Origin of the sequence: Paenibacillus sp. CECT 9249, from assembly GCF_918697855.1 — a bacterium.
In the GTDB taxonomy this organism is placed as follows: Bacteria; Bacillota; Bacilli; order Paenibacillales; family Paenibacillaceae; genus MSJ-34.
Genome location: NZ_CAKKLI010000015.1, coordinates 57672 through 104027, shown reverse-complemented (window position 1 = coordinate 104027; position 46356 = coordinate 57672). Strand labels below are relative to the sequence as shown.

The following is a 46356-nucleotide window of genomic DNA, read 5'->3' as shown; positions in this document are numbered from 1 at the left end:
TAAAAACTCGATTTTTGAACTGGGTTTAGTTTGGTGTTGTCTTTTTTCCTGACTCATTGACCTGTTCCTTAAAGTAAATTTCCAATTCTCATGAATCAGGGGCTTGACATCTTACCGCTGGACTTTATTTTTATAGATTGATCATGATTCAAGTTGTTGCCTTCTGTTGCGGCGTTCCCCGTCGACATCGCCGCTTCTCCGTGCCGCTTTGCCGAATTGGACGACGTACACGATCATAATGCCGACATGCAGCAAAGCCAAAGCCAGATAAAGATTGCTGTATTCGGACGCTGTCTCGTACGAGTTCACAGGATTCCACCGCGCCGCGTAATCTTGATCGACCAGCTTGCTGTAAATGCCTGCGGCCACGGCATTGGCAATAAAGTTAAGCATAGACATGAGCCCCATGCCGACGCCGGACTGTTCCTGCGGCAGCGTGCGGGAGATCGTGTTGAATAACGCGATTTGCATAAAGGTTTGTCCCACATTGCCGAATATGAGGAAGGCGGAGATTAAGATCGGCGCCGCGCCCGCGAACGAAGACAGTAGAACTAGGCAAATGACGAGCAGCGAAGACGCCGTGCAGTATAGAAACAGATTGCCTCGAACGTCCGCCAGCTTGCCGCCCGTTCTGCCGAGCGCCGCCGATGCCAAGGCGGCCGGAACCATGGCAAAGCCGACCCACCCGGGGTGCAGATTGTTCGCATGAGACAGCAGCAGCGGGCTCAGGAAAGGCAGCGCGTATCCGATTCCGCTCGCAAGAAACGCGATCGTTAGCCCAAGCGTATAGCGTTGATTGCGAAACAGCCGGGGCTGAATGAAAGGCGCGGCGGCCTTGCGAATACGGATCGTAAATAAGATGAGCAAGCAAGCCGCTGCGGCGCCCGGCAGCCACGCTTCATTCGTTACGGCCAGAAGCAGCAGCGCCACCGCTGATCCGAGCAGGCCGCCGCCGATCCAATCGTTGCCGCCGCCTTGGCCCCGCTCGTCGTCCAAATATTTGCGGTAGAACGGCAGCAATAGCAACGTAAAGAGCGGCATCAGGAACAACCATCGCCAATGAACGACGCTGACGACGAAGGCGGAGACGATCGGGCCCAAGGCGCTGCCGAGCGCGAGGCCGGTTGCGCTTATTCCTAATGCGCGTCCCCTTCGCTCAGGCGGAAAATAGCGCAACGGAATAATCATTCCCGTCGCCGGTATGACCGAAGCGCCCATCGCTTGCAACGCCCGGGCGAGCAGCACCATCCAATACGCCTGGGCGGCCAGCCCGATCATCGAGCCGAGCGCGAAAAAAACGAGGCCGAAAGTAAGCAAATTTTTCAATTTATAGGTATCGGCAAGCTTCCCGTATATCGCCGATCCGACCGCGTAAATGAGCATATATGCCGACGAAACCCAGCTTACTTGCGCGGTGGAAAGCTGAAATTGCGCGCTAATGTCGGACAATACGATGTTGAACATCGTCGCGCTCATAACGGAGATAACGACTGTAAACGCGAGAATTTGTATTAATTTCTCTCCATGTTGCCGTTGAATGCTCTCCTCCATCCTCCTCACTTCTTTCTCAGATGTTGTCTGTTGTCACCATTTATTTTACAATTGATAATATATAATGAAAAATACAAATAAAATTATAAATATATATACTGTAGTATATGAATGAAAGGATGATCTGGCATGGAACTGCTGCAGTTGCAATATTTCCGCACCGTCGCCAGGCTGGAGCATATGACGAAGGCGGCGCAGGAGCTTCGTATCGCACAGCCCGCGCTAAGCAAAACGATCGCGCGCCTCGAAGAAGATTTGGGCGTGCCGCTATTCGATCGGCAAGGAAGGCAAATCCGGCTGAACGCTTACGGCAAAGCGTTTCTGAAAAAAGCGGAAACCGCCTTATCCGCCTTGGAGGAGGGGCGGCGGGTAGTGGCCGATCTGGCGGGATTGGAGCGCGGGAGCATCTATTTGGCGACGACCACGTTGAACCGTCTTTCGGAGCCTTTAGGCGCTTTTCTCACTAAGTACCCGGACATTAACATCCGCATTAGCCAGGCTTCATTGGAAGAGATGGAGCAACTGCTCGAGAGCGGCGAGGTGGACTTCTGCTTTACCGCGATGCCGATCGATCGGCAAGGCGTCCGCGAGCTGCCGATGCTGCATGAGGACGTGTTTCTAGCCGTGCCGCCCGGGCACCGGTTTGCAAACCGAAGCAGCGTAAGCCTGACCGAAGTAGCCGACGACCCTTTCGTCGGTTATAAAGAAGGCTTCCCTTTCCGCAAAATGAACGACGAATTTTGCCGGGCGGCGGGATTCCGGCCGAATGTCGTATGCGAAGTCGACGGTCCCGAGGCCATCGGCAATCTGGTGCGCGCCGGCCTTGGCGTTGCGTTCGTGGGAGCTTGCAAGAGCGATGTGGAGACGCCGCTGATTAAATTGCGCATTGAGCATCCCGTTTGCCAGCGCACTTATCGTCTCGTCTGGTCGGAAGAGCGTTATTTGTCGAAAGCGTCCCTTGCGTTTCGGGATTTTCTCGCGCGGCATTTTGCCGAGTTAGAGCAATCTCTATAAGGATGGAGGGGATTCTTTTGTATGAGAAATTAACGAAGCCGCAATTAGCGGCAATAGAGCATATCGCCAATTACGCCAAAAGCCGCAAACACGAAGCCGAACGGACTTTGGAGGAAATCCTTCATATGTCCGACATTTCGCGCCGAACATTCGACGATGCCGTCGCCAATCTTAAAGCGCACGCCAGAATCGCCCTGCACTTTCATCCGGACAGGCCGGATCCGGCGATGAAGAGCGTTGCCGAAGCGCTGCTTGAGCAAGGACGGTACAAAAGCCAATTCGAGACCTTATTATCGAATGGCAGCGTCTCGGCTTATCCTGGGGGCAAACGGGATCTATGGGAGAAGAAGATGTTCGGCGGAGCGTACCAACTGAAAGGGACGACCAATAACCAACGTCCCAAGTATGGCGCGCTCGACCTGATGCTGCATCCCGACGGCCCGGCTCCGCGCTTCGGCTCGTGCTATTTCCTTCTCTCTCCGGAAGTTTCCCGCCGGGCGACATACACTTACTTGGATTCGCATCAAGACCCTGCGGAGAAAGGGACTTACGAGGAATTCGATCCCATTCTGGCGGCTCTCTTGAAGGAGGCCTTCCTTCGGGATTACGCGATCGGCGAGAAAAACGCAACGCCGCGCAAATTAATCGATCATCTGCTGGTTCGGCTTGGCGGGCCTTTCGCGGACCCTGCCAACGAAGAGCCGGCTCGCAATCTTAACCATTATATTGAAGCGCAAGTTCATGGCGATATTTCGCTGAAAGACGATGTGGAAGTATTGGTTGCGGATCCTTCCTTCAAGGAAACTGGGGTAGGGTTAACGTTGGAACAACTATGTTCCAAGTATTCCATCAAGCTCTACTGGCATATGGGCTTCGCGCTTTCGCCGGACGAAGTTCCCTTCGATTTCAGAGGCCCTTCGATGCCCTCCTTGGCGAAGCGAATTGCGCGAAACGGTAAAGTCGATGCGAGCGCGATCGGCGCAGCCGCCATGGACTTGAAACGAAACCCGGGCGCTTGGAGCGACCGCGGAACCGAGAAGGAAGTGCTGCAGGAGTTGAAGCTAATGTGGCATGTGTTAGTGAAGTATGGCAAACCGCGGACACAGGATCCCTCATAAGAACGAAACCTGGGTCCGCGACAGCCGCTAACCTCTAACGAATTCCATCATAAGCATCGACGGCAAATGTACGGTATTTCTCATAGTCGCTTTGCTTGCATTCGAGCGACAATTTGGTGCCTTCGTTCTCATAACTTGTCGCCAAAATATGGGCATGTTCGTTCAAATACGCCACAATGCCGCCTTGGTCGTAAGGAATGAGCATTTCGCATCGCACATAATCGGTGAAAATACGGGTGCGAATCAATCCGATCAATTCGTCGACGCCGATTTTCCGTTTGGCCGACATCGTGACGCTATCGTCCTGCACCGCCGGATACTCGACGCCCGCCAAATCCGCTTTATTATAAGCGTAAATGACCGGGATATTGTCTACGCCGATCGATTTCAGCGTTCGGTTTGTAATGTCGATCAACAGCTCGTAATTCGGGTTGGAGATGTCCACAACATGAATGAGCACATCCGCTTCCGCCGCCTCTTCCAATGTGGAGCGAAACGCCCTGACCAGATGATGCGGCAGCTTATCGACGAATCCGACCGTGTCCGTTAGCAGGAACGATTTATGATCCGGCAGCGCAATGCTTCTTACGGACGTTTCCAGCGTGGCGAACAGCATATCCTTTTCAAACACCTGTTTATTGGACGACGGATGAAACGTCTCCACGAGCGCATTCATCAACGTCGATTTCCCGGCATTGGTATATCCGACGAGCGATACGACCGGAACTTCATTCTTCACCCTTTGTTTCCGCTGCGTCTCGCGCCTTGAACCGAGAGCTTCCAATTCCTTGTTCAAGGCCGTAATTCTTTCTTCGATGCGGCGGCGGTCGAGTTCCAGCTTCGTCTCCCCGGCGCCTCTGTTCTTCAAGCCGGCACCTCCGCCTTGGCGGCCGAGCGATTCGCGCAATCCGACGAGCCGCGGCAGCATATATTGCAGCTGCGCCACTTCCACTTGCATTTGCGCTTCTTTCGTTTTGGCGCGTTCGGCGAAAATGTCCAAGATCAGCATCGTCCGGTCAATGACTCTGCAATCCAAATCCGCCTCCAAATTGCGAATTTGCGAAGGAGACAATTCATCGTTGAAAATAGCCGTTTCGGCTCCGAGCTCATCCAGAATCGCCCGCAGCTCTTGAATTTTGCCCGTCCCGATATAATGCGACGGATTCGCGCGCGGCAAATTTTGCGTCATCATGCCGACGGACTCGATCTCGCAAGCGGCGGCCAAATTGCCCAATTCCTCCATCGAATAATCGAAACTCGGCTGATTGCGAATGTTGACGCCAACCAGTATCGCTTTCTGCTTTTGTTCCATATATATTTCCCTCCTAAAAATCCTTTTGTCAAAATAAAAACACAGGCCGTCTGCCTGTGCTTGAAGCGAATGGGAGGATACGCCGAAATACGCCTTAAGAGACCTAGTTCCCGCATAAGAACAAAGTCCCGCTCCTCTCGGAAAAACGGCCTTTGCAATGCGAAACCGCGCCATTCCCGGCCATTCCAGTACGCCATATGGATACAAATTTGCAGCAAAAAAGAGGGCAGATTTGTCCTGTCCCTCCCTCGTCAACGGTATATGCAAATAAGGGGTTCCTTTCCAAGGCAGACCAATCCCGATCGCTCCGTACACAGACAGAGCCTTCAAGCACTATTCAGTTAGCGGCTTAAAGCGTTGAATCGGATTTTGATATCTACCATGACAGATGAACCCTCCGTTCCTCAAAGTACCATTATCTTAACATACTTATTAGCAATACACAATGCGCTTTGTTTTCGGTTCGGCTCCAGATGGGTTCGCGGACCGTCGCTCCGCTATTTGTGACAAAAAGGGGGGATTTGCGCATTTCGCGGACACAGATTCCTTTATTCGGGCAAAAAGCGTGCAATTTCCTATCGAAAACCCCGATTAGGGGATCCTCTGTCCGGATAGGTGCCGAAATATAAGGAATGTTCACAAATAGCGGATCCTGTGTCCAAGTATCGCGGCGGCAAGTTTCTAAGCCCATAGCGGCGTGCCCGGGATTTGTTTAAAATCGGCATACCAATAAGCAAACCCTTCGCAGACCCACCTCGTTGTAACGTTGTGAGGTCTAGCGAAGGGTTCATTACGCCCTGGCCTATCCTTCCACTAAAGGTGTGATTTTCGGAAAGACACGCAGGGCGGTTTTGTAAAACACGTCCTCGTGGTACGCTTCCGGGATAAGTTCCTGCACGAACTGCAAATACGGGCGTACCGGGGCGAGCGGCCAATCGGTGCCGAACAGCATCTTGTCGTAATGGTCGCAGTAGGTCAACGCATGGCGCAGATGTGCGAAGAATACGGGCGAATCCTTGTGCCGCGCGCATTCCGCGGCATCCCCTACCATCAGGCCGGACAGATCGGCGAACACGTTCCGGTTCTTGTACACAACCTCGGCCCCGTCCAGCACCCACGGATCCCCGAAGTGCGCCATCATGAAATTAACTTCGCGGTGCGCGACCGCTACTTCGTCGATCGTCAAAGGATGCGCGTATTTCAAAAGGCCGCGCTCCGAGTACGTGTCCCCTGTATGGTAGACCACCGGCACCTTGTATTGTTTCGCTAGCTCGTACACCGGTTGGTATACGTCGTCATAGGCGTAGAACGGATAATAGCCGAGATAAATTTTGATTCCGACAGCCTCGGGCCGCCGCAAATCGCGTTCCAACGCATCCAAGGCCTTCTGATCCAGCGTATGCGGGTTAACCCCTGGACAGTAGGCGATCTGCGGCGGAAACGGGGACTCGACCATGTCGAGTCCCATAGGAGTGGCGGCGCCTCTGTCAGGGAAACCTTCCCCGTCCGTTTCCGTCACCCCCATGCCGATGCCAAGCACGACGCCGTTCTCCTCATATTCGCGCAACAGCCCCTCTACGGAGTAATCTACGAGCGAGCGAGCGGCCGCCGTTTCCTTAAACGATTCGATATGAGACAGGTGCATGTGCGCATCGATCATTTTCATTCCATTCACTCTCCTTCCGTATGATCGGGTGCGCTCCCCGGGAACGTTAATGTGCGCAGTGTCCGCAGCGATTCCGGCGGGAGTGCCCCGTCTGCGAAGACGAAAAAGACCGGCTGAGAGCGGCTTACACTTCCATGCGGGACATGCAGGAAACGGGCGAACGAGACGCATGCGACGTCTTTGTTGGAATAAACCTTGGGCCGAATGACGGACTCGTCCGTCACGATATGCATAACGCCGGGCCCCTCGTCGCGGCCGAACGCATAATCGCGCGCTTCTTCCACTTGCAATTCTCCCTTGCCCAACCGGTACCGCGTCGTTTCGCCCTGCGGGCCGAACGTCCGCATCCAGTCCGCGGCTTCGCCCTGCTGGAGAAACATCTCGGTCGTCAGCCGCTTCCCGTCCAGATATGTGCCCGTCTCCTGCCGGATTTCCGTGATGTAAGCGAGCACCGGCACCCCTGGCAGCAGGAGATAATACCCGTCCCACGTCAACCCTTTGAACGTTTCGTGCCGCTTGACGGTCAGGCGGGCCCGAATCCCGCACCATATATTTCCCCGATCGTCGGGAATATCAACGAACGAAGCGGAACGCTCTTCCTTCAATACGGACAAAGCCCTCATCCCGTCCAATTCGTCATACATCCCGCCCGGCCAAGGATTCCACCACGACTTCGGACCGTATTCCGGGAAACCGGTCGCAAGCCATTCCCGCCCGTCGGCCACGAGCGAGCGCAGCCCTGCGTAATGGCCCGCCGAGACGGCGATTTGAATCCGGCCGTTATCCGCCCGCAGCGTTTCCTTGCCCGCTTCATCCGTCTTCGCACGCTTGACGATTTCAGAGGAGAGCGGAAAGAGCGCGGTCCGATAGGTCTCATCGTACGGGCCCAGTCGTGCATTCACTTCGACAACGCCTCCGGATCGTTCTGGAGAAGATAGCGTGAATCGGGCTTCGGCCTTTTCCTCGTCCAACGACCTCGTGACTGTGACGGCAGATTCGGGACGGCCGGAGTACGAGGCGATAATCTCGCCTTCCCATACGTTTGACTTCGCGTCTCGCAGCGTCACGTCCACTTCCTTCGCTTCCGGAGAGACGAACGGATTGCCGCCGTTCGCGGCGAACTCGATATGATAGACGGGCTGTGCCGTATGCTTCGTCGCGGGCCGCTTCAAGGCGAAGTCGCGGAACGTCTGCCAATCGTCGAAACCTCCGCATGACATCACGATATCGCCGGAGCGCTTCGTCTCACGAGCTTGCAACCGGCCGAAGCAGGTTTCCACCTCGGCATACCAATCGCCAAGATTCATTCGCCAGCCGTCGGACCAGCACAGTCCGACCGCCGTCGATGCGCCGCGGCTGTAGAGCCACGGTTCGTCCACTTTATTGCCGTCCCAGTATGCATAATCGTTGCCGTGAGAGCCGCTCGTCTCCACGATCCGACCTCCGTAAGGAAGCGCCAGACGATACAGATCATGAAGGACGCGTTGGGAAACCCACAGTTCGGCAACGGTCGGGTCGTCCGAATCGTTCTCCAATTCATACCACATTTTCACCGTGCCGTCCGCATAGAGCAGCGAATGCGTATGCAGCAACATGTGCGGGCGGTCGACGGAACGATACGTCAGCTTGAAACCGACGGCCCCGCGCTCCTCCTTGCGTTCCGTCCGCTCCGGCTTGCGCTTGGAGAACTCGCCGGAATACGGTTTTCCTATCGCCGGATGGAGCATCATGATCTCCTCGTCCCCGCTTCCCGCTTGGCGGATATACGTCTGATTGCTTTTCGTCAAAATTTCAAGCGAATATTTGCCGTTCACGGCAATACGCGCGCGCTCGGTCTCGCCGGCGCACATCGCTCCCGGACCGCGGAACCCGCCGCCGACGGAACGGCGGAACGTGAACGTCCCGCCGCTCGCCGGACAGGCCGCAATCTCCAGCCGCTGCTCGTAAAATCCGTAATCCGCCAGCCGGTACGGAACAGCAAGAGACGTTCTCCCTTTCGCCTCCAGGCTTACCGACAAGCTGCGCTCCTCCATATCGAGCCACGGCACAGCAGGCAGTTCAAAAGAGAAGGTTGCCGCTTCCGGATAATGATTTTCCACATCCAAATAAAATTCGTATCGTCCTTGAAGCGCATGCATAACATCGGGCACCTTCATCGTCACGTTCGCCGGGAACTTCGGCACGACGCCGACCTGCAGCAGCGCCTTGCGGCCGTTGACGGTCACGGCGGCCCGCACGGTCGGGCAAGTCCGCCACTCGCTCTGTTCCTCTTCGATCTCCCCGACGAAGAAACGAGCGGTGAGCGTCCGCTCTTCCCCACCCGCAATTTCCACAGATTGCTGCCAATCGAATGAAATGTTGCGGTCATGCTCGCCCTGAAAGTCTAACCTGAGCGGAGCTTCCGATTTGTTGACGACGCGATACTGAACGGTGTATTCCTTACCGAACACAGGCTCGGCCGATTCCGCCGCCGCTGACAACAGGTAATCATGCGTTTCGATCAAACATATGCCCCGGCCCCTGCGTTCGAAATCGACGCGCAGTTCGCGCCCGTCCTTGCTCCAGGCGTATGTATACGTTTGGAAGCCGTTATGGTCCCGGCCGTCCGGCACCACCTCGATCGTTCGCGTGGAATCGGCGTACCAATCGATTCCGGCCATGTACGGCTCGAGCGCTTCGCAATGAACTACCTGGGGAATGAAGTTCATAAAATGCGTCGCTTCCTCGCGGTCCTCCCAGAAGAAACCGCATCGCTTATACAGCGGCACCGCCTTCATATTGCCTTCCCACGTATACAGATCCAAGCGCGGCCACCCGCGCCGGATCGTCTCCTCCACAGCCCGCAGCACGAGCATCTTGCCGACTTTCTTGCCGTGGTAGTCCGGGCGGACGTTCAGAAGTTGAATATATAGAGCGCCCGTATCCTCCCGATACTCGCTCACGCTGCAATAGCCGACCACCTCATCTTGGCAAACGGCGAGAAAAACCGCGAGCGAATCGGAGTTTTCTTCCTCCTGCCTGACCTGCTCGGCCGTACTGACGGTCGTGCCGCCGCCCCACTCATTCTGGCTTCGGTTCCACATCTCCGCGATGCTTGCCGCATACCCAGGATGATAATTTACAATTTCAATAAGCGCAGACATTCCTTCCACCTCGATCCAACCAATATATGGGAGATAATTCTTATACGAACGAGGAAGGGATTTCGTTCCATACTTATCTTTCCCAATGACAAGCCGGGCGGCATTTGAAAATGCCGAGTCGTCCAAAACGAAACTCCTTCACGGATGAGGCGTATAATTACAACATGAAAATGAAACGGAAAGGAGAGAGATGATGTTGATCGCTTCGACCGATCGTAATTGCATTCACGAGCGGACGGATCGCCGTATGGAGCCATTCTACTGGATTTTAACGTTCGAGGCGATGTCGTTTCTGCTGGCGCTTGCCGCAGCGCTCGTTGCCGGTCCGATTTACCTTGTGTTCCGCTATCACGCATGGTGGACCTTCCTGCTGCTGCTCCTGTTGCTGCCGGGTGCGTGGCTTGCAAGATTTACGATCCGCTATTTGCGGACGGCTATCCGTAAAAATCGTCTGCTGAACCGTTTCCGGTTATACGGGGATCGGATCGAGTACCGAATCTATCGTCGCGAAGACCGCACCGTCCGGGAAGACACTGTCCCGCTGGAGCGGATCGAGCGCGTCTATGTTTCGAAGTATATCGCTCCGTATCATTACGCTTATCGCAAAAGCAAGCTGACGGAACAACAGCCCTATTTTCATATTCTCCCGATCCTCTATGTCGTTTACCGCGACGAATGGAAAAATCGCGTGCTGGCCGTTCCTTTCTACGAAAACTACGATACGGAAATTTGGTTGAAGGAGTTGCGAAGCCGCGGCATTCCGCTATGGGCGACGAATAAGCTGCTGTCCGAGCTACCGGAAGAAGATCAACTCCGGATGTTGGGAGAAGAAGCAAACTCGCTGCCGTTCCCTTTCGAACATCATTTGCACAAAGAATTTGAGCTAATTCTTGAAGAGATGGAGCGGAGAGAACGGGCGGAAGCGACAATCGCGAATAACGGCGGGCAGCAGGAGCTCCGGCCGAATGAGGCGGAGAGGACCGGCAACGCTGCGGAAAGTTCGCCGAGATTCGTACCGCAACGGTCCACTTGGGTGATTTTCAGCTTGCTGTATGTTTTCATCTTTGCCGGCATTAAGTTAGCCGACAAAGGCATCCTGCCGTCCGACGGCACGGTTCTATGCCTTGTGATTTTGTTCGTCGCAGCGACGGTATATCAATACTTGGCGAAACGATTCATATTCTGGGTTCCGCTGCGCTTCCTTCTGTTTACGGTCGTCGGATGGCTGCTGATCGGCGTGGTTATGCCGGAGACGGACGCCGGACCTGGAGAAGAATTTATGATTTCGGCATTGTCCGCCGTCATTTTCATGGCGTTATTCGTGTGGTTGCCATTCGGCATCGTCTATTGGTTGCGCCGGAAACGGCGCACGTAATGCGGATGCGTTCCAAGACATTGATTACATAACGATAGAAGGAGGCGGGCAATGACGTTCTATCCTGAAATGTTCTTATCCAAATGGCATTTGATTACCTTGGCGCTTATTGCGATTGCCTGGATCGCGCTCATCGTCGGGGGATACGATCGGCGCGTCGTGCTTCGCAGCGGATTCGGAGCGATCATCGGCTTATATATTATTACCACGATTCCCATTGCCGTGATCACGTACCAGGAAAAATCGATCGACAAAGCGATGAGGGAACAAAGCGATCGCCATTATGAATATAAAATGCAGCAATTGGACGGACCGGTCCGTGAAATCGATCGCTTGACCGTCGCGACCGGCTCGTTCAGAGATGACGATCTGTACGAAATTCGCATTTATGCCGGAAATTATAACGATTCCTACCGCTTCCACGGAAGCCTGACCGTCCGGACGTACGACGAACAAGGGCAAATATTGGACGAACGAATGTTTGACGACCTGTACATCGAACCGGGAGAAGTGAAGAAAATCGACTCGTATTATACTTCTTCCCAATTCGAGACGTATCGATATCAGTTCACGCCCGATCAGGACTCATGACTATTTAAAAAGCGCCCTTGGGGCGCTTTCACAATGTAATCGTTCCGGTTCTTCCATTATTTATTCGGCAAGTCCGGAATGCTGTTCATGATGTCTTCCATCGTAAAGGAGAGGCAAGCGATGCGCTCGGAACGAACCGATTCGTCCCCGATATAGATGTTGCATAAATCGTACCTGCCTTCGTACAACATATGCTGCTCCAACGTTCCCCCGGCCGGATCCACGATCCAATATTCCGGTATGCCGCTAGCGGCATATAGCTTGAGCTTTCGAAGCTTATCGCGTTTTAACGAAGAGGGAGATAAAATCTCCACGACCAAATCGGGTATCCCTTCGATTCCCCGCGCGCTCAATATATCCAACCGGGTGCGATGGATCATGACCAAATCCGGCTGACAAACGTCGGTGGCCGACAGTATCAAGTCTACAGGGGAGTAAAGAATAAGGTATTCCAACTCGCAAGTGGAGGCCATCCGCTTTTGCATTTCAAAGCTAATCACTTGATGTTTAATCGTAGGCGCCGGGCTCATTAACTCAAGCTTGCCGCCCAATAATTCGTACCGGTTCCCGTCGTCGAGCGCCGCATAATCGTCGTATGTGAGCGGCTGTTCGCGAATCAGGCCGGACTTGGACTTGTCCGGTTTCGAAGTCATCGCTGCATCCTCCTTTAACCAGCCTATTTTGCTTTTTATTATACCATAAAAGCGGCTCCGAGCTTGACGCGACATAAGAACAAGACAGGAGGCTAAGGCCCCTGCCTTGCATGCTTGCATACTTGCCTTTATTTGCCCATAAAACCGCCTTCGGATTTGATAAGCTGTCCGGTGATCCAATGCGATTCGTCGCTTGCCAGAAATTTGACCAGCTTGGCCGCATCTTCCGGCAAACCGATGCGCCCCATCGGAAACAAGGGAAGCAGTTTAGCCTTTAATTCGCCGCTCATCCAACCGGAATCGGTCGGACCGGGATCGATGCTGTTTACGGTAATTCCAAGGGGCGCAAGCGCGACGGCGAGCGGTTCTGTGATCGCAATGAGCGCTCCCTTCGTCGCGATATAGGCGAGATTATGCGGATCGTTTCCTTTGGAGACCAAATGGACGATTCGCCCTTGCCGATGGCCCGCAAGCTTTCGTTCGAAGCTTTTGGCGAATTCCGTGCTTAGCAGGATCGTCCCGCGGTTGTTGACCTCATAATGAAGATCGAGCTGTAAGGCGTCCAATCCCCGGAAATCCGTCGCCGCACAGTGCGTCGCATTATGAATTAAGACGGAAGCGGCGCCGAGCGCCTCCTCCACTCTATTCATAATCCGGGCCGGAGTGCCGGGATCGGATAGATCCGCTTCCATATGTGCCGATCGCACCCCCATATTACCCAACTCCCCGCACAGCGTTGCCGCCCATTCCTTCTCCGCCCCGTTTCCGTCCGTTTCGTCATAGCGGCTCCAATGCGTGAAGAAGATGTCGGCGCCCGCGTTGGCGAGCGTACGGCAGATCGCCGTACCAATTCCTCCGGAACGGCTTGCTCCGGTTACGATAGCTATTTTCCCCTGCAATTCTTTCATGTGATATGCCTCCAATCGTTTGGAGCGCATGTAGCGGTGGCTATAGGAGATGAATATCAAGAGACGGACGCCGATTCGGCATCCGCCCGGAATATAACCAATCCACTGCGCGCCCGTAATGGTCTCGAACGACACGCCGATCCCGTGCGGCGACCATGCTTGGAACCGCGGCCCGGCGATCTATTCCGTTAATCAACCATTACAACGTGCATGCCATCGCAGTATGAATTCCCCTTTCGTTCATCTCCGCTTTTATCTTACCAAATCGCAGTTACTGTCATCAACGGTATTGATGATGTCGTATTGTTCTCCCTTCGTACCCGTTTTGATCGGTTGCTGCAGCAAAGCATACGAAAAGAATCTATTACATCATTCGCCACCGTTGATGTAACTGGCTTAATTGCGCATAGAGAAGCGGATACCTCCCTCTGTTTCGAAGACGATCGCGCGGACCTATCCTTCTTAGTTTGGCGCCAACGAAACTGGCAATCCTTATTGGACTTAAAATGAAAACGTTCTCATTATAATGAAAGTACGTATCGTTATTCCTTGGAAATCGGCGGTTTTACCGCCTTTTCCCCCCATTAGCATGTTGTAGTTTCGTTACACCTGGCAACAAGGTAATTTACAGGCTATTAGCGTGTTTACGTTTCGTTAGCCCGCCTGACGGGTCGACAGCCGCTGCGGTATGATGATTCAGCATGATTTTCCGCTTAAACGGGATGCTCCACCGCCATGCTCCCCAAGTTCCGGACACAGGAGACGCTAATTGTGACAAACGGTCTGATTTCCGACTGTTTGCGGACATACGATCCTTTATTCGCGGCAAAAGCGTAAAAATAAGCCCTCCGACGAACGGATAAAGGAACCAATGTCCGCCTAAACAGCGAATAACCGATTTTGACGCAAAATAACGCCCGTACGGTCCGGATAGTAATTTCTCGTTGCCGGCCAATCACAATCACGCATGACAACTTCCTTGAGCTCGAATCCGCAGCCGCAGTTGCTGCGACATAAGAACAAGGCAGGAGGCCCAGGCCCCCTGCCTTGCATCGCTTGCGGGCTATGGCTTGAGCCGCTTCAATAAATGATAGACCGCTTGCGCGGTTTCCGCGCGCGCAACGTCGGCGCCGGGATCGAAGATCCCTTCTCCCTTGCCGAGCATCAAGCCGAGGCCGATCGCCCGGTTCACTTCTTGCCGCGCCCAAGCGGATACTTGCGCTTGATCGCCGTAGCCGGCAAGCGGCTCTTCGTCTCCCGCAACTTTGCCGCGCTTATGCTCGTAAGCTCGAACCAGCAGCGCCGCCATCTGCTCGCGGCTGATGCGCTCGTTCGGCGCGAAACGATCCGACGCGACGCCTTGGATCAGCCCCGCCCGGGAAGCCGCATCTACATCGGCCGCATACCATGCCGACGCATCGACGTCCTGGAAGGATGCGTCCAAGTCTCCCTCCGCGTTCAATTGCAGCGCTCGAACGAGCATGGCGGTGAATTCCGCTCTTGTCGTCCGGCCGCCCGGATGGAACGCGCCTTCACCCGCTCCTTGGACGATACCCTTCGCGGACAATACTTTCAACGCACGGTATGCCCAGTGATCTTCGGCGACATCTTGGAATGCGCCGTCGTATTCCAGCATCGCCAATAGCCCGAGTCGCGAGAGGTCAACGGTTATTCGACGCTGCCCGGCATCGACGTCCCCGCCCATGTACTCCCAACGGTCTAACGCTGTATTGTACATATATACGCCGATCAATTCCTCGTCGATCGCGGCCGGATCGTACGACAATGCAATCCTTACAGGCTGCTCAAGCTCGCCCAGACGGATTTCGTTGCCGTCCCGATCGCGGAACAACAGCTCGATTTCGAAGGCGCGGCTGCCCGCTTTCCATGCCGCGTTTCCTTCGGCGCCCGGCTTCTTAGGCGACGATTCCGCCGCCGCTTGCTCCATCCGGATCACAATCGTTCCGGTCGCCGCCCTTTCATCGCCTAATTGCTTGATCAAGGCTTGCAGCAAATTTGCCGGAACGGTAATCGCGGCTCCCCCGGTCTTCACTTCCAGCGGATATCCTTTCAACAGTTCGCCCGCATTGGACGGGAGCGTCAATTCCGTCTTGCCCGCATCGAGCTCCAAGATTACCTTGCCTTCCCGCACTCGCCGCAAATCGTCCGCGCCGACGTCCGTTGGGACGGCCGGCGGAGCCGGTTGCTCCGGCTTATCGATCCCTTTGTCCGAATGCGCCGGAGGTTGCGTGCTGCCGCCTCCGCAATTCGTACAACCGCCGGATGCCGTCCTTACCGAAACGCCCGGTCCGTCCGCGCTCCAATTGCCGGCGGCATCCCCGGCCTGCACGGTAAAGGTGTAGAGCGTCCCTGCCGACAAGCCCGATATATCGGTGCTGTACACCGTTCCGGTGACGCTGGCGGAGCGGCCGCCGTTCCATGTAATGCGGTACTCCGCAACGCCGGTATTATCTTCTGCCGGAGTCCAGTGCAATGTGACGTCGTTCCGCCCTATATTCGTCGCCCTCATAGCGCTGCCTTCCGGCCAGCTCGGCGGCAACAAATCCCCATGTTCGCCGGGAGCGGGCGTCTTGATCGTAAGGCTCGGTCCGTCCGTGCTCCATCGTCCTTTGCCGTTGCCGGCTTCCACCTTGAACGTGTAGGTCGTATTCGGCGACAATTCGCCGACTCCGTAGACTTGATCCGTGACGGCGGCGATTTCCTTGCCGTCTTGATATAACATATATCCGGTGATTCCTTCTTCGTCTTCCGCTCCCGACCAAGCCAGCGTTACGCCGGTATCTGACAGATCGAGCGCTTCCAGCTTGCCTTCCATCCAGTACGGAACATCCGGATCGCGAACGATCGACGCCTTGAACGCCTTCACCGCATCCTGCAATGCATCGACAGCATCATCCACCCGCGCTTGATCCGCATTCGCGTCGTTCAAGATCGCCTGCGCCGCTCCGATCGCCGTTCGCAGCGCCGCCATTGCAGCCGGCGGATACTGGCCCGGAGCCTCTCCTTCCACAGCCTGCTCCAGCAGCGATTCCGCCTCGCGGACCGCCGACTCCAACACCGATTTATCGGCATCCGGCCGTTCGAGAATGTCGCGATATGGCGGCTGAATTCCCGCGTTCTCCATAATCGCGCGCGCTTCTTGCGGCCATTGGTTATCCGTGATGACCTGATTATTGTCGTACACGAAATGAATATAGTTCGTGCTGACATTATTCCGGAAAGTCGAATCCGTATAATTGTTGCGAATGACGTTATGGAAGCCGCCTTTGTTCAGCAGCAGCCACGTCTTCCTTCCTTGTCCGTTCGCGGCCATGACGTTGTCCGTGAGCGTATAGCCTTGCGTCCACTCGTCGAGATAGAAACCGCCGAACGAATTGCCGGGATTTTCTACGAAATTGCCTTTCATCAAGGAATCCGGCTGCGAACCGAGCGTATAAATGCCGCCGCCGTCATTCATCGTTTTCATGACGTCATGGACATAGTTGTTCAAAATGTAATTCTCTCTGGCGACGCTCGGTTCTTGCCGTCCCCATCCCCAGCCTACGCTGATTCCCGTATACGGAACGTTGCCGACGTCATTATGGCTGATCGTCAAATTTTGCGTAAACCCTGCGTAAATGCCCGCGGACGAAGGATATTCAACGCCCGTATCCGTAATATAGTTGTTGCTGATTCGAATATTTTTAATGATCTTGCGTTCGTCGTCCGGATTGTTATGTTCGGTATTGTAAGGCTTGTTGGAATGGTTGGGGCCGCCGTCAAACTTATAGGAGCCGTCCGCCCAATCCACTTCCCCGATTTGAATGCCGCTGCCCGAAATATCGCTGAACTTGTTGCCGATTACGTCGATATTGCTGCTGCCGGCCATAATGTCCAGTCCGGCTTGGCCCAGCTTCGTAAACGTGTTGCGCTCGAATACGATCGATTCGGCCTTCTTGACGATGACATGCCCCGGATTGACGACTTGCGGACAAATGGCCAATTCCATGCCCTCTTTACAAAGCCTCAACAAATTCGACTGAATATCGGGATAACCTCCGTACCCTCCTTCTTCGGCGCTTAAGCTGGGCAGAAGCGAGCCTGCATAGGAGAACGTAATCCCCTTGAATTGAATGTTGCGGGCCGGCGCATCCAGCGTGCCCTCCACGACGACCAGTTGTTCCAAATCCGCCGCCACGGCCCGAACCCGCGCCATATCCTCGCCTTCGCGCGGAATATAGTACATCTTGCCCGCCGTTCGGTCCAGATACCATTCTCCCGGCTCGTCGAGCAGTTCGTACGCATTCTCGATCCATACCGGATTTTTGGCGGATGTCGATCCTTTATGGCGGTTATATTCCCAGCCCGGTTGCTGCATCGCAATATGCGCCTTGCCGTCCTCCACCCGGATCGATTCCACCAAATTGCGCGGCTGCGTCCAGGACTGCTTATATACGAATTCGATATCCTGCACATTGCCCCAATTCGCGATCTCCGTCATCGTCGTCGTATGTCCGGTATTGTCGTTCGTTGCGTCCGGAAGCCCGCTTTCGCTGCGCGCTCTCACGGCCCGTTCCCCGTTAACGTACAACTGCCGCGTCCGAAGCGCGCCGGCATCGGCTTCGTAGATTTGTTTGTCCGGATCGTGCAGCGTCCAGCCTTCGATCTTCTTCCCGCCGCTGACGACAGGACTGCTATCCGCATACGCCGTATAAACGACGTGAAAGCCATTGCTGCCGGAATCTCTTTCGTCCAAGACGAACGTCCGCTCCAGCGTATGCGTTCCGCCCATAAGGTACACCACGATATCGCCGGTCATATTCCCGTTCATAATGCGTACTTCGTCCCGCGCCCGTTCCAGCGTTCGGAACGGCTGATCCGGACTCGTCCCCGCATGGCCGTCATCCCCTGTCGGCGAGACGTACCATTCCGCCTGAATCGGTCTTTCATATACGGTCATGCTGCTTGAAGCCGAGATTCCGCCCTCGGCCGTCGTCACCGTAATCGTTGCCGTACCGGCATTCACGCCGGTAACCTGTCCGTTCTCATCGACGGAAGCGACGTTCGGATCGCTCGATTGCCATATCACATCCCGAATATTGGCGTTCACGGGCGTAAAGACCGCCTCAAGCTGTTTCGTCGCTCCGATCATGACCGAGGCTTGCGGCTCGGAAACGGCAATCCCCTCCACCGCTACACGCTCGGTAACAGTCACGTTGGACGAAGCCGTGAAAGAACCTTCCTTCGTCGTTGCGGTAATCGCAGCCGTTCCCTGCTGCAATGCGATGACGACGCCGTTCCCGTCCACTGCGGCGACGCCCGGATCGCTCGATTGCCAGGATACTTCCCGCACCGGCGCATTGGCCGGCTCCACGATTGCGGTCAACTCGGCCATTTTGCCTTCGGGCAGCGTCATCGTCTCGGGATTCAGCGTGACGCCGGCGACATGTACGGGCCGCGCCGATATTTCCAAGTCGTCGAAGTAAAAAGTGCCCATGCCGGCCTTATCGATCGTGACAAAAATTTGCGCCACGTCCGCCGCCGCATATTGGAAATATACGCGCGAGCTTTTCTTCACGCCGTTCACGTAGGTGTCGAATTGGTTCGTAAAAGTGTCTATCACGACCTTGAGTTCGACCCATTGATCCGCCTGATACGGAGCGCCCAAGTCGAGCGGATAGCCCAAATTGATGTTGGTTGCGCCGCCGCTTTTGAAATCGATCTGGAATAAAGGATGCCCTTTGCTGTCCTGCAACCCGATCGCTCCGTTCGCATTCGTTTGCGACGCCTTGACTTTCGCTGCGAACGTAACGATGCCGCTTGCCGCAGCAACGTCTTTCACGATTTTCACCGCGTTTTTGTTATCCGTTTTCGCTAATTTGAAGGCTTGCGTCTGCTTGCCTTCCGCATCCGCGGTCTCCGCAACCGTCCCGTTCACGCCGGCCGGATTGGATTGCCAACCGGGAACCGTTTCGCCGGGAGCGTAGGTTTCAAAATCGTCGCGATAGACGATGCCTTCCGGAGCGGCAGGCTTCTCTTCGTAAATCCGAATATCGTCATAATAAAATACGCCTGTCGTCCCGCTGAAGGTGCCCAATACGATCTGTCCAAGATGATCGGTTTGTTCGCGGAACGGCTGTCCCGATTTTTTCAAGAACCCGTTGACAAACAAGTAATAGCGCATATCGGTCGTGTCGAGCACATAGGATATCTCGTACCATTTGCCCGTTTCGTAAGGTTGCACGGCTTCTTGTCTGCCGCCGCCGTGATCGAGGACGATATTTCCGTCCAAATGCATGTTGAGCTCGGCGATCGACTTGCCGTCCTTATCCTTCAATTTCAAGTATCCGGCCGCATTGCGCTGGTCCGCTTTGATCCGAGCGCTTACTTGCAAAAACCCGCTTGCCTCCGCTACCGTTTTCGTAATAAATAGCGAGGAAGGCGTTGTCTTCGTTTTTTGCGTTTTGAGCGCCTTCGTCGGCAAGCCGTCCCATCCGTTCGTTTCTACAACGCTAATTTGGCCGAGATCCTTGTTATACACCCATTCTTCGGGAATATCCCCTGCCTTCTCATTTTCGAAATCGTCCGAACTGCGCAGCGCAAGCTCCCCGATTTTAATCGCGTTCCCGAACGCTTCCGCTATGTTCGTCTTGCTGCCGTCGTCGTTGAACTTGACCGCTCCGACTTTGATCTTGCCTTGGAACCATGCGGCAGATAAAGGAATGTCGAAGGTAATCGTCATGCCCTCTTCCGTCTGCAATTCCGGCATGCTTCCGACCGCTCTCGGACTGCCGAGATAAGCGACCCCGTACTGGTCGGTCCGTGCGGCAAGGCCTTCGTTGCCATATGTAAAGGAAAGATTGGCCAGCGCTTTGCCCCCGTCGATATAAAAACCGATTCGATCCTCATCGCTTACATGCTTCAATTGGCTGATCCGGGCGCTGAATGCCAGCTTCGGACCGGACATCACCTTATCGAGCCCAATCAGCTCCATGTCGGCGGCAGGCGGAATGATATCTTCGTATTCCGGCTGGATTCCCGCTTGTTCCATAATCGCAACCGCTTCCGGCGGCCAATTGCCGTCGGTAACGAGCGTCGGTTCCTCGATCGTATTGTTTTCCCCTACTTCAAATATTTCTTTGGAGTCCGCATAGTTGTTTCGGATTATATTATTATGACCTTTATGAAGATGCAGCCATCTTCTTCCTTCGCCCATCGTTTGGATGACGTTGTCCGTCACCGTGTAATATTGCGTCCACTCGTCGGGATAAATCCCGCCATAGGATTGTCCGGTATTTTTAATATAATTCCCTTTAATCTCGGAATCCGGTTGAATGCCCAACGTGTAAATGGCTCCTCCGTCGACCAAACGCTCCATGACGTCGTGAATATAGTTGCCGACGATCCGGTTATGCTGCGCCACACTTGGCTCCTGTCTGCCCCATCCCCAGCCTACGCTTACGCCGGAATAAGGCACATGCCCGATTTCGTTATGTGCAATCAGCAAATTTTGCGGAAAACCGGCAAACACCCCGACCGAAGATCCGTAATCGACGCCGATATGACCGATGTAATTGTTCGTTACGCGAATATCCTTAATAATGAGGCGTTCGTCGTCGGGATTGTAATGGATCGTGTTATACGGCTTATCGGTTTCGTTAGGGCCGCCCTTGTATTCGTAAGAACCGTCCGCCCAATCCACTTCGCCGATCTGAATCCCGCTCCCCGAAATATCGGTAAACGTATTGCCCGTCACATCGATATTCCGGCTGCCGGCCATAATGTCGAGCCCCGCCTGGCCGAGCTTCGTAAACGTATTGCGTTCAAACGCAATACGTTCGGCATGTTTCACAAGCACATGGCCCTCGTTCACCACTTGTGGGCAGATATACATGTTCATCCCCGGTTCGCAAAGCCTTAGCAAATTGCCTTGGATGTCCGGATAGCCTCCATGTCCGCCTTCCTGTCTGCTCAAGCTCGCTTGCGCCCAACCCGCATAGGCGAACGTAATGCCCTTCCACTCCATGTCGTGGATCGGTTCGTCCGGCGCGCCTTTCAGAATGAGCAATTTCTCCGTTACAGGCGCCACGACTTCGGCGGTGTCCATATTCTCGCCCGATCGGGGAATATAGTATAACGCTTGCTCACCACGGTCCAAATACCATTCGCCCGGCTCGTCCAACAATTCGTAAGCGTTCTCAATCCAAACCGGATTTTGGACGGCCGTCGCCCCCTTCGTGCGGTTATATCCCCATGCCGGCTGCTGCATCGTAATTTGCGCTTTGCCGTTTTCTACTTTCACGGAATCTATCAAATTGCGCGGTTGCGTCCATAATTGGTTATATACAAACTCAATATCTTGCACATTTCTCCAGTTTGCAATTTCCGTCATCGTCGTTGTATGGCCGATAGCGTCGTTCGTAGCGCCCGGCAGTCCGCCTTCGCTGCGCGCCCTGACGGCTCTTTCGCCGTTAACGTATAGCTGTCTTGTAAGCAAGCCTGACGCATCCGCCTTATAAATATTTTGGGCCGGATCGTGCAAACTCCAGCCGCCGATCGTCCGCCCGCCGCTCAATACGGGCTTCTCGCCGGGGTAAGCGGAGTAGACGATGCGATGGCCGTTCTGCCCGGAATCGCGCCGGTCGAACTCGACAGGATGCTCCAAGGTGTAGGTTCCGCCGCGCAAATAGACGGTGATGTCTTCGGTCATTTCGCCATTCATCTCGCGAACGGCATCTCTCGCTTTCTCAATGGAGCGGAACGGCTGCTCGATCGTCCCCGGATTCGCATCGTCCCCTGCGGGGGATACGAACCACTCCGTTTGAACGGCGCGAGGCCGAACCGAAGCCGGTTCGCCCTCCTGCGCTGCCATGACGCCGCCCGGAAGCCAACTGAACAGCATCATGAATACGGTTGCAATATTCAAGCTCTTGACGAATGGATTGCGGAACATAGGCAGAAGCCTCCTTCATGGATTATGATCAGGAATTGGACGACTCTTCGTACTCTTTACCGATCTTCGCCAGTTGTTCGTAAGCCGTTTCCGCGTTGATTTGATTGAAAATTAGCGCTTCCGTCACTTTCCGGTATTCATTCTCGAAATTGCTCCAGCCTTTCGGCGCGGCCACAAACGGTTGTGCGTCCGGAGAAGTTTGCTGAATCAATTCGATCGCCTTTTTGTCCATATCGCTGAACTTCGGATTGAGATGCTCCAACACTTTATTCGATACCGGCACGCCGCGCGATGTGCCCAGCACTTCGGCCGCTTCCGTATCGTTAATGAACCAATCGATAAATTTCTTCGCTTCTTCCACATGCTTGCTGTTCGCGCTGGCGCTCCAGAACATCGACGGCTTCAAGTAAGCCCCGGATTGTTCGGCTCTCGGCGCGGTCACCGCCGCGAATGCGCCCGGCTTCGTTCCTTCGAAGGAGGACAGTTCCGCCGCGAACGCCCGGCGAATCAAGACGTTTTCCGTAAAGGCCAGATCGCCTTTGGCGTCGCCGAATTTATGCGTTACCGTAATTTCCGCCGGCGTCACCACTCCGGCTTGCCGCAGTTCGGCGAATTTGCCGGCAAATTCGACAAAAGTGTCTTTATCGATATTAAATTTGCCGTCCGGCGTGATCGGATCCCCTTTGCCTTTGCTCTGCTGATAGGAAATATAAGATACCCAGTCGATCGTCGAATCGAGCAGCGCGTATTTGCCTTTCTCCAATTTCGCTTGGGCTACGGTGCCGTATTTGAAATAATCGTCCCAGGTCCAGCCGTATTGCGGCAGGTCGATGCCCAATTTTTCGGTAAAATCGCGGTTGTAAGCCATCCCGTAAGCGTTGTTGCCGAGAGGCATCGCATACAATTTGCCGTCTACTTTACCGGTATCCAGCAAGGAAGCATCCACATCGTCGGTATGAATGCCGGTTAAATCGGCCAATAAACTCCGCTTCGCGTAATCGGATAGAAACGCCGCGTCCATCTGAATAATGTCGGGCGCGTTCTTGGAAGCCGATTGCACCGCAAGCTTGTCGAAATATCCGTCCCATCCGGAATATTCGGGATCGAACGTGACATGCGGGAATTTCGACGTATACAGCTCAAGCGCCTTCAGCGTTGCGTCGTGGCGTTCCTGCGAGCCCCACCAAACGATGCGCAGCTTTACATTCTCCGGCGCTTTGTCGCCGCCGTTCGTTTCATTCGTGTTAGCCGGCGCTTCCGGCTTCTGTTCCGCTCCTTGCTGGTTCGCGCCGCCGCCTCCGCACGCCGCCGTCAAAAGAAAAAGACAACAAATCAATACGATCGCCGACCATTTTGCAGATTTTCTTTTCATGTATGAAACCCCTTTCATTTTGTTTTACAATCCCGATTCTAGCATGGAGGTTTTTCAATTAATACATAGTGATTTAACGAAAATCTTCAATATTTTACAATTTGTTTCATGCGGCGATTTCCCGTATTTCCGGCCGATTCTCGCAGGCTAGCGGATCGTGAGAGACTGTAGGCGAATTGCGCGTACGAACTGTACGTGCGAAATTTCTAACGGAAGTAGAAGACCTTATTGCGGAAAAAAGCAGGCTTTTCAGATTCTAACGGATGTCAGCGCTCTTAATTGTCGTTTTCATAGCGAGAAATGAACGAAAGACCGCAAATAAGGTCCCGCAGTTCCGTTACATTTTGAAAAGGCGCGATTTTGTCCAAATACCGTCCCTGAGTTCCGTTAGCCGCATTAGCGTTGGCCGGCCGTCCAAGCAAGATAAGATACAAACCATGCGCAACGCGGACAGTGGATCCCTTATTTGGCAATGATGCGCCCTTTACCGCAAGTTGAAGGACAGTGGATCCGTTATCTGTGACAAAACAACCATTTTAGGCCCGTTTCGGGGCAAGTAGGGGAACGTGTGTCCGTCAATCACCGCAAAATCGCTCATTGAGCCAATGTAACGGAACCTGAGTCCGCCTAGCCACATGAAGACACAGCTTTTGGCATGAACCATGCGCAACGCGGACTGAGGATCTGTTATCTGTGACCAATCGACTTGCCGGCACTTGCTTTGCATTCGCTATTCAAACAAAATGGTCTTTGCAACGCTGGTTCCGGTTAGCCGCGAAGCCGCCCCCCATAACCCATCATCGATCGCATTGCGCCGTGACGCTGCGCATCAATCGCAAACGACGCTCCCGGCGCGCTTCCTCCGCTATAGCCCTTTGGGAGTGACCCCTGTATATTTTTTAAATAACGTACTGAAATACGTGACATTCTTGTAGCCTACCAATTCGGCAATCTCGTAGATATAATACTTGCCTTCCATCAGCAAATCTTTCGCTTTTTCAATCCGCACGCGCGTCACATATTGGTTGAACGTCTCGCCCGTTACTTTACGGAAAATGGAGCGCAAATAATTGGTCGAAATATGAAGCTGCTCCGCCAATTCTTCGACCGTAATGTCCTCCCCGTAATGCTCGTGGACATAGCGCAGCATAAATTCCGCCGCTTGCTTGTGGCGAATGCTTTCCCCCGCTTGGCGCTCGCCGCCGCAGATCTCGCCGCCGCCCGGATCGTCCGCGCCGGAAATATCGCTCCGCGCGTCATCCCGGCTCCATGCCGCATTGGCGGCCATCGGTTCCAGCATCCGCATCTTCCGCTTCAGTTCCTCCACTTCGCGCTTGCTCCGCGCTTCATCCTCCAACTGGCCGATCACGTTCGCCAATACTTGGCGGATCGACTCCGCGCTCAGCGGCTTCGACAAGTAATCGCTGACGTCCAGCCGCAACGCTTTGCGCGCATGCTCGAAGTCGGAGTAGCCGCTTAGAATGACGACCTTGCCTGTAAAGTCGTCCGCCCGCAAGCGCTCGATCATCGTCAGCCCGTCCATCACGGGCATATAAATATCGGTAATGATAATATCCGGCCGCACGGAAGATACGAGCTCAATGCCTTCTTCGCCGTTCAGCGCTTCCCCGGCCCATACGGCGTCCAGCTCCTCCCAAGGAATGACTTCCCTCATTCCCTCCAAAACATTCAAATCGTCGTCAATGATCACGATATTTCTCATGAACAATCACTCCATTTTTCGTTTGGATTTGCGGAAAGCGGATGATGACTTCCGTTCCTCCGTCTTCCTTCGCAGCGAGCGTAAGCTGGTATTCGCCGCCGAAATAGGCTTCCAGACGTTCCCTCACGTTGCGGATCCCGTAACCGCCCGTCCGCCGATCTTCCTTCCGGTCCCAGCCTTCCGCAAGGCCGATGCCCGTATCGGAGACGGTCATCCGCACAAACCGTTCCTCGCACTCGACCTTCAGATAAACGGTTCCGGTTTGGAGGCCGGGAAATCCGTGCATGACCGCATTTTCCACGAAAGGCTGCAGCGTCAATTTGGGAACGTATAAATCCATCAGTTCCTCGGACGAATCGACCTGGAACGCGACGCGCCCGCGCAACCGAATATGTTGAATTTGCATATAGCAGCGAACGTATTCCATTTCTTCCCGAATCGTAATCAGGCTTTCCCCGTTGGAAAGGCCGATTCGGAACATGCGACCTGTCCATTCCAGCACTTTGCTGATCTCGTCCTGCTTCGCCTTAATCGCCATCCAATTGATCTGATCCAGCGTATTGTAGAGGAAATGGGGATTAATCATCGCTTGAAGCGCCTGGATCTCCGCTTCCTTCTGGCGGCGATAGCGCTGCTCGAGCGCACGGTACAAGCTCTCGATCCGTTCGGTCAGCTTCACGTAGCCTCGAAACAGGTAGCCGAATTCGTTATAGTAATCGAATGTTTTCTTATTGCCCCGGTTGCCGATATTGAACTGCGCCATGGCGCGCATCAGTTCCCTCATCGGCCGGTTAATTTGCAAGGAGACGAACCAGGCGACCAGCAAAGCGCACAGGACGGCCCCGGCTCCAAGCGACAGCAGCAGTCCCGCCAATTTCTCGCTTCCTTGGACGACCTCCGCCCAAGGCGTCAACTGTACGAGCACCCAATTCGTATCGAACAGCCTCGACCAGACGAGCAGCAGCCCTTTCTCCTTCAACCGCAAATGTCCCGATGAATCGTGCAACGATTTCATATCGATGCTGTCGATGTCGTCCTTGACGACGGAACCGATTCCGGTCATTTTCTTGCCTCCGGCGTCCAATATAATCCGGTTGCCGTTCCCGCTTCCCGTTATGGTCGATTTAAAAGCGTTTACATTAACGTGAATGACAAGCAGTCCAATATATTTGCTATGATTGGAGTATACGTTTCTGGCAAAGCTGATGACGTCTTTATTCCCTTGTCGCGTCGCGATCGTGTGCTCTTGCACCCATGTCGAATCCGTATTTTTGACCGCGTCGTACCACGGCTGGTTATGCAGCTCTTCCGTACTGAAAAATCGGACCGTCTTGTTGTCGGAATTATGTATCGGCTCCGTCATATAGACGTCGATGAATTCGATGCTCGTCAAGCTGTAGGCAATATTCGAAAGCAAGCTGTCCACGTCCGACTGCTTGCGGAATTTCGCGTAACCTTCCTCTTCCATGACCAAATATTCCTGCAGTTCGCTATTCAGCGCAATCCCCAGGCTAATCTGTTCGATCGTGCTCTTTTGCATAATTAATTGCTTGTTCATCTCGATCAGCAATTCGCGCTGATAATCGGAAGTTTGTTTCACCGATTCCGCAGAGGATGCGGTATAGCTGACGGAAGCCACGATCGCGAGCAGCACGATGACAAAGACGGAAATGCTGGCAAAAATCATATAGTCGATGCGGAATTTTTTAAAAGGATTGCCGACGTTCATGAACCTCCCCCTCTTTCATGCCAAGAACCGGAGAAGCGGGTACGGACATCATATCACATCATAAAGGGAGGATGGAACTCTGTCTTTCGCCGTCCTCCCTATAAAATTGCGACATCCTCGGACCGGGAAACGCCGCTATCCTTTCAGGCCGCCGGCCGCGATTCCTTCGACAAAATGGCGCTGGGCCAGGAAAAAAATAATGACGGAAGGCACGATCGAAACGAGCGACATCGCCATCAGCTGCCCCCACGGCACGGACGCCTGCGTATCGACGAACAGCCTTAACGCCAGCCCGACCGTATATTTCTCGACCGAGTTGATATAGATCAAATGGCCGAAAAAGTCGTCCCAATTCCACAGGAAGCAATAGATGAAGACCGTCACCAAGGCCGGCTTGGTCAGCGGCAGCACGATGCGCCAGTAAATGCCGAACCAGTTGCACCCGTCGATCGTCGCCGCTTCGTCCAACTCTTTCGGGATGCCGCGAATGAACTGGATGAGCAAAAAGACGAAGAACGAACCGCCGATGCCGCCGGCAAGCGCATGCGGAACGATAAAAGGAAAATACGTATCGATCCAGCCAAGCTTGTTGAACAGCACATATTGCGGAATCAGCGTCACTTGGTTCGGCAGCATCAAAGTCACCAGAAGAATCGAGAACAACAATCCTTTCAGCGGAAACGACAACCGGGCAAACCCGAACGCCACCAGGCTGCAGGAAATGACGCTCGTAAACAGCACGCCGGCAATAAGCAGAAACGTGTTCAAATAAAAATGAGTGAACGAATAATTCGGCAGCGCCGTCCATCCGTCCGAGAAATTGCTCCATATCGGCGTACTCGGAAACAAATTCGGCAAACTCATCTCTTCGTTGCTCTTCAGGGATGCGCCGATCCACCATATGACCGGATAAATCATGACCACGCTGAACAAAATGAGCGCAATGTGCACTCCAATACGGTTTTGTTTGACAGATAAGCTAAGTTTCATTTGCGGCGGCCCTCCGTTTCGGTTTCATAGAACACCCAATACTTGGAAGATATAAAAATGATAGCGGTTGCGGCTCCGATAATAAGCAAGAAGATCCAAGCGAGAGCGGACGCATACCCCATCTGAAAACGCGAGAATGCCCGTTCATACAAGTACATCGCAAAGACGAACGTAGAATTGACCGGCCCTCCCTGCGTAATAACGAAGGCTTGCGTAAACATTTGGAACGACCCGATTGTCTGCAGCACCAAATTAAACAGGATAACCGGAGAAAGCATCGGAAACGTGATTTTAAAAAATTGACGCCATTTGCCCGCGCCGTCGACGGAAGAAGCTTCATATAAATCCGGAGAAATTTGCTTCAGTCCTGCCAGGAAAATGACCATGGAAGAGCCGAACTGCCATATCATTAGCAAAATTAACGTGCCAAGCGCCGTGTCCGGATTGCTGATCCAACTCTTCCCCTGGAATCCGAAGAAAGCCAGGAACGTGTTAATGAAGCCGTCCACACCGAATATGTTTTTCCACAGAATCGCCACCGCGATGCTCGTACCGATGAGCGAAGGAATGTAGATCAAAGTCCGGTATATCGACATGCCCCGTACCTTTTTGTTTAGCAGCATGGCCACCAACAGCGCGGTGATCAGCTTCAGCGGCACGGATACGGCAACGAATAACAGCGTTACGGTAAGCGATTTCACAAACATGGCGTCGTCGGTGAAAATTTTGTGATAGTTGGCCGTCCCGATCCACTTGGCCGCGTCGAGCAGCGAATAATTGGTAAACGAATAGTAGAACGATTGGAGAATCGGCCACATGGTCAGCCCGATCAATCCGATCAGCCAAGGTGAAATAAACAGATAGCCGGTCAAGGCCGTTTTAACGCTTTTGCTCAATTCCATCACCTCAAAAAGTTCATATTTTGCCGGAACGAAAAGCTTTAGACAATGCGGAATATTTGATTTTAGTATAGGAGATCGGGGGGAACGGTGGAATAAAGAGGATTATGATTTCTTTCACTTTTTAACAACGGACGGTTTCCGTACGTCAAAAAAACCGGCTTCCCCTCTACACATGCTGAGGAGAATACCGGTCTTCCGGCCGGGCGCTAGGCGCCGGCGCTATATTTGCGTTTCAATCTCTTCATATTTAATAAAGAAGACAATAAGACGACGAGGATCAGAAGCACATAAATTTTCCAACCCATCGAAAGCAGTTGCGGCGAGTTGTCCTGCCCGATTTCCTTCGGAATGTCGGTATTGAACACATAAGGCCAGAAATACTCCGCAAACTGTTCGTCGCTGATCTCCGATCCGTTCGTTCCGTCGGTTAGAAACTGTTTGGCGTAATCGCGCACGCCCGGATCGATCTTATCGAATCTGGCCGTCATTTCAAGAGAAGTGCCCGCCGCTTTCTGCCCTCCTTCGGAAGAAGCCACGATTTGCTCCACCCGATTGAAATCGCGCTGCAACGCCTTGACGATCAACCCTTTGCCTTCATGGGGAAATACGTAAAGTCTCGCCAAACCTCCGATTTCTCCCTCGTCTTTTTTCACCAGCACATATTCCGCGAACGGAGGAGTCATTCTGTCAAATTCCGCCCTTACAAACGCCCCGGTACCCGCCGCCGGGATATCCAATCCGGCAAGATCGACCGGACCTTCGGCAAGCTTTTTGTCCTTATTCAGCCCTGCCCAAAAAATGCCGCCCAGCGCCAACGTCAATATGACGATGAGCACGATCAGCCTGGTGACGATCGTTTTTCGTTCTTTCACATACGCTTCGTTCATTTCTCTCTCTGTTCCTCTCTCTATTTGTTTTGACAATGATTCCCTCCTTATAGTATCGGTTGAAAGTTAGATTTTTTTAAATGAATCTGCCGTTTGATATTTCGTCTATATGGTCGGCCAACCACGCCATTTCTTCCCTGAACCGGGCGGGAGGAGCGCTGGAGGAATCCATTTCGGAATGGATCCACCATTCGCATTCCATCCAATACAGCATGAGCAGCGATCTGGGCAACGCTTCCTGTTCGAATGGATACTCTTCCCTGTATCCTTCGAGAAAGGCGTTCGCCAACGAAGTGTCGAATCGGCCTTGCGCAAAACAGCAGGACATGAGCGCTCTCGCAACGTCCGCTTCGGGATAATCGTACCGCAGACGGTCAAAATCGAGAATTGCCGACAGGCGGTCCGCGGAGAAAAGGAGATTATCCGTCCATAAATCCCGGTGCGCCCATCCTGCCCGGGACTGCAGCATAAGCGGCAAATTGATCTTCGCCGCAGCCGCTCTATGCCTTTCAAGAACGGGAAGCAGTTCTGTCTTGTACTTGCTGCGCAATTCGCGTTCGACCCGGTCCCAATGTTTCATGCGTTCCGCCTGGGAAGGGGGGATGAACTGCGGTTCCGGCTCTTCCGGCATCGCCATCGATCCGTCATTGAGAAAACGATGCATTCTGCCCGTCCATTTTCCTAGATGATATAAATGCCGGCCTATGAGAAATCCCGGTTTTACGATGTTCCCATGGCAAAATGTCATGACGCTGAATCTTTCTCCCTCGGAGGAAACATGCAGTACATCATTTTGAGACATTACGAGATACGGGCAGGGGATGCCTCGGTCGTGCAATCGATTTTGCGTGAAAAGAGCGGCGTGCAAGGCGGGGAAATGATCTTCGCGGTATCTCGCACGGCTGTATTGCTTTAATACATAGTCGCCCCTGTCCGTTCGTATTTTCCACTTGCGATTTAAATAGCCGAAACGAATCGGAACCGCATGGATAATGGTCATGCCGAGCCGGTCGGCAACCGTATTCTGCAGTTCCCTAAATAAATGTTGCTCATGGTCGAGTATTGGATCGGACATGGCGAGTCCTCCGTTCGATCGGCTGCAAGCCGGTAATATATCGATAGCCAAGCTTCATGCGAATGGATCGTTTTATAATGCGTGTTCAAAAAAATCAACTTTTCGGCACCGAGAAGGTTGCGAGAACCCTTGGGCCATGCTTCCGAAGCGAGTTTTGCTGCGCAAAACTTTCAGGAGGAGCGGAGTGTAGGCTGTACCTCCATGAGCGCCTGCAATGTTTCCAGAGGAAACATCCTTCGTAAGCCCTACGTTCTTCGAGGGTGAACGCAAGATTCGATGTCGATTCCACTCCCAGCCGTGCTTCGTGATCAAAAGGGGGCTTTTTGAACAACCTCTTATAAAGGATCGACCTGTACAGCCGCTTGCTTGCCGCTGAGCTGGATGCCGGTTTTTTGGCGCCCGGCCCCGCCTATATCCTTGAGCATCTCTTCGAGCAGTCCCTTCGCTTTGGCGCCTTCTTTACCCTGGACACGTACGACAAACATGACGGAATCGCCGGATTTCAATATACGCTCCGCTTGCTGTTTCTTGGTCTCGTAATCGTGGTCCTCGATCTGCGGGGTGAGCCGGATTTCCTTCACCTTCGGTTCCCGCTCCTTCTTGCGGGCCTGCTGTTTCTCTTGCTTGGCCGCTCCCGCTCCGATCAGCTTGCAAGGCGGCGGGCTGCTCATCAGCGAGGTGCATACCAAATCGACCTTCAACTCTCTAGCCATGGCCAGCGCTTCGGAGGTCGGGACGATGCCCAAATCTTCACCGTTCAAGCCGGTCAGCTGCACTTCGGACGCTTTAATTTTTTCATTCATGATCATTGTGGACTCACCTGACCTTTCGCTATAATGAATCCATATTACCGTCAAAAAGGAGTTTTCGCTAGTGAGTTCCAAAGAGATCGAAGAACAAATTATCCGCAACTATCAACGCGACGAACAGATGATGATTCTCGTATTCGCGCAGTGGTGCGTCAATCATCATCTCGACCCGGCCGAATTGTACCGGCGCGCCTATCCGCAGCAAAACGCCAATCACGCCTTGCAGCAGGCGATCGAACTAACCGTGCCGAAGGAAGAAGCCGGCGACATCCCGGATCACACCTTGCTCGGCGTCCTGTCGCTATTCGGCAACGAGGAGATCGCCTTTGTCGTCACGGAGGAGATCGCTTTGCGGGATAAAGCGAAGAAGTGAGCGAGAGGCCGGTTGCTGCCGCTTGTGAAATAGATAGTAGGCAGCATTGAGATGGGCGTTTCGGCGTTTGCGCGACCGGATGAGACGGGGCGTATGTATGTTTTGCGTGATGCGACCGGATGTGACGGGGCGTCTGCGTTTTGCGCGACCAGAAGAGGCGGGGCGTATCTGCGTTTTGCACAACCAGCGCGGCTATTGCGATGCTACTATGGCCACTATGGCTATTGCTAGTGCGGCTATTGCGATCATTGCCACTGTGGCGATTAGTGCGGCTTTGCTACTACGGGGCGACTATGGCGATTAGTGCGGCTTTGCTTCTTAGCGGCTATGGCTATTGCGGCCATTGGACTATGGCTATTGCTAGTGCGGCTTTGCTTCTATAGCGACTATTGCTATTGTGGCTATTGGATTTTATCCAATGGTTTTGGCTTGAACGGCTCTAATCCAGGCTTGCATTGGATTTCATCCAACAGAATCCGGCAAAAACGTACGTATTCTAAAAAAATCGGCGATTTGATTGGATGTTTTCCAATGGAACGATCATATTTGCAGAAAAACGGGCGATTCTATTGGACATTTTCCAATGCGGCGGCCGTTATGTGGCTATTGCGGCTATTGCTACTATGGCGCCTATTGAGGGCCATTGGATTTTATCCAATGGTTTTTGGCTTGAACGGCTCTAATCCAGGCTTGCATTGGATTTCATCCAACAGAATCCGGCAAAATCGTCCGTATTCCAAAAAAATCGGCGATTTGATTGGATGTTTTCCAATGGAACGATCATATTTGCAGAAAAACGGACGATTCTATTGGACGTTTTCCAATGCGGCGGCCGTTATGTGGCTATTGCCATTGCGCCTATTGCGGGCCATTGGATTTTATCCAATGGTTTTGGCTTGAACAGCTCTAATCCAGGGTTGCATTGGACTTCATCCAACAGAATCCAGCAAAAATGCCCCAATTCTAAAAAAATCGGCGATTTGATTGGATGTTTTCCAATGGAACGATCATATTTGAAGAAAAACGGGCGATTCTATTGGACGTTTTCCAATGCGGTAGCCGTTATGTGGCTATTGCCATTGCGCCTATTGCGACCATTGGATTTTATCCAATGGTTTTTGGCTTGAACATCACTTTGCCGGGGTTGCATTGGACTTCATCCAACAGAATCCAGCAAAAATGCCCCAATTCTAAAAAAATCGGCGATTTGATTGGATGTTTTCCAATGGAACGGTCATATTTGCGAAAAAACGGACGATTCTATTGGACATTTTCCAATGGGCGGCGTGTGGTAGTGCATGGTGCGCGATATTACGGCTGTTGCGAAATAGTATGTTGGGCTTGCGGCGATACGGCGACGGTTGCGAAATAGTATGTTGGGCTTGTGGCGATACGGCGACGGTTGCGAAATAGTGTGATGGACCTGCGGCGATACGGCGACGGTTGTGAAATAGTGTGATGGACCTGCGGCGATATGGCAACGATTGTGAAATAGTGTGCTGGACCTGTGGCGATATGCCGACAATTGCGCAATAGTGTGCTGTATTGCGGCGGTACGGCGGTCATGCATCCGGTTAAAGGGCGGTACGGTTCGGTGGCCGGCAATGGTGCAGCGTTCAACATGGCGCGGCGCGCTCCCTCCGTCCCACTTGGATCGGAAGGCCGCAACCTTTTACGGCGACGCTTCGTCTAAGTAGGTGGAGGTGCTTACTATGAAAAAACCGACTACATTATTCTCCATGTTGCTCGCAGTCGTCCTGACGCTTGCGCTAACCGCCTGCGGCGGCGAGAAACCGGCCGCGCCGGGAGGCGATAGCGGAGATCCAATTGAAACTCCCGTCACCGAACCGGCCGACCAAACCGATCCGGACGATAACGCCGCGGCGACCGATCCCGACGTCCAGACCAATCCGGACGGGACAGACAACGAAACGAAACAAGGGTCCGGCTCTTACACCGGGCAAATCGATAATCATTCCGTTGAAATTATCGTCAATGGCGAACCGACTTCATTTCAGCTAAGCGAAGGCATGGATGCGGTGTTGGAACAATTGAACAAGGATGATGCCGTAACCTTTGAATATTACGAAAAAGCGATTGAAGGCGACGACACGGTGAAACAGCGGATTTTGACGAAGCTGGAGAAAAGCTAAAAACGGTTGCACGAAGCCAGACGTACGAAAAATCCAAATGAAAAAAAGGACCGTTCAGGATAGCTTACATTCCTAAACGGTCCTTTCCAATTTTAAGCGACAAACGGTTCCTCGGTTTCGGCATGTTGCTCTTTGCCCGACGGCTGCTTCACGCCGTTGAACAGCACGTTGAGCACGAGCGCCGTGAACGTCCCGGCGACGATGCCGTTATCCGTCAAAATGCGCAGCGTGGTAGGCAAGCTTTGGAAAATTTCCGGCGCCACCGTCACACCCAGCCCCATCCCGACCGAGCAAGCGATAATGAACAAATTCTCATGCCGGTTCAAATCGACTTGGGAACCGATCATGCGCAAGCCGCTCGAAATGACCATCCCGAACATGGCCACCATCGCACCGCCCAGCACCGCGTCGGGAATAAGCAGCGTAACCGCCGCAATTTTCGGCACGAAGCCGAGCAAGATGAGCAGGCCGCCCGCCACGACAATCACATCGCGCGTCTTGACGCGGCTCATTTGAATTAAGCCGACATTTTGCGAAAACGTCGTGTACGGAAAGGCATTGAACAAGCCGCCGACGAAGATGGCCAGCCCTTCCGCCCGATAGCCGCGCGCCAAATCTTTGGAGGACAGATCGCGGCCTACGATTTTGCCGAGCGCCATGAACACGCCGGTCGATTCGGCGATGCCGACCATCGCCACGATAATCATCGTCAAAATCGCCGTAGCGTTAAACTTCGGCGCGCCGAAATAGAATGGCTGCACGGCATGGAACCAGCCCGCTTGCGCGACCGGCGTCCCGTCGACTTGTCCCATCAATACGGCGGCCAAAGTCCCCAGCAGCAAACCGAGCAGTACCGAAATCGCGCGCAAGAAGCCTTTCGAAAATTTATTCAATAATACGATAAAGATTAGAACGCTAAATCCGAGAATCAAGTTTTGCGGGCTGCCGAAATCTTCGCTGCCTACGCCTCCGCCAAGATTGCCGAAAGCGACCGGAATGAGCGTAATGCCAATAATGGTGACAACCGAGCCGGTAACGACCGGCGGGAAAAAGCGAATCATTTTGCCGAACAAGCCGGAAAATACAACAACGAATAAACCCATCGCCAAAATGGCGCCGTAAATATAGGGGATGCCGTATTCATTGCCGATGACCACCATCGGCATGACAGCCTGAAACGCGCAGCCGAGCACGACCGGCAATCCGATTCCGAAGAAGCGGTTGGTGAATACTTGCAGGAGAGTAGCGATCCCGCACATAAGCAGGTCAATCGCAACCAAATAGGTCGTTTGCTCTACCGTGAATCCGAGCTGCGAGCTTACGATCAGCGGTACGATGACCGCGCCGGCATACATAGCCAGCACATGCTGCAGACCGAGCGTAAAAGTCTTCATCGGATGGCGGTTCATTTGAAATACGCGGTTGTCGACTTGGCTCATCGTTTGCCCACCTCCGCGGTTTCATCGACAAAGGTGACGACGCCGTCCGCGAGAGAAGCGATGCGCACAAGCGATTCGACGCGATATCCGGCTTCGAGCAGCAAGTCGCGGCCAGGCTGGAACGATTTCTCAATCACGATGCCGAAGCCTATGACTTCCGCCCCTACTTGCTTGACGATTCGGGCCAATCCGGAAGCAGCCTCCCCGTTCGCCAGGAAATCGTCGATAATCAGCACGCGGTCTTCCGGCGACAGAAACTTGCGGGATACGGTCACTTCATTCGTCTCCCGTTTCGTGTAGGAATACACTTTCTCGACCAAAATATCGTCGCGCAGCGTCAACGATTTCTGCTTCCGCGCGAAGATCAACGGCACCTTCAGCTCAAGCGCCGTCATTAATCCCGGAGCGATGCCGGACGATTCGATCGTCAACACTTTCGTTATCCGTTCGGAGGCAAAGCGCTTGACGAACTCCCGCCCGATTTCCTGCATCAGAACCGGGTCCATCTGATGGTTGACGAATGAATCTACCTTAAGCACGTTGCCGCTTAGAACCAGCCCTTCTTGCAGCACTTTTTCCCGTAATCGTATCACTGTTATACGTTCCCCTTTCGATTGATTAACTATAACTTGTCCATCTTCATCCGCTTTTGCGCATACCTGCCAAACAGAAAACCCGCACCCCCATTTCACGCAAGAAATGGGAAGCACGGGCTAAGGGAACCTTGTCCGAATTGCGCCGTTCAAGCGCAATTCGCGTCGAGTCCGATAACGACCGAATAGAATGCACATAAAACAAACTTATTTCAGTTAAAATAACGTCAATAAGTAAGCGCACCCTCATATCGCAAGCAATCGGTTCGGGTTCCCGTAGTCCGATCATTTCCGGTGACCGGGTAGAGACATACAGGCCAATTCCTGTACATATACGAGAAAATAGACGTTGCTATATGAAATTATTCAAGGCGATATTCACCCTAAGCTCGCATGATGAATGATGAATATGTCGAGAAGTATACAACAAGTTGTCGAAAATGGGAAGAAATATTTTCAGAAACTTTTTTCCGTATTTTCGACACTTTACCTTAACGCCGCTTCAATGCCCGGCAACGTCACTTCATGGAACATGCGGTCCATCTCCTCCGCGGTATAAGGCATGTCATGATCCAGCCACCAAATGAGCAAAGAAATAAACGAACCGCTGACATATTGCTGGGCGACCGGCATCGGCAAAGCGAACTTCCGCTGGCGCTCCCCCTCCGTCATCGCCGCGATTTCCTCCCCGGCCAGAGTTGCGATCCGATCCGATATTTGCCGCAGTACGATCGTCGAGATTTGTTTGCCGGCAATCGCTTGATAAAGCCGGTGATGTTCCTGCGCATGCCGAAACATCGCCAAGCTGAAGGAGAACCGACCATCCTCGCGAACATTGTCCCCCAGCCGGCTTAACGAACGCTGCAATTGCTCGAATCCTTCTTGCAGCAGTTCCTCTTTGCCATAGAAATGGGCATAAAACGTCGATCTCCCGACATCCGCCCGATCGATAATATGCTGTACCGTGATGGACTCATAGTCCTTCTCCGCCATCAACTCTACAAGCGCTTCATGCAGCAGTTTCCTTGTCCGGGCAACTCTGCGGTCCGCAGGCTGATCTCCCATCGTACCCCTTCTTTCGAACAATGTCTTTTCTTTTGTATCGAAACGAACAAACCGCATCATTTTGATTCTTGTCACTCGCGATTACCGTTATTATAATGTAACAAAACATAACGTTCAATATCGAACACGATGTTTCATTATGAAGTTTGCGACGCACGTGATTCTATCGGAGGTGGAGTGAACGATGTATATTTTGGTAAACCGAATTCAGTTCAAGGAGCTCTCCCTGTTCCAAAAAATGATATGGCGTGCCTTTCGCCTTCTGGCCTCCCACCATAAACCGAAAGGGTTGCATAGCGTGCTATTCGCCGAAACGGCACAGCATCAATTCTTGCTGGAAACGTGGGAAAACAGGGAAGATATGCTGCATTTCCGCAGAAGCGATAAACACAGGGAAATGATGAAAAAGGTAAGAGGGTTGATAAATCGGGTAGAAAGCGTACAATTTGAACATAGCGGCATACCCGACTGGGAGGAAATTCACGCTCGATTTGCCGATAAAAACAAGGCATAAAGGAGAGATTCGATGGCTCACGAACGCCGATTGACGACCGATCGCGATTTCGAAGACGCAATGCAGCGCGAGGCGCCGATTCGCGTCTTTCAAGACGACCATATCGTCGATTCGGGCGGAATCATCATCCGTTTTAACGAACAACATATTATTATCCAATCCGGGGTCAGCGATCTCGCTTATCATGAAAGAGCGAAGTGCGAATTTTTTGCGATGAAAAAAAGGTAGCGTCGCGATGCGGAAGCCCCGCCGCATGTATCGCATGCAGCCAAACAGGATGCCCGTGACGGGCATCCTGTTTCGTGTTGCGGCCGATTATTGCGGCAGCCGGTATATTGCGAAAGGTTCTCTATATACGAACGGTTGGCTGAGACGGTCCAATTCCTCCATCTCTTCCGGTTCGAGCCGAACGGATACGCTTTCGAGGTTGGCTTCGAGCTGCTCCCAGCGCGTAGCCCCGACAATCACCGTTGAGACGGCCGGCTTGTGCATCAGCCAGCTTAACGAGAGCGCACCGGGCGATACCCCTTTGGCTTCCGCCATACGAACGACTTCCTTGCCGAGCGCGAGCCTTTCATCGTCGAGAAATCGGCCGAAATCCGGATTTTTATCCGCCCGCGAACCGGCAGGAATATCGTCCCGCGACGTATATTTGCCGGTTAGAATGCCACCTGCCAGCGGAAAATAAGGAATAATTCCGACGCCTTGGTCGAGACATAAAGGCACGAGCTCCGGTTCCGGCGTACGGTCGGCGAGCGAATAGCTGACCTGGATCGATACGTATCGATTGAGCCCCTTCAATTCGCTGATGCCGAGCGCCTTCATCAATTCCCAGGCAAAATAATTGGACGCCCCGATATAGCGCACTTTGCCGGCGCGAACCATATCGTCCAACGCTCTTAGCGTTTCCTCGAACGGCGTGTGCGGATCCAACGTATGTATTTGGTACAGGTCGACATAATCCGTTTTGAGACGTTTCAAGCTGTTGTCGAGCTCCTGCTGCAAATGGTAGCGCGACGATCCTCTTTCGTTCGGGCCGCTGCCGCGCACCAATCCCGCTTTCGTAGCCAATACAACGTCATGGCGCCGCCCCTCCAAAGCGAGGCCAATCATGCGTTCCGATTCCGATCCGGAATAAATGTTGGCGGTATCGATGAAATTCATGCCGTGATCCAATGCTTGCCGCACAATGCGAATCGATGTTTCTTCGTCGGCCCGCGATCCGAATGCATTCGTGCCGAGCCCTAATGCGGATACTTTCAATCCGCTGTTTCCTAAACGCCGATATTCCATATCGCAGCTCATCCCTTCCATTCATATTGTCGATTTTGACACGCATGGGTTGTGAAATAAGTCGTTTTTCTATAATCTTATATTAATATCGCATGAAATTCCAATGGAGGTGCAATGCGCAATGAAAGTGGAGATTTGGTCGGACTATATGTGTCCGTTCTGCTATATCGGCAAGCGCCGGTTCGAGGCCGCGCTGGACAAATTCGCCAACAAGGATGAAATCGAAGTCATCCAACGCAGCTTCGAGCTTGATCCGAATGCAAAGCGGGACGTCGATTTCGATGTGCACGACATGCTCGCGTCGAAATACGGCATGACCCGCGACAAAGCGAAGGAGATGAACGACAACCTGACGCAACAGGCGCAGGCGGTCGGCTTAACGTACCATTTCGATACGATGGTTCTGACGAATATGTTCGATGCGCACCGGTTGACCCAGTTCGCCGCGAAGTACGGCAAAATGAATGAAATGGCGGAGCGGCTGTTCCACGCTTACTTCACCGAGTCTAAACATCTCGGCGATCATGAAACGTTGGCCGCTTTGGCGGAGGAAGTCGGCCTGGATCGCATGGAAGCGGCGAATATGCTGGCGGGAAGCGACTATTCGCAGGAAGTGCGGGCCGACGAACAGGAGGCGAGCGCCTTGGGCATCCGCGGTGTGCCGTTCTTCGTCATCAACCGCAAATATGCGGTCTCCGGCGCGCAACCGAGCGAAGTATTCCTCGAAGCGCTGCAGAAAGCGTGGGACGAGAGCAGGCCATTCACCGTCGTTAACGAATCCGCGGATCAGGCCGGATGTACGGACGGCGTGTGCACCCCCGAACAGAAGAAGTGAGTTGAACCCTCTCCCGATCCGAACCGAACCGAACGAAATAGTGAAAAGATGCAGGCTGCCAAATCGGCAGCCTGTTCTCATTTGGCCGCATTCCATCCCCTGGCTTGTCAATTATCGTTTACAATCCTATCAATTTGAACTATCCTAACAATAACAACCGTGTCTGGCAACAGAGGAAAAAAAATTATTTGGAGGTAAAAAATGAGGAAGTTTAAGGTAGTCATTCTCGCAATCATTGCGAGCATGGTGCTGGCAATTCCCCAGGCCTTTGCTCAGACGCCGGAAGAAACGGCAAAACAAAACGCAAGACTTGCAGAAAAGAACGGGAACATGTCCCAATTCGGACATGTAACGGCCAATGACAAATACGAATTCTACGTGGCCAATAACGCCGACTATACCAAAGTTCATCTCTATAGGTATGACCCTAAAACGAAAGAAAACAAGAAAATTTTCACTACTAAGAAAATGTGGAATATTGAGGCGGTCGGCGACTGGATTTATTACTTGGGCGATGCGGGACTCGACTATAGGGACGAAAACCACGGCGTGGCGTTCTCTCTGTACAAAGTGAAAACGGACGGAACAAAGAACGCCCGGGTTACGAATATCCAACTGTTGACAACCCATATGCTCATCGACGACGGATGGATCTATTTCGAATATTTCGGCAAAAAAGGTTTGTACAAGATGAAGTTGGACGGAACCGGATTGACGAAAATAGCGGAAGGGGTTAACGACCTTTACACCGCCAATGTGAATAAATGGGGAGACACCATCGTCTATGACAGCCATCGAACGATGTACTACGTTTCCGAACAAACGAAAGATTGGCAAAAGATCGATATTCAAGGAAGCGACTTCATCGCTTATAACAACATCGTGTATATCAACCATTATGGAAGAGGCTTCGGCAAACTTTCCTTGGAAGACGGCAGCTATGAAAAAGAGTTTATTGACATTCCGAAAGACGAATACGGATGGGCCCCGCTCGTGACAGCCTTTCATATCAAAAACGGTTATATCTATTACGGTCTGAGACACACCAATAAAATCGTACGGGTCAAAACCGACGGAACGGCACGCGAAGATTTTCTCGCCTTGCCGAAAGGATCGGCCGCCTATGAGATCTACTTTCTAGGCAATGTCATGTACTATAATGTCAAATATGACGAACCTAACAAATCGGAAATTTATCGTCTAAGTATGGAAAAAGGGGCCAAGCCGGTTAAAATGTATTCCATCGCACATCACGGTTGACCTCTTTCCAAACGGCAAGCGCCTCTTATCGCAATGTCATGCGAAGAGAGGCGCTTTGGCTTGTTCAGGGAACGTGGAAAGTTGTACAAAATACAACATTCCAGCCCCTTTCCATACACTTGCTAAGCCTATGCTGCAATAAATACAACATACTGGGGGCAGATCAAGGGAATATAGCCGTTTATTTGCGATTATGCTGCATTTCGTACAACATGATGGCCCGTTCTGCCCATCCATCCTTGTGGATGTTGTATTTCATACAACATGAGCAAGCTCCGTGCATGACCTGGCGTCTCATCCTGCCACCGACCTGCCCCGCTTCATGCGCTCGCCATAGATCGCCTTCCCCATCAGCGCGATCGAAAGTACGAGCAGCAGTGCCGGAATCCAGAAAATTTGCGGCGTAATTCCTTCGATCAGCAAAGGCAGGAAATACCCGATCAGCGAAGCGGTCTGCGATATGAACACATACAGGCTCGCGCCGAAACCCGTCCGATGGATGAACATGCGCTGCACATAGCCCATCCCGACGCCGTACAGCACCGATACGAAAAAGGAATACATCGGCTGTACGATGAAAAAAACCGCGAGCGAATCGCTAGCCGTATAAGCAATATAGGTGGCCAAGGCGAACAGGCTGCCGAGCAAAATGACGGGCTTGCTGCCGTATTTCGCCGCCCAGTAGCCGGCCATCGTCATAAAGAATAGCTCAAACACCGCCTGGGTGCTCCAAATATAAGACATCAATTCGGGATTGCCGAACCGCACGTTGACGACAAGCGGCAAATATAAACCGCGAATCGCATCGGCGCAGGACAGTAATAGAATCGCAAACAGCATAATCAGCGAAAAGGGCTCGCCGCCCGCCGTCCGTCCGGCCGAGGAATCGACCGTAATTTCCCGGTAAAACAACAATAGCGCGAACAATGCCGCATACCCGGCCAAATTGCCCCACAACACGCCCTGAAACGTGGCGATCAGGAACAGGTTCGCACCCAGCAGCAATCCGGTGAAAAAGCCGACGCTGTACGTGGCGCGAAGCCAAATTTGCGAAATTTCGACGACATCCGGAGCGTATTTCGTAAAGTGGTTGCGCGCCATCGCGAACAACTGTCCCATAATCATGCCGGACGGCGCCGTTGCAAGACACATTCCGATTAACGCAGGCATGTAGCCGGAGGCGCCCATATAGACGACGATTCCGATCATGCATACCACGGCCGCAACGAGCGGGATCGTCTTTTTCCGCTTCATCCGGTCGCTTACCGCCCCTACCGTAATCGTCAGAACCATATTCAGAAACAACGATATGGCGAAAATCGAGGCGATCTCCACTTTGTCGAGGCCTACCGAATCTTGCAAATAGATCGCGTTCATCGGCGCGAGAATTCCGGTTCCCACCCCGTAACATAGCAGGGTCAGGACGAGAACCCAAGCCCCTTTAATTTGTAAAAACGCCTTCAAATCTTGCCATATGCGCATGATCGAGGCTCCTTTCCCGGATGGAAGTACCTTGCGAGGAACGTCATGTGTATTATTTTACCATCTCTTGCGCAAACGGCAATCCCGTCTATTAAACTTGCTTATCTTCCGCTCAAATCCCGAATTTCATTGCCGGAATCGGGTTTCCCATCTATAATAGGGCTAACATCGGGAAAAGGAGACATCAGACAGAAGTGTGGTTGTTGCTGGCTTTTTTATCCGCGGTCGCTTTCGGGCTGCGAGGCATTATGTATCAAAGGACCTCGAAGAAACCTTTGGATCGCAATTTAATGTTATTCGGCGTATATGTAACGGGAGTCGTCGTTTCCGTCGCCGCGATTATGATCGTCCGTCCGGAATGGTCTTACGCTAACCTCATCGGCATCGCGATGGGCGTTCTTTCTTATATCGCCAACGCGTCGATGTACAAAGGCTATGCCGAGGGCAAGGCGTCGCTTGTTGCCATTCTTACCGCTTTATCGCCTTTGATCGTCGTGTCCGGCGCTTATTTTATGTTTGCGGAGAAATTGTCGCTTCCGCAAAGCGCCGCGTTTTTCGTCATATTGGCCGGGATCGTCATGATCCGCTACTCGAACGACTTGTCTTTGAAAAATTTGCAGGGCGTGCAGTGGGCGCTTATGGCCACCGTCATGTTCGGCTTCAACGATCTATTCAGCAAATTGGCCGTTTATTTGCAGGGAGAAGTGTTCCCGACTTTATTTTACATGTTCATTGTAGGCTCCCTGTTGTTTCTGCTTACATGGCTGCGGGAACGCCGGGCCGGCATATTCCTTGGGGAGCGGTGGTCGATCCGAAAAACGGTCGGCTGGGGCATGCTCGTCGGGATCACCAATATTTCAGGGATGGTGCTGCTGCTGTACGCCTTCGCCTCGGGAGTCACCGGGTTAGTATCGGCGGCCAGCGCGACGAATGTGCTCATTATTATTTTTTACGCGCGGATTTTCCTGAAGGAAAAATTCAAGCCGATGGAAATCGCCGGCATTGCCTGCGCTTTCATCGGCATCATGTTGCTGCGGCTATTCGCTTGATTCCGCAGCTTGATATACCTTAATCCCTCTAACGAACGTTTCCCGGAGTCGAATCGAACCGCCTTCCCGCTCAAACAGAACGAAGTCCGCCTCCGCCCCTTGGACAAGACCCTCGCTGTCGGCGGCATGCAGCAACGTCTTGGGGCGAACGGACGCCATATCCCATACATCCGGGAAAGGGATGACCTCCATCCCGGCCACATGCTCGACGCCCTTGAGCAGCATCTGCGCCGATCCCGCCAGCAGTTCGGGACGGTCTGCCAAATGCAGCCTGCCCGCGGGCGTCAGCACGACATCCCCGCCGATATGCAAACGATAGGGTCCGGCAGGCATGCCGGCCAATTGAACGGCATCGCTCACCAGAATCGCTTGATCGCCCTTCACTCTCATGATAACTTTCATGACCGAATCGGGAAGGTGAAAGCCGTCCCCGATCATGCAGGCCCATAGACGGTCTTGGGCCAACTGCTCCCATATATAATTCGGATGCCGGGGAAGCGTCAGATGCGCGCCGTTGCCCAGATGGGTCGACATCCGCGCGCCGGCGCCGACGGCTGCCCGGATTTGCTCGTCCGATGCGGCGGTATGTCCGATCGAGACGATGACTCCGCTATCCGCGCATTTCCGGATAAACTCGGTCGCATTCGGCCACTCCGGCGACATTGTGACGATCTTGATTTTGCCGTCGGCCGCCTCCTGCCAGCGCTGGAACAGATTCCAGTCGGGCGGGCGCACGAATTCCCTGTTATGCGCGCCGCGCGGACCGTCTTCGGGCGAGATGAACGGGCCCTCCAGATGAATGCCGGCAACGGCGCGATTCGTATCATCGTCCGCGCGGCAAGCCCGGGCAATCGCGCTCACCGCTTCTTCGATCGCCTCGCCCCGATTCGTTATGACGGTAGGCAGATACGAAGTGACTCCCTCTTCCCATAACGCGTGCGTAATACGCCGGGGCATCCCGTCCTCAATCGGCAGCGTGTTGAAATCCATCCCGCGATATCCGTTCACTTGCAAATCGACGAGTCCCGGCGCAATCCACGGCAACCGATCGTCCGATTCGTCCACATACTCCATTCTCCCGATCTTCCCGCTCTGAATCAGGATGCTGACCGGCCTGCCGGTTCGATAGTGGATCGCTCTAATACGACTATGTTCCATCATTCGATTCCGCTCCATACGCTTCCCTATCGACGAACAAAGTGCATTCGGGATGCGTCCTCAATATCGACGCGGGGCAATCCGTGCTGATCGGTCCGCGCAAAGCTCGTTCCACCGCCTGGCGTTTGGTTCGCCCCGGCACGATGCAAAATAAACGCTTGCCTGCAAATAACGCCGGAATCGTCAACGTAAGCGCGCGCGCCGGAACCTCGGCGAGATGGGCAAAGCATCCGTCATTCACCTGCTGCTGGCGGCACACTTCATCGAGTTCCACCGGCTTCATCCAGACCGGGTCGTTAAAATCGGCGATCGGAGGATCGTTGAAGGCGAGATGACCGTTCTCCCCGATCCCCAAACAAACGATATCGATCGGCTCTTCCCGGAGCAGGGCGGCATAACGCCGGCATTCTTCTTCGCTCGGGCCGGATCCGTCGATGAGATGCATGCCGCCCGGCTTCACGCGTCGGAATAGCCGGTCGTATAGATACGTGCTGAACTTTTGCGGCGCATCGGCAGGCAGCCCGATATATTCATCCATATGAAAGACGGTCACAAGCGACCAATCGATGCCTTCGGCCTGCGCGAGCTCATCGATAAACTCGTTTTGCGACGGCGCGGAGGCGAAAATGATCCGTACCCGGCCCTGCCGCGCAATCAATTCCTTCATCGTTTGCGCGACTTTCTCCGCCGCCGACGCTCCCATCTCTTGTCTCGTCCGGTACACCTGAATCTCCAGTTGGCCCGCCTTTTCCTCATACAGCGGCATCGTCTCTTTTGTCATTTCGTTCTCCCTCCGAGTTCGTTGCTATTCAGTCCTATCAATCGGGTTATAATTTTTTGATCCGATCTTTGAATTTGCTTATAAACCTTGCGTTCGATTCGTCTCCGCCCGTCGCATTGCCGCTCATCCAGATCGGCGGATGCATGCCTTCGGCGGCCAGCAAGCCGATCGTTTCCGCTACGAGGGAATTAAGCAGATAAGCGTTGGCAAAGGTCGATATCGCCGCAACCCGCTGCTCCAAATCCCCGACTTGGAGAATAGCGTCTCCCACAGGCACTTTACTGTCCAGCACGACATCCACGAGGTCATGCAAATTATGCTTGGACGGATGGCGGGCGACATGATCCTCCGGCGTTTCCGTCGCGTGGCGCACCGAGGTGACGCCGATCGTGCGGACGCCTCTTTTCTTCGCTTCGAGCGCCGCGTCGATCGTAGCGGAATTGATGCCGTAAGCGTTAATAATGATCAGCAAGTCTCCTTCCCGAAGCCCGTAATCCTCGATCACGATGCTGCCGTGTCCCGGCAGGCGCTCTGTCGCCATCGAACGCAATGCCCCGTTGCTAAGCAAGGTGCCCTCGTCGAGAATGGCG

36 protein-coding genes and 1 riboswitch (1 of these 37 cut by a window edge) are annotated in these 46356 nt (G+C 53.3%); of the genes, 13 read left to right on the top strand and 23 right to left on the bottom strand.

The features are described from left to right. Positions 1–141 precede the first annotated feature (141 nt). On the bottom strand, positions 142–1551 hold the full coding sequence (locus tag LQ229_RS13410; protein ID WP_216538241.1) for an MFS transporter: 1410 nt from the start codon (positions 1549–1551) through the stop codon (positions 142–144). 129 nt (positions 1552–1680) lie between these two features. Between LQ229_RS13410 and LQ229_RS13405 the strand changes: the two genes are divergently transcribed. Further along, positions 1681–2565, top strand: a complete 885-nt coding sequence (locus LQ229_RS13405; RefSeq protein WP_230191994.1) for a LysR family transcriptional regulator — start codon at positions 1681–1683, stop codon at positions 2563–2565. A gap of 17 nt (positions 2566–2582) precedes the next feature. Beyond that, positions 2583–3683 (top strand): DUF3626 domain-containing protein, encoded by a 1101-nt coding sequence (locus LQ229_RS13400; protein ID WP_230191993.1) that lies wholly within the window; start codon positions 2583–2585, stop codon positions 3681–3683. 34 nt (positions 3684–3717) lie between these two features. On the opposite strand, the gene hflX is transcribed toward LQ229_RS13400, so the two are convergent. The 3 genes from hflX to LQ229_RS13385 form a co-directional block, all read right to left on the bottom strand. Further along, positions 3718–4995 (bottom strand): GTPase HflX, encoded by a 1278-nt coding sequence (gene hflX, locus LQ229_RS13395; RefSeq protein ID WP_216540722.1) that lies wholly within the window; start codon positions 4993–4995, stop codon positions 3718–3720. 802 nt (positions 4996–5797) lie between these two features. Continuing rightward, complete coding sequence (locus LQ229_RS13390; RefSeq protein WP_216540721.1) at positions 5798–6661, bottom strand: amidohydrolase family protein; 864 nt, start codon at positions 6659–6661, stop codon at positions 5798–5800. Positions 6662–6666: 5 nt separating this feature from the next. After that, positions 6667–9804 (bottom strand): GNAT family N-acetyltransferase, encoded by a 3138-nt coding sequence (locus LQ229_RS13385; protein WP_230191992.1) that lies wholly within the window; start codon positions 9802–9804, stop codon positions 6667–6669. A gap of 193 nt (positions 9805–9997) precedes the next feature. Here LQ229_RS13385 and LQ229_RS13380 point away from each other — a divergent pair, with 193 nt between their 5' ends. Further along, the gene (locus LQ229_RS13380; RefSeq protein WP_230191991.1) at positions 9998–11179 is read left to right on the top strand and encodes a hypothetical protein; all 1182 of its coding nucleotides are present in this window, start codon (positions 9998–10000) and stop codon (positions 11177–11179) included. A 51-nt stretch (positions 11180–11230) separates the two neighbouring features. Next, entirely contained in the window at positions 11231–11770 is a 540-nt protein-coding gene (locus LQ229_RS13375) for a hypothetical protein (protein WP_230191990.1), read from the top strand. Positions 11771–11826: 56 nt separating this feature from the next. Here LQ229_RS13375 and LQ229_RS13370 read toward each other — a convergent pair whose 3' ends face one another. The 11 genes from LQ229_RS13370 to infC all read right to left on the bottom strand — a co-directional run bounded on the left by LQ229_RS13370 (position 11827) and on the right by infC (position 31771). Further along, complete coding sequence (locus LQ229_RS13370) at positions 11827–12423, bottom strand: Uma2 family endonuclease (RefSeq protein ID WP_230191989.1); 597 nt, start codon at positions 12421–12423, stop codon at positions 11827–11829. 128 nt (positions 12424–12551) lie between these two features. Further along, the gene (locus LQ229_RS13365; RefSeq protein ID WP_216540717.1) at positions 12552–13331 is read right to left on the bottom strand and encodes an SDR family oxidoreductase; all 780 of its coding nucleotides are present in this window, start codon (positions 13329–13331) and stop codon (positions 12552–12554) included. Positions 13332–14394: 1063 nt separating this feature from the next. After that, positions 14395–22284 (bottom strand): Ig-like domain-containing protein, encoded by a 7890-nt coding sequence (locus tag LQ229_RS13360; protein WP_230191988.1) that lies wholly within the window; start codon positions 22282–22284, stop codon positions 14395–14397. A gap of 28 nt (positions 22285–22312) precedes the next feature. After that, a complete protein-coding gene (locus LQ229_RS13355; protein ID WP_230191987.1) occupies positions 22313–23656 on the bottom strand; it encodes an ABC transporter substrate-binding protein in 1344 nt (447 codons plus the stop codon). 865 nt (positions 23657–24521) lie between these two features. Then, entirely contained in the window at positions 24522–25379 is an 858-nt protein-coding gene (locus LQ229_RS13350) for a response regulator (RefSeq protein ID WP_230191986.1), read from the bottom strand. Further along, a complete protein-coding gene (locus tag LQ229_RS13345; protein WP_216540713.1) occupies positions 25357–27108 on the bottom strand; it encodes a sensor histidine kinase in 1752 nt (583 codons plus the stop codon). The genes LQ229_RS13350 and LQ229_RS13345 overlap by 23 nt, the downstream gene beginning before the upstream one ends. A gap of 135 nt (positions 27109–27243) precedes the next feature. Then, on the bottom strand, positions 27244–28098 hold the full coding sequence (locus LQ229_RS13340; RefSeq protein WP_216540712.1) for a carbohydrate ABC transporter permease: 855 nt from the start codon (positions 28096–28098) through the stop codon (positions 27244–27246). Further along, positions 28095–28994, bottom strand: a complete 900-nt coding sequence (locus LQ229_RS13335; RefSeq protein ID WP_230191985.1) for a sugar ABC transporter permease — start codon at positions 28992–28994, stop codon at positions 28095–28097. The genes LQ229_RS13340 and LQ229_RS13335 overlap by 4 nt, the downstream gene beginning before the upstream one ends. Before the next feature lie 212 nt (positions 28995–29206). Further along, positions 29207–29923, bottom strand: coding sequence for a hypothetical protein (locus tag LQ229_RS13330; RefSeq protein ID WP_216540710.1), 717 nt, complete (start codon positions 29921–29923; stop codon positions 29207–29209). Between the two features lie 40 nt (positions 29924–29963). Next, the gene (locus tag LQ229_RS13325) at positions 29964–30962 is read right to left on the bottom strand and encodes a phosphotransferase (protein WP_230191984.1); all 999 of its coding nucleotides are present in this window, start codon (positions 30960–30962) and stop codon (positions 29964–29966) included. A gap of 335 nt (positions 30963–31297) precedes the next feature. Further along, positions 31298–31771 (bottom strand): translation initiation factor IF-3, encoded by a 474-nt coding sequence (gene infC, locus LQ229_RS13320; protein ID WP_216540708.1) that lies wholly within the window; start codon positions 31769–31771, stop codon positions 31298–31300. A gap of 64 nt (positions 31772–31835) precedes the next feature. Here infC and LQ229_RS13315 point away from each other — a divergent pair, with 64 nt between their 5' ends. The 4 genes from LQ229_RS13315 (at position 31836) to LQ229_RS13300 (ending at position 34297) form a co-directional block, all read left to right on the top strand. Then, positions 31836–32144, top strand: coding sequence for a hypothetical protein (locus LQ229_RS13315; protein WP_216540707.1), 309 nt, complete (start codon positions 31836–31838; stop codon positions 32142–32144). A gap of 521 nt (positions 32145–32665) precedes the next feature. After that, complete coding sequence (locus LQ229_RS13310) at positions 32666–32827, top strand: hypothetical protein (protein ID WP_230191983.1); 162 nt, start codon at positions 32666–32668, stop codon at positions 32825–32827. 78 nt (positions 32828–32905) lie between these two features. Next, positions 32906–33271 carry a hypothetical protein gene (locus LQ229_RS13305; RefSeq protein ID WP_230191982.1) on the top strand — a complete coding sequence of 122 codons (366 nt, stop codon included), beginning with the start codon at positions 32906–32908 and terminating at the stop codon, positions 33269–33271. A gap of 585 nt (positions 33272–33856) precedes the next feature. Then, positions 33857–34297 carry a hypothetical protein gene (locus tag LQ229_RS13300; RefSeq protein WP_216540704.1) on the top strand — a complete coding sequence of 147 codons (441 nt, stop codon included), beginning with the start codon at positions 33857–33859 and terminating at the stop codon, positions 34295–34297. 92 nt (positions 34298–34389) lie between these two features. Here LQ229_RS13300 and LQ229_RS13295 read toward each other — a convergent pair whose 3' ends face one another. From LQ229_RS13295 to LQ229_RS13285, 3 genes are all read right to left on the bottom strand, one after another. After that, the gene (locus LQ229_RS13295; RefSeq protein WP_290370032.1) at positions 34390–35736 is read right to left on the bottom strand and encodes a nucleobase:cation symporter-2 family protein; all 1347 of its coding nucleotides are present in this window, start codon (positions 35734–35736) and stop codon (positions 34390–34392) included. Further along, a complete protein-coding gene (locus tag LQ229_RS13290; RefSeq protein ID WP_230191981.1) occupies positions 35733–36329 on the bottom strand; it encodes a xanthine phosphoribosyltransferase in 597 nt (198 codons plus the stop codon). The genes LQ229_RS13295 and LQ229_RS13290 overlap by 4 nt, the downstream gene beginning before the upstream one ends. A gap of 257 nt (positions 36330–36586) precedes the next feature. Continuing rightward, positions 36587–36687: riboswitch (purine riboswitch) on the bottom strand. A gap of 128 nt (positions 36688–36815) precedes the next feature. Then, positions 36816–37469, bottom strand: a complete 654-nt coding sequence (locus LQ229_RS13285; RefSeq protein WP_230191980.1) for a TetR/AcrR family transcriptional regulator — start codon at positions 37467–37469, stop codon at positions 36816–36818. Between the two features lie 109 nt (positions 37470–37578). On the opposite strand from LQ229_RS13285, the gene LQ229_RS13280 reads away from it, so the two are divergent. Both LQ229_RS13280 and LQ229_RS13275 read left to right on the top strand, forming a co-directional pair. Beyond that, positions 37579–37908 (top strand): hypothetical protein, encoded by a 330-nt coding sequence (locus LQ229_RS13280; protein WP_230191979.1) that lies wholly within the window; start codon positions 37579–37581, stop codon positions 37906–37908. 12 nt (positions 37909–37920) lie between these two features. Continuing rightward, complete coding sequence (locus LQ229_RS13275; RefSeq protein WP_230191978.1) at positions 37921–38136, top strand: hypothetical protein; 216 nt, start codon at positions 37921–37923, stop codon at positions 38134–38136. 87 nt (positions 38137–38223) lie between these two features. Here LQ229_RS13275 and LQ229_RS13270 read toward each other — a convergent pair whose 3' ends face one another. Next, the gene (locus LQ229_RS13270) at positions 38224–39201 is read right to left on the bottom strand and encodes an aldo/keto reductase (RefSeq protein WP_230191977.1); all 978 of its coding nucleotides are present in this window, start codon (positions 39199–39201) and stop codon (positions 38224–38226) included. Between the two features lie 121 nt (positions 39202–39322). Between LQ229_RS13270 and LQ229_RS13265 the strand changes: the two genes are divergently transcribed. Both LQ229_RS13265 and LQ229_RS13260 read left to right on the top strand, forming a co-directional pair. Continuing rightward, positions 39323–40036, top strand: coding sequence for a DsbA family oxidoreductase (locus tag LQ229_RS13265; protein WP_216540150.1), 714 nt, complete (start codon positions 39323–39325; stop codon positions 40034–40036). Positions 40037–40237: 201 nt separating this feature from the next. Next, the gene (locus tag LQ229_RS13260) at positions 40238–41296 is read left to right on the top strand and encodes a DUF5050 domain-containing protein (protein ID WP_230191976.1); all 1059 of its coding nucleotides are present in this window, start codon (positions 40238–40240) and stop codon (positions 41294–41296) included. A gap of 294 nt (positions 41297–41590) precedes the next feature. Here the strand turns inward: LQ229_RS13260 and LQ229_RS13255 are convergent, their stop codons facing one another. After that, a complete protein-coding gene (locus LQ229_RS13255; protein WP_230191975.1) occupies positions 41591–42778 on the bottom strand; it encodes an MFS transporter in 1188 nt (395 codons plus the stop codon). Between the two features lie 194 nt (positions 42779–42972). On the opposite strand from LQ229_RS13255, the gene LQ229_RS13250 reads away from it, so the two are divergent. Continuing rightward, complete coding sequence (locus LQ229_RS13250) at positions 42973–43827, top strand: DMT family transporter (protein ID WP_216540153.1); 855 nt, start codon at positions 42973–42975, stop codon at positions 43825–43827. On the opposite strand, the gene LQ229_RS13245 is transcribed toward LQ229_RS13250, so the two are convergent. The 3 genes in view from LQ229_RS13245 to LQ229_RS13235 are tightly spaced (at most 46 nt apart) and all read right to left on the bottom strand, a layout consistent with a single transcriptional unit that may run on beyond the window. Continuing rightward, positions 43816–44988 (bottom strand): amidohydrolase family protein, encoded by a 1173-nt coding sequence (locus LQ229_RS13245; protein WP_230191974.1) that lies wholly within the window; start codon positions 44986–44988, stop codon positions 43816–43818. The two genes, LQ229_RS13250 and LQ229_RS13245, sit on opposite strands and share 12 nt — an antisense overlap. Next, the gene (locus tag LQ229_RS13240; RefSeq protein WP_216540154.1) at positions 44975–45766 is read right to left on the bottom strand and encodes a glucosamine-6-phosphate deaminase; all 792 of its coding nucleotides are present in this window, start codon (positions 45764–45766) and stop codon (positions 44975–44977) included. Before LQ229_RS13240 ends, LQ229_RS13245 begins: the two co-directional genes overlap by 14 nt. A gap of 46 nt (positions 45767–45812) precedes the next feature. After that, on the bottom strand, positions 45813–46356 hold the 3' portion of the coding sequence (locus LQ229_RS13235; RefSeq protein WP_216540155.1) for an SIS domain-containing protein. Its footprint extends 215 nt past the window's final position; the window shows 544 of its 759 coding nt (coding positions 216–759); the start codon falls outside the window, past its right edge; the stop codon is at positions 45813–45815.

Excerpts from the sequence above, each read along its gene's own strand:
- LQ229_RS13410 (WP_216538241.1), bottom strand. The coding sequence starts at position 1,551 with ATGGAGGAGAGCATTCAACGGCAACATGGAGAGAAATTAATACAAATT.
- LQ229_RS13405 (WP_230191994.1), top strand. The coding sequence starts at position 1,681 with ATGGAACTGCTGCAGTTGCAATATTTCCGCACCGTCGCCAGGCTGGAG.
- hflX (WP_216540722.1), bottom strand. The coding sequence starts at position 4,995 with ATGGAACAAAAGCAGAAAGCGATACTGGTTGGCGTCAACATTCGCAAT.
- LQ229_RS13390 (WP_216540721.1), bottom strand. The coding sequence starts at position 6,661 with ATGAAAATGATCGATGCGCACATGCACCTGTCTCATATCGAATCGTTT.
- LQ229_RS13385 (WP_230191992.1), bottom strand. The coding sequence starts at position 9,804 with ATGTCTGCGCTTATTGAAATTGTAAATTATCATCCTGGGTATGCGGCA.
- LQ229_RS13380 (WP_230191991.1), top strand. The coding sequence starts at position 9,998 with ATGTTGATCGCTTCGACCGATCGTAATTGCATTCACGAGCGGACGGAT.
- LQ229_RS13375 (WP_230191990.1), top strand. The coding sequence starts at position 11,231 with ATGACGTTCTATCCTGAAATGTTCTTATCCAAATGGCATTTGATTACC.
- LQ229_RS13370 (WP_230191989.1), bottom strand. The coding sequence starts at position 12,423 with ATGACTTCGAAACCGGACAAGTCCAAGTCCGGCCTGATTCGCGAACAG.
- LQ229_RS13365 (WP_216540717.1), bottom strand. The coding sequence starts at position 13,331 with ATGAAAGAATTGCAGGGGAAAATAGCTATCGTAACCGGAGCAAGCCGT.
- LQ229_RS13360 (WP_230191988.1), bottom strand. The coding sequence starts at position 22,284 with ATGTTCCGCAATCCATTCGTCAAGAGCTTGAATATTGCAACCGTATTC.
- LQ229_RS13355 (WP_230191987.1), bottom strand. The coding sequence starts at position 23,656 with ATGAAAAGAAAATCTGCAAAATGGTCGGCGATCGTATTGATTTGTTGT.
- LQ229_RS13350 (WP_230191986.1), bottom strand. The coding sequence starts at position 25,379 with ATGAGAAATATCGTGATCATTGACGACGATTTGAATGTTTTGGAGGGA.
- LQ229_RS13345 (WP_216540713.1), bottom strand. The coding sequence starts at position 27,108 with ATGAACGTCGGCAATCCTTTTAAAAAATTCCGCATCGACTATATGATT.
- LQ229_RS13340 (WP_216540712.1), bottom strand. The coding sequence starts at position 28,098 with ATGAAACTTAGCTTATCTGTCAAACAAAACCGTATTGGAGTGCACATT.
- LQ229_RS13325 (WP_230191984.1), bottom strand. The coding sequence starts at position 30,962 with ATGTCCGATCCAATACTCGACCATGAGCAACATTTATTTAGGGAACTG.
- infC (WP_216540708.1), bottom strand. The coding sequence starts at position 31,771 with ATGATCATGAATGAAAAAATTAAAGCGTCCGAAGTGCAGCTGACCGGC.
- LQ229_RS13310 (WP_230191983.1), top strand. The coding sequence starts at position 32,666 with ATGTTTTCCAATGGAACGATCATATTTGCAGAAAAACGGGCGATTCTA.
- LQ229_RS13305 (WP_230191982.1), top strand. The coding sequence starts at position 32,906 with ATGTTTTCCAATGGAACGATCATATTTGCAGAAAAACGGACGATTCTA.
- LQ229_RS13300 (WP_216540704.1), top strand. The coding sequence starts at position 33,857 with ATGAAAAAACCGACTACATTATTCTCCATGTTGCTCGCAGTCGTCCTG.
- LQ229_RS13295 (WP_290370032.1), bottom strand. The coding sequence starts at position 35,736 with ATGAGCCAAGTCGACAACCGCGTATTTCAAATGAACCGCCATCCGATG.
- LQ229_RS13280 (WP_230191979.1), top strand. The coding sequence starts at position 37,579 with ATGTATATTTTGGTAAACCGAATTCAGTTCAAGGAGCTCTCCCTGTTC.
- LQ229_RS13275 (WP_230191978.1), top strand. The coding sequence starts at position 37,921 with ATGGCTCACGAACGCCGATTGACGACCGATCGCGATTTCGAAGACGCA.
- LQ229_RS13270 (WP_230191977.1), bottom strand. The coding sequence starts at position 39,201 with ATGGAATATCGGCGTTTAGGAAACAGCGGATTGAAAGTATCCGCATTA.
- LQ229_RS13265 (WP_216540150.1), top strand. The coding sequence starts at position 39,323 with ATGAAAGTGGAGATTTGGTCGGACTATATGTGTCCGTTCTGCTATATC.
- LQ229_RS13260 (WP_230191976.1), top strand. The coding sequence starts at position 40,238 with ATGAGGAAGTTTAAGGTAGTCATTCTCGCAATCATTGCGAGCATGGTG.
- LQ229_RS13255 (WP_230191975.1), bottom strand. The coding sequence starts at position 42,778 with ATGCGCATATGGCAAGATTTGAAGGCGTTTTTACAAATTAAAGGGGCT.
- LQ229_RS13245 (WP_230191974.1), bottom strand. The coding sequence starts at position 44,988 with ATGATGGAACATAGTCGTATTAGAGCGATCCACTATCGAACCGGCAGG.
- LQ229_RS13240 (WP_216540154.1), bottom strand. The coding sequence starts at position 45,766 with ATGACAAAAGAGACGATGCCGCTGTATGAGGAAAAGGCGGGCCAACTG.